General features: G+C 71.6%; 56 protein-coding genes and 1 pseudogene (1 of these 57 only partly in view). 21 read left to right on the forward strand and 36 right to left on the reverse strand.

The features are described 5' to 3' along the window. Positions 1–66 precede the first annotated feature (66 nt). The gene (locus tag G6W55_RS17760; RefSeq protein ID WP_175521818.1) at positions 67–891 is read left to right on the forward strand and encodes a maleylpyruvate isomerase family mycothiol-dependent enzyme; all 825 of its coding nucleotides are present in this window, start codon (positions 67–69) and stop codon (positions 889–891) included. A gap of 72 nt (positions 892–963) precedes the next feature. Here the strand turns inward: G6W55_RS17760 and G6W55_RS17765 are convergent, their stop codons facing one another. After that, a complete protein-coding gene (locus tag G6W55_RS17765) occupies positions 964–1,866 on the reverse strand; it encodes a D-alanyl-D-alanine carboxypeptidase family protein (protein WP_175521819.1) in 903 nt (300 codons plus the stop codon). Between the two features lie 214 nt (positions 1,867–2,080). Here G6W55_RS17765 and G6W55_RS17770 point away from each other — a divergent pair, with 214 nt between their 5' ends. Beyond that, positions 2,081–2,767: a GntR family transcriptional regulator gene (locus tag G6W55_RS17770; protein ID WP_175521820.1), complete on the forward strand. Its 687-nt coding sequence runs from the start codon at positions 2,081–2,083 to the stop codon at positions 2,765–2,767. Then, positions 2,764–4,077, forward strand: a complete 1,314-nt coding sequence (locus G6W55_RS17775) for a nitrate/nitrite transporter (RefSeq protein ID WP_175521821.1) — start codon at positions 2,764–2,766, stop codon at positions 4,075–4,077. Before G6W55_RS17770 ends, G6W55_RS17775 begins: the two co-directional genes overlap by 4 nt. A gap of 85 nt (positions 4,078–4,162) precedes the next feature. On the opposite strand, the gene G6W55_RS17780 is transcribed toward G6W55_RS17775, so the two are convergent. From G6W55_RS17780 to G6W55_RS17795, 4 genes are all read right to left on the reverse strand, one after another. Next, entirely contained in the window at positions 4,163–5,647 is a 1,485-nt protein-coding gene (locus G6W55_RS17780; protein WP_175521822.1) for a dihydrolipoamide acetyltransferase family protein, read from the reverse strand. A gap of 10 nt (positions 5,648–5,657) precedes the next feature. Next, positions 5,658–6,650 (reverse strand): alpha-ketoacid dehydrogenase subunit beta, encoded by a 993-nt coding sequence (locus G6W55_RS17785; RefSeq protein ID WP_175521823.1) that lies wholly within the window; start codon positions 6,648–6,650, stop codon positions 5,658–5,660. 1 nt (position 6,651) lies between these two features. Then, on the reverse strand, positions 6,652–7,833 hold the full coding sequence (pdhA, locus tag G6W55_RS17790) for a pyruvate dehydrogenase (acetyl-transferring) E1 component subunit alpha (RefSeq protein WP_030781556.1): 1,182 nt from the start codon (positions 7,831–7,833) through the stop codon (positions 6,652–6,654). A gap of 344 nt (positions 7,834–8,177) precedes the next feature. Beyond that, entirely contained in the window at positions 8,178–9,767 is a 1,590-nt protein-coding gene (locus tag G6W55_RS17795) for a protein kinase (RefSeq protein WP_175521824.1), read from the reverse strand. A gap of 364 nt (positions 9,768–10,131) precedes the next feature. Here G6W55_RS17795 and G6W55_RS17800 point away from each other — a divergent pair, with 364 nt between their 5' ends. Then, entirely contained in the window at positions 10,132–11,775 is a 1,644-nt protein-coding gene (locus tag G6W55_RS17800; RefSeq protein ID WP_175521825.1) for a Stk1 family PASTA domain-containing Ser/Thr kinase, read from the forward strand. A gap of 64 nt (positions 11,776–11,839) precedes the next feature. Here the strand turns inward: G6W55_RS17800 and G6W55_RS17805 are convergent, their stop codons facing one another. Continuing rightward, complete coding sequence (locus tag G6W55_RS17805) at positions 11,840–12,385, reverse strand: bacterial proteasome activator family protein (RefSeq protein WP_030781549.1); 546 nt, start codon at positions 12,383–12,385, stop codon at positions 11,840–11,842. A 436-nt stretch (positions 12,386–12,821) separates the two neighbouring features. On the opposite strand from G6W55_RS17805, the gene G6W55_RS38730 reads away from it, so the two are divergent. Next, positions 12,822–13,097: a hypothetical protein gene (locus G6W55_RS38730; protein ID WP_254876307.1), complete on the forward strand. Its 276-nt coding sequence runs from the start codon at positions 12,822–12,824 to the stop codon at positions 13,095–13,097. Positions 13,098–13,108: 11 nt separating this feature from the next. Here G6W55_RS38730 and G6W55_RS17815 read toward each other — a convergent pair whose 3' ends face one another. After that, positions 13,109–14,089 carry an NAD(P)H-quinone oxidoreductase gene (locus G6W55_RS17815; protein ID WP_175521826.1) on the reverse strand — a complete coding sequence of 327 codons (981 nt, stop codon included), beginning with the start codon at positions 14,087–14,089 and terminating at the stop codon, positions 13,109–13,111. Between the two features lie 165 nt (positions 14,090–14,254). Here G6W55_RS17815 and G6W55_RS17820 point away from each other — a divergent pair, with 165 nt between their 5' ends. Then, positions 14,255–15,280, forward strand: a complete 1,026-nt coding sequence (locus G6W55_RS17820) for an ATP-binding cassette domain-containing protein (protein WP_175521827.1) — start codon at positions 14,255–14,257, stop codon at positions 15,278–15,280. Further along, positions 15,277–16,128: an ABC transporter permease gene (locus G6W55_RS17825; protein WP_175521828.1), complete on the forward strand. Its 852-nt coding sequence runs from the start codon at positions 15,277–15,279 to the stop codon at positions 16,126–16,128. The genes G6W55_RS17820 and G6W55_RS17825 overlap by 4 nt, the downstream gene beginning before the upstream one ends. A gap of 39 nt (positions 16,129–16,167) precedes the next feature. Here G6W55_RS17825 and G6W55_RS17830 read toward each other — a convergent pair. After that, a pseudogene (locus tag G6W55_RS17830) lies at positions 16,168–16,857 on the reverse strand (potassium channel family protein); the annotation flags it as partial. 101 nt (positions 16,858–16,958) lie between these two features. Between G6W55_RS17830 and G6W55_RS17835 the strand changes: the two are divergent. Beyond that, positions 16,959–18,077, forward strand: coding sequence for a TrkA family potassium uptake protein (locus tag G6W55_RS17835; RefSeq protein ID WP_175521830.1), 1,119 nt, complete (start codon positions 16,959–16,961; stop codon positions 18,075–18,077). A gap of 54 nt (positions 18,078–18,131) precedes the next feature. Here G6W55_RS17835 and G6W55_RS17840 read toward each other — a convergent pair whose 3' ends face one another. The 5 genes from G6W55_RS17840 to pdhA (G6W55_RS17860) all read right to left on the reverse strand — a co-directional run bounded on the left by G6W55_RS17840 (position 18,132) and on the right by pdhA (G6W55_RS17860) (position 24,032). Beyond that, positions 18,132–19,526, reverse strand: coding sequence for a molybdopterin molybdotransferase MoeA (locus G6W55_RS17840; RefSeq protein ID WP_175521831.1), 1,395 nt, complete (start codon positions 19,524–19,526; stop codon positions 18,132–18,134). Further along, positions 19,523–20,473 carry an NTP transferase domain-containing protein gene (locus G6W55_RS17845; protein ID WP_309243749.1) on the reverse strand — a complete coding sequence of 317 codons (951 nt, stop codon included), beginning with the start codon at positions 20,471–20,473 and terminating at the stop codon, positions 19,523–19,525. The genes G6W55_RS17840 and G6W55_RS17845 overlap by 4 nt, the downstream gene beginning before the upstream one ends. A 66-nt stretch (positions 20,474–20,539) precedes the next feature. After that, entirely contained in the window at positions 20,540–21,889 is a 1,350-nt protein-coding gene (locus G6W55_RS17850) for a dihydrolipoamide acetyltransferase family protein (RefSeq protein WP_175521832.1), read from the reverse strand. Then, the gene (locus G6W55_RS17855; RefSeq protein ID WP_175521833.1) at positions 21,889–22,893 is read right to left on the reverse strand and encodes an alpha-ketoacid dehydrogenase subunit beta; all 1,005 of its coding nucleotides are present in this window, start codon (positions 22,891–22,893) and stop codon (positions 21,889–21,891) included. The genes G6W55_RS17850 and G6W55_RS17855 overlap by 1 nt, the downstream gene beginning before the upstream one ends. Further along, positions 22,890–24,032, reverse strand: a complete 1,143-nt coding sequence (gene pdhA, locus G6W55_RS17860) for a pyruvate dehydrogenase (acetyl-transferring) E1 component subunit alpha (protein ID WP_175521834.1) — start codon at positions 24,030–24,032, stop codon at positions 22,890–22,892. Before pdhA (G6W55_RS17860) ends, G6W55_RS17855 begins: the two co-directional genes overlap by 4 nt. 172 nt (positions 24,033–24,204) lie before the next feature. Between pdhA (G6W55_RS17860) and G6W55_RS17865 the strand changes: the two genes are divergently transcribed. Continuing rightward, positions 24,205–24,720 carry an Lrp/AsnC family transcriptional regulator gene (locus G6W55_RS17865; RefSeq protein WP_217687035.1) on the forward strand — a complete coding sequence of 172 codons (516 nt, stop codon included), beginning with the start codon at positions 24,205–24,207 and terminating at the stop codon, positions 24,718–24,720. 37 nt (positions 24,721–24,757) lie between these two features. On the opposite strand, the gene G6W55_RS17870 is transcribed toward G6W55_RS17865, so the two are convergent. Further along, the gene (locus G6W55_RS17870; RefSeq protein WP_175521835.1) at positions 24,758–25,348 is read right to left on the reverse strand and encodes a TetR/AcrR family transcriptional regulator; all 591 of its coding nucleotides are present in this window, start codon (positions 25,346–25,348) and stop codon (positions 24,758–24,760) included. Further along, positions 25,345–26,859, reverse strand: coding sequence for a 3-hydroxyacyl-CoA dehydrogenase (locus G6W55_RS17875; protein WP_175521836.1), 1,515 nt, complete (start codon positions 26,857–26,859; stop codon positions 25,345–25,347). Before G6W55_RS17875 ends, G6W55_RS17870 begins: the two co-directional genes overlap by 4 nt. Positions 26,860–27,018: 159 nt before the next feature. Here G6W55_RS17875 and paaN point away from each other — a divergent pair, with 159 nt between their 5' ends. Then, positions 27,019–28,713 carry a phenylacetic acid degradation protein PaaN gene (gene paaN / locus G6W55_RS17880; RefSeq protein ID WP_175521837.1) on the forward strand — a complete coding sequence of 565 codons (1,695 nt, stop codon included), beginning with the start codon at positions 27,019–27,021 and terminating at the stop codon, positions 28,711–28,713. An 18-nt stretch (positions 28,714–28,731) separates the two neighbouring features. On the opposite strand, the gene G6W55_RS17885 is transcribed toward paaN, so the two are convergent. The 3 genes from G6W55_RS17885 to G6W55_RS17895 are packed head-to-tail and all read right to left on the reverse strand — an operon-like array spanning position 28,732 to position 31,543. Beyond that, positions 28,732–29,499 carry an RNA methyltransferase gene (locus G6W55_RS17885; protein ID WP_175521838.1) on the reverse strand — a complete coding sequence of 256 codons (768 nt, stop codon included), beginning with the start codon at positions 29,497–29,499 and terminating at the stop codon, positions 28,732–28,734. Beyond that, positions 29,496–30,722, reverse strand: coding sequence for an HTTM domain-containing protein (locus G6W55_RS17890; RefSeq protein ID WP_175521839.1), 1,227 nt, complete (start codon positions 30,720–30,722; stop codon positions 29,496–29,498). Before G6W55_RS17890 ends, G6W55_RS17885 begins: the two co-directional genes overlap by 4 nt. Then, entirely contained in the window at positions 30,719–31,543 is an 825-nt protein-coding gene (locus G6W55_RS17895) for a DUF5819 family protein (protein WP_175521840.1), read from the reverse strand. The genes G6W55_RS17890 and G6W55_RS17895 overlap by 4 nt, the downstream gene beginning before the upstream one ends. 321 nt (positions 31,544–31,864) lie before the next feature. Between G6W55_RS17895 and G6W55_RS17900 the strand changes: the two genes are divergently transcribed. Beyond that, on the forward strand, positions 31,865–33,010 hold the full coding sequence (locus G6W55_RS17900; RefSeq protein ID WP_175521841.1) for an acyl-CoA dehydrogenase family protein: 1,146 nt from the start codon (positions 31,865–31,867) through the stop codon (positions 33,008–33,010). A gap of 60 nt (positions 33,011–33,070) precedes the next feature. Here the strand turns inward: G6W55_RS17900 and G6W55_RS17905 are convergent, their stop codons facing one another. From G6W55_RS17905 to G6W55_RS17925, 5 genes are all read right to left on the reverse strand, one after another. After that, positions 33,071–33,400 carry a rhodanese-like domain-containing protein gene (locus G6W55_RS17905; RefSeq protein WP_030781497.1) on the reverse strand — a complete coding sequence of 110 codons (330 nt, stop codon included), beginning with the start codon at positions 33,398–33,400 and terminating at the stop codon, positions 33,071–33,073. Positions 33,401–33,442: 42 nt separating this feature from the next. Continuing rightward, a complete protein-coding gene (locus G6W55_RS17910; protein WP_175521842.1) occupies positions 33,443–34,240 on the reverse strand; it encodes a hypothetical protein in 798 nt (265 codons plus the stop codon). 42 nt (positions 34,241–34,282) lie between these two features. Next, the gene (locus G6W55_RS17915) at positions 34,283–34,807 is read right to left on the reverse strand and encodes a hypothetical protein (protein ID WP_309243750.1); all 525 of its coding nucleotides are present in this window, start codon (positions 34,805–34,807) and stop codon (positions 34,283–34,285) included. Positions 34,808–34,823: 16 nt separating this feature from the next. After that, a complete protein-coding gene (locus G6W55_RS17920) occupies positions 34,824–36,242 on the reverse strand; it encodes a DUF2252 domain-containing protein (RefSeq protein ID WP_309243751.1) in 1,419 nt (472 codons plus the stop codon). 528 nt (positions 36,243–36,770) lie between these two features. Beyond that, the gene (locus tag G6W55_RS17925; RefSeq protein ID WP_175521843.1) at positions 36,771–37,760 is read right to left on the reverse strand and encodes a ScbA/BarX family gamma-butyrolactone biosynthesis protein; all 990 of its coding nucleotides are present in this window, start codon (positions 37,758–37,760) and stop codon (positions 36,771–36,773) included. 267 nt (positions 37,761–38,027) lie between these two features. Here G6W55_RS17925 and G6W55_RS17930 point away from each other — a divergent pair, with 267 nt between their 5' ends. From G6W55_RS17930 to G6W55_RS17950, 5 genes are all read left to right on the forward strand, one after another. Beyond that, on the forward strand, positions 38,028–38,690 hold the full coding sequence (locus G6W55_RS17930) for a ScbR family autoregulator-binding transcription factor (RefSeq protein WP_175521844.1): 663 nt from the start codon (positions 38,028–38,030) through the stop codon (positions 38,688–38,690). Positions 38,691–38,894: 204 nt separating this feature from the next. Next, entirely contained in the window at positions 38,895–39,590 is a 696-nt protein-coding gene (locus G6W55_RS17935) for an HAD family phosphatase (RefSeq protein ID WP_175521845.1), read from the forward strand. A 1-nt stretch (position 39,591) separates the two neighbouring features. Then, positions 39,592–40,350 (forward strand): SDR family NAD(P)-dependent oxidoreductase, encoded by a 759-nt coding sequence (locus G6W55_RS17940; protein WP_175521846.1) that lies wholly within the window; start codon positions 39,592–39,594, stop codon positions 40,348–40,350. Between the two features lie 123 nt (positions 40,351–40,473). Continuing rightward, complete coding sequence (locus G6W55_RS17945) at positions 40,474–41,070, forward strand: TetR/AcrR family transcriptional regulator (RefSeq protein ID WP_175521847.1); 597 nt, start codon at positions 40,474–40,476, stop codon at positions 41,068–41,070. Between the two features lie 85 nt (positions 41,071–41,155). After that, complete coding sequence (locus tag G6W55_RS17950; RefSeq protein ID WP_175521848.1) at positions 41,156–42,403, forward strand: transposase; 1,248 nt, start codon at positions 41,156–41,158, stop codon at positions 42,401–42,403. A gap of 34 nt (positions 42,404–42,437) precedes the next feature. Here G6W55_RS17950 and G6W55_RS17955 read toward each other — a convergent pair whose 3' ends face one another. From G6W55_RS17955 to G6W55_RS17995, 10 genes are all read right to left on the reverse strand, one after another. Then, a complete protein-coding gene (locus tag G6W55_RS17955; RefSeq protein WP_175521849.1) occupies positions 42,438–43,166 on the reverse strand; it encodes an HAD family phosphatase in 729 nt (242 codons plus the stop codon). Between the two features lie 27 nt (positions 43,167–43,193). After that, the gene (locus G6W55_RS17960; protein ID WP_175521850.1) at positions 43,194–43,442 is read right to left on the reverse strand and encodes an acyl carrier protein; all 249 of its coding nucleotides are present in this window, start codon (positions 43,440–43,442) and stop codon (positions 43,194–43,196) included. Between the two features lie 54 nt (positions 43,443–43,496). Continuing rightward, a complete protein-coding gene (locus tag G6W55_RS17965) occupies positions 43,497–44,522 on the reverse strand; it encodes a beta-ketoacyl-ACP synthase III (protein ID WP_078634160.1) in 1,026 nt (341 codons plus the stop codon). 33 nt (positions 44,523–44,555) lie between these two features. Then, a complete protein-coding gene (locus G6W55_RS17970; protein ID WP_175521851.1) occupies positions 44,556–45,572 on the reverse strand; it encodes an AvrD family protein in 1,017 nt (338 codons plus the stop codon). A gap of 75 nt (positions 45,573–45,647) precedes the next feature. Further along, entirely contained in the window at positions 45,648–46,031 is a 384-nt protein-coding gene (locus tag G6W55_RS17975; protein WP_175521852.1) for a nuclear transport factor 2 family protein, read from the reverse strand. A 63-nt stretch (positions 46,032–46,094) separates the two neighbouring features. Next, positions 46,095–46,511 carry a nuclear transport factor 2 family protein gene (locus G6W55_RS38735; RefSeq protein WP_309243752.1) on the reverse strand — a complete coding sequence of 139 codons (417 nt, stop codon included), beginning with the start codon at positions 46,509–46,511 and terminating at the stop codon, positions 46,095–46,097. Between the two features lie 61 nt (positions 46,512–46,572). Further along, the gene (locus G6W55_RS38740) at positions 46,573–48,030 is read right to left on the reverse strand and encodes an NAD(P)/FAD-dependent oxidoreductase (protein ID WP_254876309.1); all 1,458 of its coding nucleotides are present in this window, start codon (positions 48,028–48,030) and stop codon (positions 46,573–46,575) included. Between the two features lie 38 nt (positions 48,031–48,068). After that, positions 48,069–49,001 (reverse strand): DMT family transporter, encoded by a 933-nt coding sequence (locus G6W55_RS17985; RefSeq protein WP_175521854.1) that lies wholly within the window; start codon positions 48,999–49,001, stop codon positions 48,069–48,071. A 57-nt stretch (positions 49,002–49,058) separates the two neighbouring features. Then, on the reverse strand, positions 49,059–49,658 hold the full coding sequence (locus tag G6W55_RS17990; RefSeq protein WP_175521855.1) for a flavodoxin family protein: 600 nt from the start codon (positions 49,656–49,658) through the stop codon (positions 49,059–49,061). 71 nt (positions 49,659–49,729) lie between these two features. Then, the gene (locus tag G6W55_RS17995) at positions 49,730–50,452 is read right to left on the reverse strand and encodes an AAA family ATPase (protein WP_175521856.1); all 723 of its coding nucleotides are present in this window, start codon (positions 50,450–50,452) and stop codon (positions 49,730–49,732) included. A gap of 120 nt (positions 50,453–50,572) precedes the next feature. Between G6W55_RS17995 and G6W55_RS18000 the strand changes: the two genes are divergently transcribed. After that, on the forward strand, positions 50,573–51,151 hold the full coding sequence (locus G6W55_RS18000; protein WP_175521857.1) for a TetR/AcrR family transcriptional regulator: 579 nt from the start codon (positions 50,573–50,575) through the stop codon (positions 51,149–51,151). Between the two features lie 262 nt (positions 51,152–51,413). Here G6W55_RS18000 and G6W55_RS18005 read toward each other — a convergent pair whose 3' ends face one another. The 3 genes from G6W55_RS18005 to G6W55_RS18015 form a co-directional block, all read right to left on the reverse strand. Continuing rightward, positions 51,414–51,674 carry a hypothetical protein gene (locus tag G6W55_RS18005; protein ID WP_175521858.1) on the reverse strand — a complete coding sequence of 87 codons (261 nt, stop codon included), beginning with the start codon at positions 51,672–51,674 and terminating at the stop codon, positions 51,414–51,416. A gap of 7 nt (positions 51,675–51,681) precedes the next feature. Continuing rightward, positions 51,682–51,975 carry a hypothetical protein gene (locus G6W55_RS18010; RefSeq protein ID WP_254876310.1) on the reverse strand — a complete coding sequence of 98 codons (294 nt, stop codon included), beginning with the start codon at positions 51,973–51,975 and terminating at the stop codon, positions 51,682–51,684. 567 nt (positions 51,976–52,542) lie between these two features. After that, positions 52,543–52,857: a hypothetical protein gene (locus tag G6W55_RS18015; RefSeq protein WP_175521859.1), complete on the reverse strand. Its 315-nt coding sequence runs from the start codon at positions 52,855–52,857 to the stop codon at positions 52,543–52,545. A gap of 326 nt (positions 52,858–53,183) precedes the next feature. On the opposite strand from G6W55_RS18015, the gene G6W55_RS18020 reads away from it, so the two are divergent. The 4 genes in view from G6W55_RS18020 to G6W55_RS18035 are tightly spaced (at most 43 nt apart) and all read left to right on the forward strand, a layout consistent with a single transcriptional unit that may run on beyond the window. After that, a complete protein-coding gene (locus G6W55_RS18020; RefSeq protein WP_309243753.1) occupies positions 53,184–53,810 on the forward strand; it encodes a hypothetical protein in 627 nt (208 codons plus the stop codon). After that, positions 53,810–54,442 (forward strand): toxin-antitoxin system, toxin component, encoded by a 633-nt coding sequence (locus tag G6W55_RS18025; RefSeq protein WP_175521860.1) that lies wholly within the window; start codon positions 53,810–53,812, stop codon positions 54,440–54,442. Before G6W55_RS18020 ends, G6W55_RS18025 begins: the two co-directional genes overlap by 1 nt. 43 nt (positions 54,443–54,485) lie before the next feature. Next, positions 54,486–55,679: an MAB_1171c family putative transporter gene (locus G6W55_RS18030; protein WP_175521861.1), complete on the forward strand. Its 1,194-nt coding sequence runs from the start codon at positions 54,486–54,488 to the stop codon at positions 55,677–55,679. After that, a protein-coding gene (locus G6W55_RS18035; RefSeq protein ID WP_175521862.1) for an FAD-dependent monooxygenase crosses the window boundary here: on the forward strand, positions 55,672–55,773 show its start. The gene runs 1,323 nt beyond the window's last position; 102 of the gene's 1,425 nt are visible here — the first part of the coding sequence; the start codon lies at positions 55,672–55,674; its stop codon lies beyond the right edge, outside the window. The genes G6W55_RS18030 and G6W55_RS18035 overlap by 8 nt, the downstream gene beginning before the upstream one ends.

Below are 55,773 nucleotides of genomic sequence, written 5' to 3' on the forward strand. Positions count from 1 at the left end.
CAGCCACCGCCCACTGGCACCGCCGCCACAACCGCCCGTGTACCGACCGCCGAGGGGTCCCGTTCCGTGAGTCTGCATCCCACCCTCCAGCCCTACGCCGACGCCTGGACCCACTCCGTCGAAGCGATATCCGAGCTGGTCCAGCCGCTTGCGGAAGGCGAGTGGAACCGGCGGACACCCTGCCCCGGCTGGTCGGTCCGTGACGTGGTCTCCCATGTGATCGGCCTCGACAGCGAGATGTACGGCGATCCGCGCCCCATCCACTCCCTGCCGCGCGACCTCTACCACGTCCACACCGACCTCCAGCGGTACATGGAGGCGCAGGTCGACGTCCGCCGCCATCACACGGCGCCGGAGATGACGTCCGAGCTGGAGCTGTCGATCATCCGCCGCAACCGCCAGTTGCGGAACGAGACGCGGCAGCCGGACACCACGGTGCGCGGCCCGCTGGGCACGGAGCTGACGCTGGAACAGTCGATGCGCGGCCACGCGTTCAACGTGTGGGTGCACGAGCAGGATCTGCGCGCCGCCCTCGGCCGCCCCGGCAACCTCGACTCCCCCGGCGCGCACATCGCGCGGGACGTGCTGCTCGCCGAGCTGCCGGCGGTCGTCGCCGAGCGCTCGGACGCGCCACGCAGCTCCGCCGTCGTCTTCGACGTGCACGGGCCGGTGGAGTTCCTGCGCACGATCCGGGTGGACATCCAGGGCCGCGGCACCCTGGAGACGGCCCCCGCGCTGGGTCCGGCCGCCTCCTTCTCCCTGGACTGGGAGACGTTCGTCCGGCTGACCTGCGGCCGGGTGGCGCCGGAGGCGGTCGCGGACCGGGTGAAGACGGAGGGCGACCCGCGGCTGACGGCGGCGATCCTGCGGAACATCGCGGTGACCAAGTAGCGCCCACGGGACGCGGAACGGGCCCGCCGTGGTGAACACGGCGGGCCCGTTCCGGTGTCGGGTCAGCGGGTGTCAGCCCAGCTTGGCGAAGCCGTAGTTGAGCAGCTTCGTGGCGTCCGAGGCGCGCACCGACGCCGAGGTGGAGGCCAGCACGGTGCCCACGACGGTCTTGCCGTTGCGGGTGGCGGCGAAGACGAGGCAGTACTTCGCCTGCGGGCCGGAGCCGGTCTTCACGCCGATGGTGCCGCTGTAGCTGCTGAGCAGCGTGTTGGTGTTGACCCAGGCGGCCATGGTGCGGGTGGTGCCGGTCTTGGTGATCGTCTTGGCGGTGTACGACTTCGTCTTGACGATCGCGCGGAAGTTGCCGTTCTTCAGCGCGTTGCTCGCGAGCTTCGTGAGGTCCTTGGCGGTCGAGTAGTTCGAGCCGTTGCCGATGCCGTCGAACGAGTCGAACTTGGTGTTCGTCATGCCGAAGGACTTCGCCTTGGTGTTCATCTTGCCGATGAAGTTCTTCACGCGGGCGGCGCGCGTCGAACCGGTGCCGAACTTGTCGGCCAGCGCGTACGCGGCGTCACAACCGGACGGCAGCATCAGCCCGTAGAGCAACTGGCGGACCGTCACCTTGTCGCCCACGATCAGGCGTGCGGAGGACGCGGTGTTCGCCACGATGTAGTCGCTGTACGCCTTCTGGATGGTGACCTTGGCGTCCAGGTTGAGGTTCGACTGCGACAGCACGACCGCCGCGGTCATGATCTTCGTGGTGGATCCGGTGGACAGCTTGGTGTCCATGCCCTTGCCGTACAGCTTGGCGCTGTTGGCGTTGTTCATCAGGTAGCCGGTCTTCGCCGCGATGGTGGGCGTGGCCACTGCCTGCGCGGGCGCCGCGGTGAGGACTCCGCCCGCGAGCACGGCACCGGCCGTCACGGCGACGGTGGCTGCCCTGCGGATCCGGATGCCCTTGATGGCGGTTATCAACTGAAATACCCCGATTACGTCGAATGCCCCTGGAGTGCGGCCGAGTTTGAGGGGGGAAAGCACATGGGGCCGCAGGTGTGTGACACGTAAGTAGCACAGAAGGTTGTGCGTCCGCTGGGCCCGAATTCGAGAAGGCCACCCCTCTCCCCCTTCACGCGTCCCGCATGCTGGATGGTTCCCGCCCTTGCGTACGTGTTGTATCTATCCTGTCGGCATGCCGTCCTCCGCTCCGCCCGCCCCCACCCCCGCACCTACCGCCGCTCCCTCGCGGCAGCCGGCCGCCGACCGTGTGTACGCGCACGTCAAACAGGGTGTCCTGGACCGCCGTTACGAGGGCGGTGTGCTGCTCACCGAGGGCGAGCTCGCCGAGGCCGTCGGGGTCTCGCGGACCCCCGTGCGCGAGGCGCTGCTGCGGCTGGAGGCGGAGGGGTTGATCCGGCTCTACCCGAAGAAGGGCGCCCTGGTGCTGCCGGTCTCCGCGCAGGAGATCGCGGACGTCGTGGAGACCCGGCTGCTGGTCGAGGAGCACGCCGCCCGCAAGGCCGTCCCCGCCCCCGCCGGGCTCATCGGACGCCTCGAAGAGCTGCTGGCCCGGCAGAAGGAGCAGGCCGCCGCCGGTGATCTGGCGGGCGCCGCCGTCACCGACCGCTGCTTCCACGCCGAGATCGTCCGCAGCGGCGGCAACGAGATCCTCGCCCGCCTCTACGACCAGCTCCGCGACCGCCAGCTCCGGATGGGCGTCGCGGTGCTGCACTCCCACCCCGACCGGATCGCCAAGACGCTCACCGAGCACGAGGAGATCCTGGAGGCGCTGCGCTCCGGGGACGCCGACCAGGCCGTCGGGATCGTCCACCGGCACATCGGCTGGTTCTCGCATCTGGCCCGCGGGGAGGTGCGGTGAGCGCCGTCGGAAGCGGCCCGAACTCCACTCTTCCGGGTGATCCGCCCGGCGGACGTCGCGCGGTAGCCGTCTGGGGGATCGGCGTCTCGGTCTACTTCGTCGCCGTCATCTTCCGCACCTCGCTGGGCGTGGCCGGCCTCGACGCCGCCGACCGCTTCCAGGTGAACGCCTCGGCCCTGTCGACCTTCTCGATCCTCCAGCTCCTGGTCTACGCGGGCATGCAGATACCCGTCGGGCTGCTCGTCGACCGGCTCGGCACCAAGAAGGTGCTGACCATCGGCGTGGTGCTGTTCACGGCCGGACAGCTCGGCTTCGCGTTCTCCCCCTCGTACGGCATGGCGCTCGCCTCGCGGGCGCTGCTGGGGTGCGGGGACGCGATGACGTTCATCAGCGTGCTGCGGCTGGGCACCCGCTGGTTCCCGGCGCGGCGCGGCCCGCTGGTGGCGCAGCTCGCCGGGCTCGCGGGCATGGCGGGCAACCTCGTCTCCACGCTGGTCCTGGCCCGGCTGCTGCACGGCGTGGGCTGGACCGCCGCGTTCGCGGGCAGCGCGCTCGCCGGGGTCGTCGTCCTCGTCCTGCTCGTGCTGTTCCTCAAGGACCACCCCGAGGGCCATGAGCCGGAGCCCTTCCCGCACCACGGCGCCGCCTACGTCCGCCGTCAGATCGCCGCGTCCTGGCGGGAGCCGGGCACCCGGCTCGGGCTGTGGGTGCACTTCACCACCCAGTTCCCGGCGATGGTGTTCCTGCTGCTGTGGGGTCTGCCGTTCCTGGTGGAGGCCCAGGGCCTGTCGCGCGCCACGGCCGGCGAACTGCTGACCCTGGTCGTGCTGTCCAACATGGTCTTCGGACTGGTCTACGGCCAGGTCGTCGCCCGGCACCACGAGGCGCGGCTGCCGCTCGCCCTGGGCACGGTCGGCGCGACCGCGCTGGTGTGGGCCGTCACCCTGGCCCACACCGGCGGGCCCGCCCCGATGTGGCTGCTGATCACGCTGTGCGGGGTGCTCGGCGCCTGCGGCCCCGCCTCCATGCTCGGCTTCGACTTCGCCCGCCCGGCGAACCCGCCCGAGCGGCAGGGCACCGCCTCCGGCATCACCAACATGGGCGGTTTCGTCGCCTCGATGACCACCCTGTTCCTGATCGGCGTCCTGCTCGACGCGACCGGCGACGACTACACGATCGCCTTCTCCTGCGTCTTCCTGCTCCAGGCGCTCGGCGTCAGCCAGATCCTGCGGCTGCGCGGCCGGGCGGCCCGCCGGGAACGCGAACGGCTGGTGGCGAGCCGGGTGGAGACCGTGCACGTACCGGCGTAGGCCGCACGACGACGCACGGGAGCCGCGCACCCGGAAGGGGTGCGCGGCTCCCGTGCGTCGCCTGCCGGCGCTCAGGCCCAGGTGATCAGGCCCAGGTGATCAGGCGTTTGGGCTGTTCCAGCACCGCCGCCACATCGGCCAGGACCTTGGAGCCCAGTTCGCCGTCGACCAGACGGTGGTCGAAGCTGAGCGCCAGGGTGGTGACCTGACGGGGCTTCACCTTGCCTTTGTGGACCCACGGCTGGAGCTTGATCGCACCGATCGCGAGGATCGCGGACTCGCCCGGGTTGAGGATCGGCGTGCCGGTGTCGACGCCGAAGACACCGACGTTGGTGATGGTGACGGTGCCGCCCTGCATCGCGGCCGGGGACGTCTTCCCCTCCCGCGCCGTCGCCACCAGTTCGCCGAGCGACTCGGCGAGCTGCGGCAGCGTCTTGGCGTGCGCGTCCTTGATGTTCGGCACGATCAGACCGCGCGGAGTGGCCGCGGCGATGCCCAGATTGACGTAGTGCTTCTGGACGATCTCCTGCGCCGCCTCGTCCCAGGAGGCATTGATCTCCGGGTTGCGGCGGATGGCGACCAGCAGGGCCTTGGCGATCAGCAGCAGCGGGTTGACCCGCAGCCCCTGCATGTCCTTGTCCTGCTTCAGCTCCTCGACGAGCTTCAGCGTGCGCGTCACGTCGACCGTCACGAACTCCGTGACGTGCGGGGCCGTGAACGCCGAGCCGACCATCGCCGCCGCCGTCGCCTTGCGGACGCCCTTGACGGGGACACGGGTCTCCCGCACCGCGTCGTACGAGGCGGCCGGCGCCGGGACCGGGGCGGACACCGGGGACACCGCGGGCACGGCCGGCTGCGGGGCCGCGACCGGCGCGGGCGCCGGGGTCTGGGCCGGGGAAGCCGCCGCGTGGACGTCCTCACGGGTGATGATGCCGTCCGGGCCGGTCGGGCTGACCGTCGTCAGATCGACGCCCAGGTCCTTGGCGAGCTTGCGCACCGGCGGCTTGGCCAGCGGACGGCCCTGACCGGCCGGGGTGCCGGCCGGTGCATCGGCCGGGGCGGGCCCGTGGCCGTTCAGCTCCGCCTGCACGGCGGCCGCGGCAGGCTGCTGGGCCGGCTCCTGGGCCGGGATCTCCACACCCTTGCGCGGGCGGCGCTTGGTGGAGGACGCGGCCACGCCGTACCCGACGAGGACCGGCTGACGGCCGGACCCCGCGGACTTCGGCTCCTCGGCGACCGAGGCGGCCGGAGCGGTCGGCGCGGCTGCCGGGGCCGCCTCCGGAGCGGGCGCCGGGGCCCCGGCCGCACCGCCGGACACGTCCACCGCGATGATGGCCATGCCCACGTCGACCGTGGTGCCCTCGGGGAAGTGCAGCGCGCGGACCACACCGTCGTACGGGATGGGCAGCTCGACGGCGGCCTTGGCCGTCTCGACCTCGCACACCACCTGGCCGTCGGTGACCGTGTCACCGGGCTGGACGTACCACTTGAGGATCTCGGCCTCGGTGAGGCCCTCGCCCACGTCCGGCATCTTGAACTCGCGTACGGACGCTTCCGTCATCGTCGTCACGACCCTCTCCTCAGTACGCCAGGGCACGGTCGACGGCGTCGAGCACCCGGTCCAGACCCGGCAGGTACTCCTCCTCCAGGCGCGCCGGCGGGTACGGGGCGTGATAGCCGCCGACCCGGAGCACCGGGGCCTCCAGGTGGTAGAAGCAGCGCTCCGTGATCCGGGCGGCGATCTCCGCGCCCGAACCGAAGAACACCGGCGCCTCGTGGACGACGACGAGACGGCGGGTCTTCTCGACGGACGCCTGGATCGAGTCGAAGTCCAGCGGGGAGACCGAGCGCAGGTCCAGGACCTCCAGGTTCTTGCCCTCCTCGGCGGCCGCGGCGGCGGCCTCCAGGCAGAGCTTCACCATCGGGCCGTAGGCGGCGAGGGTCAGATCGGCGCCCTCGCGGACGACGCGGGCCTTGTGCAGCGGGCCGGGGATGGCCTCGGTGCTGACCTCGCCCTTGTCCCAGTAGCGCCGCTTGGGCTCGAAGAAGATCACCGGGTCGTCGCTCTGGATGGCCTGCTGCATCATCCAGTACGCGTCGGACGCGTTCGACGGGGAGACGATCTTGAGGCCCGCCACGTGCGCGAACAGGGACTCGGGGGACTCCGAGTGGTGCTCGACGGCGCCGATGCCACCGCCGTAGGGGATCCGGACGACGACCGGCATCTTGACCTTGCCCAGCGAACGCGCGTGCATCTTCGCGAGCTGGGTGACGATCTGGTCGTAGGCCGGGAAGACGAAGCCGTCGAACTGGATCTCCACCACCGGGCGGTAGCCGCGCAGGGCGAGGCCGATGGCGGTGCCGACGATGCCGGACTCGGCGAGCGGGGTGTCGATGACCCGGCTCTCGCCGAAGTCCTTCTGGAGGCCGTCCGTCACCCGGAAGACGCCGCCGAGTTTGCCGACGTCCTCGCCCATGATCAGGACCTTGGGGTCGGCCTCCAGGGCGCGCCGCAGCGATTCGTTGATCGCCTTGGCCAGTGCCATGTTCTGGGTGGTCACGCTCTCCGCCATGTCAGTTTCCCCCCTCTTCGTCCGCGAACGACGCCTGGTAGGCGGCGAACTGGGCCCGCTCCTCGTCGACGAGCGCGTGCCCGTCCGCGTACACGTTCTCGAAGATGGCGAAGTGGTCCGGGTCCGGCATGGCGCGGACCGCTTCGCGCACTCGCCTGCCCAACGCCTCGCTCTCGGCCTCGAGTTCCGCGAAGAATCCCTCGTCCGTGTGGTTTGACGCCTCCAGGTACCGGCGCAGCCGCAGGATCGGGTCCTTCGCCTCCCACGCCTCGCGCTCCTCGTCGGCCCGGTACTTCGTCGGGTCGTCGGAGGTGGTGTGGGCGCCCATGCGGTACGTGTACGCCTCGACCAGGGTCGGGCCCTCGCCGCGGCGGGCCCGCTCCAGCGCCCACCGGGTGACGGCGAGGCAGGCCAGCACGTCGTTGCCGTCGACGCGGACGCCGGGGAAGCCGAAGCCCTGGGCGCGCTGGTAGAGCGGCACGCGGGTCTGCTTCTCGGTCGGCTCGGAGATCGCCCACTGGTTGTTCTGGCAGAAGAACACCACCGGCGCGTTGTAGACCGCGGAGAAGGTGAAGGACTCCGCCACGTCGCCCTGGCTGCTCGCGCCGTCGCCGAAGTAGGCGATGACGGCGCTGTCAGCGCCGTCCTTGGCGATGCCCATGGCGTAGCCGGTGGCGTGCAGCGTCTGGGAGCCGATGACGATCGTGTAGAGGTGGAAGTTGTTCCCGTTCGGGTCCCAGCCGCCGTTGTTCACGCCGCGGAACATGCCGAGCAGATTGGTCGGGTCGACCCCGCGGCACCAGGCGACGCCGTGCTCGCGGTAGGTCGGGAAGACGTAGTCGTCGTCGCGCAGGGCCCGGCCTGAGCCGATCTGGGCGGCCTCCTGGCCGAGCAGCGAGGCCCACAGGCCCAGCTCGCCCTGGCGCTGGAGGGACGTGGCCTCGGCGTCGAAGCGGCGGGTGAGCACCATGTCGCGGTACAGGCCGCGCAGGTCATCGGGGGTGACGCCGGCGACGTACTGGTCGTACTCGGCGTTCTTGACGCGTTCGCCCTCGGGCGTCAGCAACTGTACGAGCTGAGGCTCGGTGCCCGGCGTGTTCCGCGCGGGTGTGCGCTTGCCGGCCGTGCTCTTCGTACCGGCGCTGCGTCGCGGCTTGCGCGCGGCAGTGCTCTCCACGGTCACGTGTGCTCCTCCGTCGGTCCGGCTTCCCGGGTTCGCCGGGAGCCAGTGCGGCTCACCTGCATTCCTTCCGACGCACAGGGTGGGTGCGGCACGGTCGGGAGCAGGCGTGACAGGTGTTCCGGCGAACGCCCTGCACAAGGCACGTTACCCAGTGCCTCACATTTCTGTGAAACCCCTCCTGACCTGCGTTTTTGCTTGGATTTCCAAGTAAATCGCGAAATCGGGAGCTTTTCCTGGTCACAGCCTTGCAGGGGGCCGGAACAACGGCACGTTATATCGGTGACCCAGGTCACGGGAAGGGTCAGTCTGACCATGAATGGTCGGACTGACGAGAGGAACAGCGGTCAGCCGAGACCGGCCGTGCCGAGCGCGGCGCCCTGGTCGGTGCCGGTCGACGTGCCGCCGTCCGCCTCACCGGTCCCGCCGTCCGTCCCCGGAGGGCTCGACGCCGGGTCCGGGGACTCCTGGGACGGCTCCGGATTCGTCGGCTCCTCCGTCGGCTCGTTCGTCGTCGGCTGCGACGGCGTGTACGAGGGGGAGTAGGACGGCGTGTACGACGGCGAGTAGTTCTGGCCCGGGTCCGAGCCCGTGCCGCCGTCCGAGGTGTCGTCGGAGGTGTCCTCCGTGGCCTCGTCGGACGGCGACTCGCTGGCCCCGTCGTCGCTCGCGGACTGCGAGGTCGTCGGCGACGGCGTGGTGTCGGCGTCGCCGTTGCCCGTGGTCTTGGTGTTCAGCGCGAGCGCGACGCCCGCCGCGACGGCGATCACCGCGAGCACGGCGAGGATCCACAGCTTGCCGCGGCCGCTGCCCTTGTTGCCGTGGCCCTCGAACCCGCCGTCGTCGCCGCCTCCGTAGCCCATGGGCAGGATCGGCTGCGGGATCTGCGAGGTGCTGGAGCCGTCGTGGTGCGGCATCGCCGTGGTGCTCGCGAAACCGCCCGCGGCCCCGCGGCCGTCGTGCACGGTGACAGGCCCGGTGTTCCAGGTGCCGGTGTGGCCGCCCTGGTCGTAGAGCATCTGGAGCGCGTACTGGACGAGGCCGCGCATCTCCTCGGCCGTCTGGAACCGGTCGTCGGGCTCCTTGGCGAGGGAACGCATCACCATGCCGTCGAGTTCCGGCGGGCAGGCGCCCTCCGAGGTCTGCGACGGCGGCATCGGGATGTCCTGCACATGCTGGTAGACCACCGACAGCGGGGTCTCGCCGGTGAACGGCGGGCGCAGCGCGAGGAGTTCGTAGAGGAGGCAGCCGGTGGCGTAGAGGTCGGAGCGGTGGTCGACGGCCTTGCCGAGCGCCTGCTCCGGGGAGAGGTACTGCGGGGTGCCCATGACCATGCCGGTCTGCGTCATCGTGGTGGACGCGCCGTGCAGAGCGCGCGCGATGCCGAAGTCCATCACCTTCACCGCGCCGTTGTGCGTGATGATCACGTTCGCCGGCTTGATGTCCCGGTGCACGATGTTGTGCTGGTGCGAGTAGGCGAGCGCCTCCAGCACCCCGGAGACGATGATGAGGGCCTGCTCGGGGCCCGGCGCCTCGGCGTTGAGGAGAAGGTCGCGGATGGTGCGGCCCTCGACGATCTCCATGACGATGTACGGCACGCTCTGGCCGCCCACGAAGTCCTCGCCGGAGTCGTACACGGCGACGATCGCGTGGTGGTTGAGGCCGGCCACCGACTGGGCCTCGCGCGTGAAGCGGGCCTTGGACACCGGGTCCTCGGCGAGGTCGGCACGCAGCAGCTTGACGGCGACGGTACGGCCCAGCCGTACGTCCTCGGCGGCGAACACCTCGGCCATACCGCCCCGGCCGAGTCTGCGGGTCAGCCGGTACCGGCCGTCCCCGACCAGTCCGCCGTTGCCCCAGTTCTCCGGCGCGTCCGACATACCGCCGCCAGTCGCCTCGGGGTCGGACGGGCCCTGGGCGCGCTGCTGCTGTGCCATCAGTCCTCGCCGTCGTTTCTGCCCGCGGTGCGCGCGGTGTTGTCACGGTCTCCGTCGGCCACGCTACAGCCTCGGCGCAAGGCGCCGGGCCGGGACGATCCCCTGACGAGCCCCACCGCCGACCGGGGGACGGATCGGTCATACAACCGGTACCCCGGGGCGGCGTGCAAATTCTGTGTACCGCCCGTACGCCCGCTGTAACGCTTCCGCGACGCTTCTTTCTCGTAGGGTCACGGAACGGGCACCGAGCTTGACGTGTCAGGGCCCTGCGGCAGACTTGGCCGGGAATAGCACTTTCGATCAACGGCAGTCAACGGCGGCAGCGACACTCAACGACGCCTGAGGCCAACGGGGGACGCAGAACATGAGCCAGGACGGCGCACAGGGCCGGTACGCGGGGCGGGCGCTCGCCGGCGGCCGCTATCAGCTCCGGGACCTGCTCGGCGAGGGCGGCATGGCCTCGGTCCACCTGGCGTACGACAGCGTGCTCGACCGCCAGGTCGCGATCAAGACACTGCACACCGAGCTGGGCCGTGAGCAGGCGTTCCGCGAGCGGTTCCGCCGCGAGGCCCAGGCGGTGGCCAAGCTCACCCACACCAACATCGTCTCGGTGTTCGACACCGGCGAGGACGACCTCGGCGGTCTGACGACCCCGTACATCGTCATGGAGTACGTCGAGGGCCGTCCGCTCGGCTCGGTGCTCGACGAGGACGTGCGGCAGCAGGGCGCGATGCCCGCCGACAAGGCGCTGAAGATCACCGCGGACGTGCTGGCGGCGCTGGAGATCAGCCACGAGATGGGGCTGGTCCACCGCGACATCAAGCCCGGCAACGTGATGATGACCAAGCGCGGTGTGGTCAAGGTCATGGACTTCGGCATCGCCCGCGCGATGCAGTCCGGGGTCACCTCGATGACGCAGACCGGCATGGTCGTCGGCACCCCGCAGTACCTCTCGCCCGAACAGGCCCTGGGCCGCGCGGTGGACGCCCGCTCCGACCTGTACTCGGTCGGCATCATGCTGTTCCAACTGGTCACCGGGCGGCTGCCGTTCGACGCGGACTCACCGCTGGCGATCGCGTACGCGCATGTGCAGGAGGAGCCGGTCGCGCCGTCCTCCATCAACCGCGCGCTGCCGCCCGCGGTGGACGCGCTCGTCGCCCGCGCGCTGAAGAAGAACCCGAACGAACGCTTCCCCACGGCCGAGGCCATGCGTGAGGAGTGCCTGCGGGTCGCGGCCTCCTTCCAGGCGACCCCGCCGAGCATCGTCCCGGGCGTGCCCTCGCAGAGCGGATCGGGCGTCGGCTCCGCCGTGTTCCCGCCGGTCGGCCAGAGCACCCCGCCGCCGGCGAACGGCGTCCACACGCCGTACCCGCAGCCCCCGACCCCGAACCCGTACGGCACCCCGACCCCGGCGCCCTCCTACGGCTACCCGCAGCAGGGCGGCTACCAGACGCCCACGCCGGGCTACGGCCACCAGCAGGGCCCGCACACGCCTCCCGGCTACAACCTGGGCCCGCAGCCGCCGACCTCGGTGTCCCCGGGCGGCGGCCCGCGCAAGGGCACCAAGCAGGTCGTCGTCGGATCGGTGCTGGTCGCGGTGGTGACGGTCGGCGCGCTGATCGGCAGCCTCGCCTCCGGCGGCGACGACTCCGACAACGGCGGCGGCAAGGGCGGCGACCCCAGCGCCACCGCGTCGGCGACGAAGGCGGCGGGCTACCGCGGCCCGGACACGTCCAAGACGATCGAGACGACCGAGTGCTCGGAGCCGACGGAGTCGTACAACGACCCCGACAAGATCCGGATGCCGAACTTCAAGTTCAAGCACATCGAGTCGGTCAAGGAGTGCGCCCAGGCCGCGGGTTGGAATGTGAACGTCAAGGACTTCGACGAGAACACGTACGGCGAGGGAGCGGTCATGAACCAGTTCCCGCCCGCCGGTACGGACGTCGACCCCGAGGACATGCCGAACATCGAACTGAGCGTGTCGACGGGCAACCCGGGTTACTGAGATCCGCATGAGAAAGGCCCGGCGGTCGTCCGCCGGGCCTTTCCTTTGTCCTAGGGTCCGCTTCCTAGAGGTACGGTCCGCCCGAACGGCCGCCCGTGCGCGGGTCGTCGCCGCCCTCGCCGCCGACGCCCGGCGGCAGCGCACGCCGCATCTGCTCCAACTGGGCACGCGCGGCCATCTGCTGGGCGAACAGCGTGGTCTGGATGCCGTGGAAGAGACCCTCCAGCCAGCCGACCAACTGGGCCTGCGCGATCCGCAGTTCGGCGTCGCTCGGCGTGGAGTCCTCGTTGAACGGCAGGGAGAGCCGCTCCAGCTCCTCGACCAGCTCGGGCGCCAGGCCGTCCTCCAGCTCCTTCACCGAGCTGGAGTGGATCTCCTTGAGCCGGGCCCGGCTCGCCTCGTCCAGGGGAGCGGCGCGCACCTCCTCCAGCAACTGCTTGATCATGCTGCCGATCCGCATGACCTTCGCCGGCTGCTCGACCTGCTCCGTCACCGGGATCTCACGGGAGTCCTCGTCGGCGTCGACGCCGCCGAGCGCCATGCCGTCCTGGCCGACGACCAGGATCCTCTGGGCGTTCTCCGGCGACCTATCGTTCCTCGGCATCTCCATGCCGCCATTCTCTCGCACGCGTCCACCTCATCACCGTGGTGCCCCCTGTGGAGGGTGATCCACCGTTTCCGTTCGGCGCAGTCCCGGATGCGGCGCAATTTCCTTGATGTGAGGCTTGTGGCGTCTTTTCTGGGCGACGGGACAGCGGGAGGGGGTCACGGACGTGACTCCATGGCGGCGGGGACTGTGCGTGATGGGGGTGATCGTCGCGGCGCCGTTCGCCGGGGGCGCGTCGTGCGGGGCGGTGACACTGCCCCCGTCGGCATCGGCGTCGGCGTCCCCGTCTGCTTCGCCATCTGTCTCGGCGTCCGGCAGCGCCTCGCCGTCGGGAAGTCCGGGGTCTCCTTCGGCCTCGGCCTCGGCCTCCCCGGACCGTGCCGGCAGTCTCGCAGGAGAGGGCCGGGTACGGCCGGGGCGGGAGGCCGACGAGGAACAGTTGGACGAGGAAGAGGCCGTAGAGCAAGAAGAGGCGGAGGAGGCGGAGCCGGAGCCGGACACGGAGGCCGACTCCGACCCCGATTCCGACGCCGCCGTGGCCCCCGTAGCCTCCCCGTCCACCGAGGACGGCGGCGGCATACGGCAGGCCGGCACACACGAGCAGCGGGCCGCCGAGGGACCGGTACTGCGGATCCTTCCCCTGGGCAGCGGCCTGGTCCTCATCGGCTCCGGCCTCGCCCTCGCCCTCGCGGGCCTGCGCCTGCGCAGGGGTTGATGCTCCGGCCGCTACGGCGCGACCAGCAGCACCTTGCCCACGTGGCCGCTCTCCTCCACCACCCGGTGCGCGGTCGCCGCGTCGGGGAGCGGGATCTCGCGGTCGACGACGGGACGCACCCGGCCCGCGTCGATCAGCGGCCACACGTGTTCGCGTACGGCCGCGACGATCGCCGTCTTCTCGTCCCGCGGCCGGGCCCGCAGCGAGGTCGCGCTGATCGCGGCCCGCTTGCCGAGGAGGGCGCCGATGTTCAGCTCGCCCTTGACGCCGCCCTGCATGCCGATGATCGCGAGCCGGCCGTTGACGGCCAGGGCGCGGACGTTGCGGTCGAGGTAGGACGCGCCCATGTTGTCGAGGATGACGTCCGCGCCCGCGCCGTCGGTGGCCGCCTTCAGCTCGGCGACGAAGTCCTGCTCCCGGTAGTTGATGAGGATGTCCGCGCCCAGCTCGGCGCAGCGGTCCAGCTTCTCCTTGGTGCCCGCGGTGACCGCGACCCGCGCGCCGACCGCCTTGCCGAGCTGGATCGCCATGGTGCCGATGCCGCTGGAACCGCCGTGCACCAGCAGCGTCTCGCCGGGGCGGAGGTGGGCGACCATGAAGACGTTCGACCAGACCGTGCAGGTCACCTCGGGCAACGCGGCGGCCCGGACCAGGTCCACGCCCTCGGGCACCGGCAGGAGCTGCCCCACCGGGACGGCGACCTTCTCGGCGTAGCCGCCGCCCGAGAGCAGCGCGCACACCTCGTCGCCGACGCTCCAGCCGGACACCCCGGGGCCGAGCGCGGCGATCCGGCCGGAGCACTCCAGGCCGGGGTAGGGGGAGGCGCCCGGCGGCGGGTCGTAGAGGCCCTGCCGCTGGAGGATGTCGGCGCGGTTCACGGCGCCGGCCGCCACCTCGACCAGCACCTCGCCCGCGCCGGCCACGGGATCGGGGACCTCGTCCCACACCAGCGCCTCGGGTCCACCAGGTTCGGGAATCGTGATCGCATGCATGGAAGGGACGCTATCCCCCTCCCCCGGCGGCGGCGCCGACCTCCCCGGCGGGGTTTCCGAGGAAAACGACGTGCGATCACCGATGAGTTCGGGCGACGGTAAAGGTCTCCCCATGCGTAGCCCATGAACGCGGAAGGGCCCGTGAACGCGGAAGGACACCTCACCATGAGCCAGCACACCGCCGGCCTGGCCATCGAGACGGCCGGTCTGGTCAAGACGTTCGGCGAGACCAGGGCGGTGGACGGCGTGGACCTCGCCGTGCCCGCCGGCACGGTCTACGGCGTCCTGGGCCCGAACGGCGCAGGGAAGACCACCACCGTGAAGATGCTCGCCACCCTGCTGCGGCCGGACGGCGGCCAGGCACGGGTCTTCGGCCACGACGTGGTGCACGAGGCCGACGAGGTGCGCAGTCGCGTCAGCCTCACCGGCCAGTACGCCTCCGTCGACGAGGACCTCACCGGCACCGAGAACCTGATCCTCCTCGCCCGGCTCCTCGGCCACGGCAAGAAGGCGGCCCGGGAGCGGGCCGCGCAGTTGCTGGCGGCCTTCGGGCTGACGGACGCGGCGGCGAAGCAGGTCAAGCACTACTCGGGCGGGATGCGGCGCCGTATCGACATCGCCGCGTCCATCCTGAGCACGCCCGATCTGCTCTTCCTGGACGAGCCGACCACCGGACTCGACCCGCGCAGCCGCAACCAGGTGTGGGACATCGTGCGGGCGGTGGTCGCGCAGGGCACCACCGTGCTGCTGACCACGCAGTATCTGGACGAGGCCGACCAGCTCGCCTCCCGGATCGCCGTGATCGACCAGGGCAAGGTGATCGCCGAGGGCACCAAGGGCGAGCTGAAGGCGTCCGTCGGCGCCGGATCCGTCCATCTGCGGCTGCGCAACGCCGACCAGCGCCAGGCGGCCGAGCAGGTGCTGCGGCTGGCCCTGGACGCGGACGTCCAGCCGGACCCGGACCCGGTGGCGCTGACCGCGCGGCTGGGCGCGTCCGCCCAGGACACGGCGGCGGAGCAGGCCGCGCGGGCGCTCGGCGAACTGGCCCGGGCCGGGGTGGTCGTCGACAACTTCTCGCTCGGCCAGCCCAGCCTGGACGAGGTGTTCCTCGCCCTCACCGGCCACGACACGAGCGCGAACACCGGCCAGGACACCGATTCCGACTCCACGAAGGACGGGGTGGCGGCATGAGCACCGCGACGAAGACCACGGAAGCCCAGGACCTCGCCCCCGTCAGCACCGAGTCGCTGGCCGCGCTCCTGCTGACGGCCGAGCGGCCCGCCCGCCCGAGCGCGCTGTCCACCTCGCTGACCTTCGGCTGGCGCGCCGTCCTCAAGATCAAGCATGTGCCGGAGCAGCTCTTCGACGTCACCGCGTTCCCGATCATGATGGTGCTGATGTACACGTACCTGTTCGGGGGCGCCCTGGCCGGGTCCCCCGAGGAGTACATCCAGTTCCTGCTGCCGGGCATCCTCGTGATGTCGGTCGTGATGATCACGATGTACACGGGTGTCTCGGTGAACACCGACATCGAGAAGGGCGTCTTCGACCGGTTCCGCTCGCTGCCCATCTGGCGGCCGTCGACGATGGTCGGCTATCTCCTCGGCGACATGCTGCGCTACACGATCGCGTCCGTCGTGATGCTCGTCGTCGGCATGATCCTCGGCTACCGGCCGGACGGCGGGTTCATGGGCGTGGTCGCCGGGATCGCCCTGCTGATCGGCTTCTCCTTCGCGTTCTCGTGGATCTGGACGATGTTCGGGCTGATGCTGCGCAGCGAGAAGTCGGTGATGGGCGTCAGCATGATGGTGATCTTCCCGCTGACGTTCCTGTCCAATGTGTTCGTCGACCCCCGCACCATGCCGGGCTGGCTCCAGGCGTTCGTGAACAACAGCCCGATCACGCATCTGTCGTCGGCGGTGCGGGGGCTGATGGCGGGCGACTGGCCGGGCACCGAGGTCGCCTGGTCGCTGGGGTGGGCCGGGGTGCTCATCCTGGTCTTCGGACCGCTGACGATGCGGCTCTACAACCGCAAGTAGCGCCGGCCGGCCCCACTCGCCGCCCCCCGGCCCGCCCGCTCAGGCCGGGGGCAGCGGCGGCACCCCGCGGATCGCGGGGCCCCTGGAGTTGGAGCCCTCCCCGACCCGCACGATCGTCACCAGCCGGTCGGTCGGCTCCAGCACCCCGATGGCGGGATCGTCGTAGGCGAGGATCCGGTGGCCGCGGACGACGCTCACCACCAGGTCCTCCGTCTCGCGCGGCCCGCGCCCGGCCTCGGCCTTGGTGACGGGCCGCTCGACGAGGTCGAGGCCGTTGCCCTGCTGTATCAGGTCCTCCATGACCAGGCCGGCGGCCGGGCTGAGCACGGACACGCCGAGCAGCCGGCCCGCCGCGCCCGCGCTGGTGATGACCTCGTCGGCGCCGGACTGCTTCAGCAGCGGCGCGTTCTCCTCCTCCCGCGCCGCCGCCACGATCTTGGCGTTCGGGTTGAGCTGGCGGGCCGTCAGCGCCACCAGGACGGCCGTGTCGTCGCGCTGGGTGGCGATCACGATCCGCCCCGCACGCTGCACTTCCGCCTTGCGCAGCACATCGCTGCGGGTGGCGTCGCCGACCACGCCCTCGTACCCCTCGGCCGTCGCCGCCTCGACCATCTTGGCGCTCGGGTCGATCACGACGACCTGGTCCTTGCTCAGCCCCGAGGCACAGGCGGTCCTGATCGCGGACCGGCCTTTCGTACCGAAGCCGACAACGACGGTGTGGTCACGCAAGGGGACCTCCGGGGTACTGGGCGACACTTCTGATCGGGCACACGAGACCCGCCGGACTCCATGGTGCCCATCGACAGGAACGACACCCCAGGGGGCACGCGATGAAGGACCACGAACGACACCCTGCCAGTAGGGCCAGGCTCTCCCTCTTCCGGTCCCTCTGGTACCGCTCGCGCGTCGAGGCCCGGGACGACGCCGAGGCGGGCCGCTCCATCACGATGCCCGTCACCACGACCACCCCGCCGCTCCAGCAGGTGCTGCGCCGGCTCTCCCTCGCCCTGCTGGTGCTGGCCCTCACCACGCTGATCGTCTACGCCGACCACGGCGGCTACAACGACAGCTCCGACGGCTCCGTCGACTTCCTGGACGCCGCCTACTACGCCACGGTCACCCTCTCCACCACCGGCTACGGCGACATCACCCCGGTCAGCGACACGGCCCGGCTGATCAACATCCTCGTCATCACCCCGCTGCGCGTGGTCTTCCTGATCATCCTGGTCGGCACCACCCTCGAAGTGCTCACCGAGCGCACCCGCCAGCAGGTCCGCGTGCACCGCTGGCGGACCCGCACCTACAACCACATCGTGGTCGTCGGCTACGGCACCAAGGGCCGGCACGCGATCGAGACGCTCGTGGGACAGGGCATCCCCAAAGACCAGATCGTGGTCGTGGACGCCCAGCGCAAGGTCGCCGAGCTGGCGGGCGACGCCGGTCTGGTGGCCGTGATCGGCGACGCCACCCGGTCGGACACCCTGCTGAAGGCGGAGGTCCAGCACGCCTCCCGGGTGATCGTCGCCCCGCAGCGCGACGACACGGCGGCGCTGGTCACCCTCACCGCCCGACAGCTCAACCGGCGGGCGACCGTCGTCGTCGCCGCCCGCGAGGACGAGAACGTGCCGCTGCTCAAGCAGTCCGGCGCGGACACTGTGGTCACCAGCTCCAGCTCGGCGGGCCGGCTGCTCGGCGTCTCGATGGTCAGCCCGACCGTGGCACGCACCCTGGAGAACCTGATGACCCTCGGCAGCGGCCTGGACATCGTCGAACGCCCCGTCACCAAGGCGGAGCTGGGCCAGGCCCCGCGCGCCTGCGCCGATCTGGTGGTCGCGGTGGTCCGGGGCAAGCAGCTCCTGGACTACGCCGACCCCCGGCTCAGCAAGCTCCAGCACGGCGACCGGGTGATCACGGTCAGCCGGGCGACGGCGGTCGTGGAGCCGGTGTGACGCCCGGAGTGGCGGGGGAATGCGGCAATCGCGCGTGTTTCACGTGAAACGGTTTCACGTGAAACACGCGTCCACCCCCGCCGTGGCCCACGGCAGATCGAGGATCTCCGCCTCCTGACCCGCCCGTGCGCCGCCCGGTGGGACGACCGCGAGGGCGTCAGCCGCCGCGATGCCCCGGAGCATGGCGGGGCCGTTGTAGTGCAGCGGCACCGCGTGGTCGCCCCCGAGGGCGACCGGGACGAGCCGGGTGTCGTGCGGGTGGCCGTGCGCCGCGTCCCGCAGGGGCAGCGTGTAGGGCTCCGGAGCCGGCCGGTCGGCCAGGGTGCGCAGCAGCGGCTCCGCGAGCGTCAGCAGCCCGGAGACGGCCGCGAGGGGGTTGCCGGGCAGCCCGACCAGGTGCCGGCCGTCCCCGATGCGGGCCAGCAGCATCGGGTGGCCGGGGCGCACCCGGACGCCGTCGACGAGCAGCTCGGCGCCGATCCGGCGCAGCGTGGGGTGGACATGGTCGACGGGGCCGGACGCGGTGCCGCCGGTGGTGACGATCAGTTCGGCGGTGGACGCGGTGACGGCCCGGTGCAGGGCCTGCGCGTCGTCGCCGAGCCGGCGCACGGCGACGACCTCGGCTCCCAGCGCCCGCAGCCACGGCGGCAGCATCGGCCCGAGCGCGTCCCGGATGAGCCCGTCGTGCGGACGCCCCTCGGTGAGCAGTTCGTCGCCGAGGACCAGCACCTCGACCCGGGGACGCGGTACGGCGGCCAGGGTGTCGTAGCCCGCGGCCGCGGCGAGGCCGAGCACCGCCGGGGTCACCACGGCCCCGGCGAGCAGCAGCCGGTCCCCGCTGCGGCACTCCTGGCCGCGCGAGCGGATGTCCTGGCCGTGGCTCATGTCCCGGGTGGGGTGCAGCCGGCCCTGGTCGTCGGTGCGGCCGTGCTCGCTGCGCAGGACGGCGGTGGTGTCCGCCGGGATCCGGGCCCCGGTGGCGATCCCGACGGCCTCGCCGTCGGCGAGCGGCGCGGGGGCCGCGCTCCCGGCCAGCACCCCTTCGTCCCTGACCCGCCAGGGGCCGGGCCCGGCGACGGCCCAGCCGTCCATCGCGGAGGTGTCGAAGGGGGGCAGGTCGGTGAGGGCGGTCAGCGGGGCGGCCAGGACGAGTCCGAGGGCGTCGGCGAGGGTCACGGAGACATGGGTCCGGGGGGCGCGGGCCGCACGGGCCGCGATCGTCCGGGCATCGGGCCAGGGGGTGGCCCGGTGGCGGTCCTCGCGCGGGGCGGGGTCCGGGGTGCGGGAGGGGCGGGCGGCCGGCTCCTCGGGGTGCGCGGGCTCCGGGGCGTCGCGGTCCTTCACCAGGGCCAGCACCTCCTCGACGTCGAGATCGTCGGCCTCCCGGGTGTCCCGGGTACCCCGCTCGTCGTCGGCGGCGCGGTCCTGCCGGAGCCCGCGGGCGCTCATCCGGCGTCCGGTCCCGGGGCACCGGCGCCGGAGTCCTTCTCGGACGCCCCGGCCTTCTCGGACTCCCCGGCCTTCGCGGCCTTCTCCTGCTCGGCCTCCTCCGCCCAGCGCAGGGCCAGTGCGGCGGCCTTGCGGGCGGCCTCGGCGACCGCCTCGGGGCCGCCCCCGGCCCGGGCGGCGGCGTAGCCGACCAGGAAGGTGGTCAGCGGGGCGGCGGGCCGGGCCACGCCGTGGGCGGCGTCGCGGGCCAGGTCCAGCAGGACCTTGATGTCGACGTCGAGGTCGAGGCCCAGCTCGTCCTTGGCTGCGGAGATCCATTCATCCAACACGTGGCCATGCTCCCTGATCCGTGTCCTGGCGGTGGCGATGTCGTCCCAGGTGTCGCAGTCGAAGGACGCGACGGGGTCGGGGACGCGCGTGAGATCGAGCCCGGCGGTCAGCCGGCGCAACGGCAGACCCGTGAGGTTTCCGGCCGCGGCGGAGAGCGCCGCCAGTTCCCGGCGCAGGGCGGCCGTGCGGTACGCGGCGACGAGCGGCTGGTCGCGGCCGTCGGCGTCGGTGAGCAGCGCGCCCTCGGTCCCGCCGGAGCGCAGCGCCTCCAGCAGCCGACGTACGGTCGGCGCCGCGAGGAAGGGCAGGTCGGCGGAGAGGACGAGGACGTCGTCGGCGCCGGTGCGGCGCAGCCCCGCGTCGAGAGCGGCGACGGGGCCCGCGCCCGGCGGGTCCTCGCGGGCCCAGCGCACGGGGCGGGAGGTGGGCCGGGGGTCGGCGACCACCACGGTGGTGCGCGCGTCGGCGCAGGCGGCGAGCACCCGGTCGAGCAGGGCCCGCCCGCCGACCCGCACACCGGGCTTGTCGGCGCCGCCGAGCCGCCGCGCCCCGCCGCCGGCGAGCACGACGGCGTCGTACGGGGCGTACGGGGCGGCGGAGTGCTCGTACGAGGTCACCCCCCGAGTATGCGGGCCCCCTCGATCACAGGGAACGCGGGGACCCGTGTCACCCGGGGCGGGCGGTCACAGGGTGCGCAGCAGCACCGCCGGCTGTTCGACGCAGTCCGCCACGTACCGCAGGAAGCCTCCGGCCGTACCGCCGTCGCAGACCCGGTGGTCGAAGGTGAGCGAGAGCTGGACGACCTGACGGACGGCCAGTTCGCCTTCGTGCACCCATGGCTTGGGGATGATCCGGCCGACTCCGAGCATGGCCGCCTCGGGGTGGTTGATGATCGGCGTGGAGCCGTCGACGCCGAACACGCCGTAGTTGTTCAGCGTGAACGTCCCGCCGGTCAGCTCGGCGGGCGTGAGGCGTCCGGCCCGGCCCGCCTCGGTGAGCCGGGCGAACTCGGAGGTGAGTCCCTCGGCGTCCCGGGCGTGCGCGTCACGGACGACGGGGACGACGAGCCCCCGGTCGGTCTGCGCCGCGAAGCCGAGGTGCACATGGTCGAACTGGACGATCTCCCTGGCCGCCACGTCGACCGCGGAGTTCAGCTCGGGGAACCGGGCCAGGGCGGCGGTGCAGATCCGGGCCAGCAGCGCGAGCAGCGAGATCTTCGGTCCGCCGGTCGCGTTCATGGCGGCGCGGGCGCGCATCAGCTCGGTGGCGTCGGCGTCCACCCAGCAGGTGGCGTCCGGGATCTCCCGGCGGCTGCGGGAGAGCTTGTCCGCGACGGCGCCCCGCACGCCCTTGAGCGGCACGCGGCGGCCCTCGGTGAGGGCGGAGGAGACGGCGGCCGGGGCGGCGGGCGCGGGCGCCGGTGCGGGGCGCTCCTCGGTGACGGCCGCGCGCAGGGCGTTCTCGACGTCCGCGCGCAGGATCAGGCCCTGGGGGCCGGTGCCCTGAAGCTCCTTCAGATCCAGTCCGTTCTCACGGGCGAGCCGGCGCACCAGGGGCGAGATCACGGGCACGGGACCGTCGGAAGCGGCGGGAACAGCGGGAACAGCGGGAGCGGCAGGCGCGGCGGGTGCCGTGGGAGCGACCAGTGCCTTCGGGGCCGCCGGCGCCGATGCCGGTACCGCCGCCGGACGGACCCGGCGCCTGCGCGCGGGTGCCTCCGAGGTGCCGTACCCGACGAGCACGTTGCCCGAGCCCTCGGACGCGCCGGTCTCGCCGCCGTCGGACTCCGAGCCGACCGCGACCGTGATCAGCGGGGCGCCGACGGGCAGTTCGGTGCCCTCCTCGCCGAAGCGGGCGGTGACGACACCGCCGTAGGGGCAGGGCACCTCGACCATCGCCTTGGCCGTCTCGACCTCGACGACCGGCTGGTCGACGGCGACGACGTCGCCGACCTGGACCAGCCAGCGCACGATCTCCGCCTCGGTGAGCCCCTCGCCGAGGTCGGGCAGCTTGAACTCCAGGACCTGTGCCATCAGTTGCCCGCCTCCCACTGGAGCCGTGCCACGGCGTCCAGGATGCGGTCGACGCCGGGCAGGTGGTGGCGCTCCAGCATCGGCGGCGGGTAGGGGATGTCGAACCCGGCGACACGCAGCACCGGCGCCTCCAGATGGTGGAAGCAGCGCTCCGTGACGCGGGCCGCGATCTCCCCGCCCGGGCCGCCGAAGGAGCCCGATTCATGGACGACGACCGCGCGGCCGGTCCGCCGGACCGAGGCGGCGACCGTCTCGTCGTCGAACGGCACCAGGGAGCGCAGGTCGACGACCTCCAGGTCCCAGCCCTCGGCACGGGCCGCCTCGGCGGCTTCGAGGCAGACGGGGACCGAGGGGCCGTACGTGATCAGGGTGGCGCTGCGGCCCGGGCGGCGCACCACGGCGCGGCCGATCGGGTCGACGGTCCCCGGGTCCTCGGGGTTCCAGGTGTCCTTGGACCAGTACAGGCGCTTGGGTTCGAGGAAGACCACCGGGTCGTCGGAGGCGATCGCCTCGCGCAGCAGGCCGTAGGCGTCGGCGACCGTGGCGGGGGTGACGACGTGCAGGCCCGGGGTGGCGATGTAGTACGCCTCGGAGGAGTCGCTGTGGTGCTCGACGCCGCCGATGCCGCCGCCGTAGGGGACGCGCACGGTGATCGGGAGGGGCATCCGGCCGCGGGTGCGGTTGCGCATCCGGGCGACATGGCTGATGAGCTGCTCGAACGCCGGGTAGGCGAACGCGTCGAACTGCATCTCCACGACCGGGCGCAGACCGTACATGGCCATGCCCACGGCGGTGCCGAGGATGCCCGCCTCGGCGAGCGGGGTGTCGGTACAGCGGTCCTCGCCGAACTCCTTGGCGAGTCCGTCGGTGACCCGGAAGACGCCGCCGAGGGTGCCCACGTCCTCGCCCAGGACGTGCACGGACGGGTCGGCGGCCATCGCGTCGCGCAGGGCGCGGGTGAGGGCCTGTGCCATGGTCGCGGGCTTGAGGGCGACGGTCGTCATCGGTGGCCGCCTTCCGGTTCGGCTTCGGCGTCGAGCTCGGCGCGCAGCAGGGCACGCTGTTCGCGCAGGTGGGGGGTTTCCTCGGCGAAGACGTGGGCGAACAGGTCCGCCGGGTCGAGCGCGGGGTCCTGGTTCATCCGGGCGCGCAGATCGGCCGCCATCGTCTCGGCGGCGTCCCGCGCGGCCTCCCGGGCCGCGTCGTCGAGCAGCCCGCGCGCGGTCAGTTCGCGCTCCAGCAGCACGATCGGGTCGTGCTCGCGCCAGGTCTCGACCTCGGAGTCCCCGCGGTAGCGGGTCGCGTCGTCGGCGTTGGTGTGGGCGTCGATGCGGTAGGTGACGGCCTCGACCAGGGTGGGTCCGCCGCCCTCCCGCGCGCGCCGGACGGCCTCGGAGAGCACCTCGTGGACGGCGGCCGCGTCGTTGCCGTCGACCAGGCGGCCCGGCATGCCGTACCCGACGGCCTTGTGGGCCAGGGAGGGCGCCGCGGTCTGCTTGGCGAGCGGGACGGAGATCGCGAAGCCGTTGTTCTGGACGAAGAAGACCACCGGGGCCTGCCACACGGCGGCGAAGTTCAGCGCCTCGTGGAAGTCGCCCTCGCTGGTGCCGCCGTCGCCGACCATGGCCAGCGCGACCACGTCGTCACCCTTGAGGCGGGCGGCGTGGGCGAGGCCCACGGCGTGCGGGAGCTGGGTGGCCAGCGGGGTGCACAGGGGGGCCACCCGGTGCTCGTACGGGTCGTAGCCGGTGTGCCAGTCGCCGCGCAGCAGGGTGAGGGCCTCGACGGGGTCCACGCCGCGTGCCACGACGGCGAGCGTGTCGCGGTAGCTGGGGAAGAGCCAGTCGCGCTCCTCCAGGACCAGCGCGGCGGCGACCTCGCAGGCCTCCTGGCCGGTGCTGGAGGGGTAGACGGCGAGCCGGCCCTGCTTGGTGAGGGCGGTGGCCTGCGCGTTGTAACGGCGGCCCAGCACCACCTGGGCGTACAGCCGCCGCAGCAGCTCGGGGTCGGTCTCCGCGGCCGCCTCGGTGCCGAGGACGCGACGGGGCTCGGCGTCGGGCAGCAGCGGCGCGGGGTCCGTGCGGGGCTGCCAGGCGGGCGGCGGGGTGGGCCGGTAAGCGCCCCGCTGCTCCATGACCGTCATGACGGCACCTCCTCGGGCGATGGCTACGAGACGTGTCGCCTGTGACCCGCCTCACCTACCGATTGTTCGGTCGTCGGCACATTTTGGCTACAGGCGCCCTCAGGCTGTGGACAAACGGTTCTCCACAGCCTGAGATGGACGCAGTACGTCCATGGCGGAGAGGCGGGGGGACATGGCACCTGAACAAATGGCCGAGGACCCCGTGGCCCCGGAGCCCGAGAGCGCGGCCGTGACGCCGCCGCCGAGGCCGCTGGACGCCATCGATCAGGACATCCTCCAGATGCTCCAGACGGACGGCCGGGCCTCCGTGCGGTCGGTCGCCGAGCGGGTGCACGTCTCACGCGCCAACGCCTACGCGCGCATCAACCGGCTCATCGAGGACGGGGTGATCCGCGGCTTCGGCGCCCGGGTCGACCACGAGCGGGCCGGTCAGGGCACGAGCGCGTACATCACGCTGAAGATCGTGCAGAACTCCTGGCGCACGGTCCGCGAGCAGTTGCGGCTGCTGCCCGGCGCCTCGCACATCGCCCTGGTGGGCGGGGACTTCGACGTGCTGCTGCTGGTGCACACACCGGACAACCGCGCGCTGCGCGAGGTGGTGCTCACCCGGCTCCAGGCCATCCCGGAGGTGCTCAGCACCCGCACCCTGCTGGTGTTCGAGGAGGAGGACCTGGAACCGCAGGCGTGAGACCCCCTGAGGCACCCTGAGGCACCCGGCCGGGTTTCTAGTGCTGGGTGCGCAGGCCGGCGAAGACCAGCCGGGTCACCGCGTCGGCCACGTCCTTCTCGACCATTCCGCGGCCGCCGGGCCGGTACCACTCCACGATCGAGTTGATCATCCCGAAGACCAGCCGGGTGGCGAGCCGCACCTCCACGTCGCCCCGCACGTCCCCCTCGTCCGCGGCCGCCCGCAGCAGGTCGGCCACCCGGTGGTCGAAGTCGCGGCGCCGCTCCAGCGCCCACCGCTCGGTGTCGGTGTTGCCGCGCACGCGCAGCAGCAGCGTCACATAGGGCAGCTCGCCGATGAGGACCTCGACCATGCGGCGCACCACGTACTCCAGCCGCTCCACGGCCCGTCCCGTGCGCGCGGGCTCCTCGTCGAGGATCCCGAAGAGACCGTCCAGGGCACGGCTGACCGCCCGGCGCAGCAGCTCCTCCTTGCCGGAGACATGGTGGTAGATCGACGACTTGGAGATGCCGGCCGCCCGGGAGAGGTGCTCCATGGACGTGCCGTCGTAGCCGCGCTCGTTGAACACCTGGACGGCGACGGAGAGCAGCGTCTCCGGGGTGTAGGTGTCGCGCTTGGCGGTGGTCACGAGGCGCCCTCCCGCTTCTCGGTGGCGTAGGAGTGCCGGTACAGCGCCAGGGAGGGCGCGTAGCGGCCGGACGGGTCGCGCTCGTGCAGATCGTCGAGGAGCGAGCAGGCCCAGGTGCGGCCCAGCCGGCGGCTCCATTCGAAGGGGCCCAGGGGGTAGTTCACACCGAGCCGCATCGCGGTGTCGATGTCCTCCTCGGTGGCGACGCCCTTGGCGACGGCGTCGTGCGCGAGGTCGACGATCCGGGCGACCGTGCGGGCGACGATCATGCCGGGGACGTCGCCGATGACGCTGACGTCCTTGCCGAGCGCCTGGAACAGGCCGATCGCCTCGGAGAGGGTCTGCGCGGAGGTGTCCTGGGAGGCGGACAGGGCGATGCGGGTGGCCTTGCGGTAGTCGAAGGCGAGGTCGAAGTAGACGACGTCGCGGAACTCGACGGACGTCTGGCCGTCGGCGAGCGTCAACTGTCCGCCGCCGGGGAGCACCAGCCGGGTGCCGTGGTCCTCCTCGTCCTCGCGGACCTGGACGCCCGCCTCGCGGATCAGCGCGAGCAGTTCGGACGCGGGGCCGAGGTCGCCCTCGGCGACCACGTAGGCGGGCGCCGGGCGGGGCTCGGCGGTGTGCGGCTCGGCGGGCTCGGCGCCCTCGCGGTAGTCGTACCAGCCCTGGCCGCTCTTGCGGCCGAGGCGGCCGGACTCGACCAGGCGGCGCTGGGCCAGCGAGGGCGTGAACCGCACGTCGTGGAAGAAGGACCGCCACACCGAGTGGGTGACGGACTCGTTGACGTCCTGCCCGATCAGGTCGGTCAGCTCGAAGGCGCCCATCCGGAAGCCGCCGCACTCGCGCAGCACCGCGTCGATGGTGGCGGGGTCGGCGCCCTGCGCCTCGTAGACGGCGAACGCCTCGGCGTAGAAGGGGCGCGCGATGCGGTTGACGATGAAACCGGGGGTGTCGGCGCAGGCGACGGGGGTCTTGCCCCAGGCGCGGGCGGTCTCGTACGCGCGCGTGGCCGAGGAGACGTCGGTGGCGTACCCGGAGACGACCTCGACCAGCGGCAGCAGCGGGGCGGGGTTGAAGAAGTGCAGGCCGACCAGGCGGCCCGGGTTGCGCAGGGCGCCGCCGACGGCCGTGACGGACAGGGAGGAGGTGTTGGTGGCGAGCAGACAGTCCTCGCCGACGATGTCCTCCAGGGCGCGGAACAGCTCCTGCTTGGCGCCCAGCTCCTCCAGGACGGCCTCGACGACCAGGGCGCAGTCCGCGAGGTCGGTGAGGTGCTCGGCGGGCACCAGCCGGGCGCGGGCCGCGTCCCCGTCGGCGGCGGTGAGACGGTTCTTCTCGACGAGCCGGTCGATCCGGGCGCCGATCGCGCCGGCGGCCTCCCGGGCCCGGCCGGGGGCGGTGTCGTACAGCCGTACGAGGTGGCCCGCGAGCAGCGCGACCTGGGCGATGCCCTGGCCCATGGTGCCGGTGCCGACGACGGCCACGGGGCCGGCGAGGTCGAGTGCTGTCATGTGCGCGATCCTCCCGCACGGGGTTTTCCACAGATGCGGCAGGCCCCCTTGTCCCGACCGATCGTTCGGTTACTCTAGCTCTGACTGGTGGTTCCTGCCCAGGTTTCCGCCTGGTCATGGGCTCGAAGAAGAGTTCTCACGACGAGGAGTTGGTCCCGCATGGCCGCCGCCGAACCGACCACGCACGATCTGATCGCCCAGCACCGGCCCACGCTCGACCAGGCCCTGGAGGCGATCCGCACGCGCGCGTACTGGTCCCCCCACCCCGAGCACCCGAAGGCGTACGGGGAGAACGGCAGCCTGGACGCGGCGGCCGGCAAGGCCGCCTTCGACGCCGTGCTGAACACCCGCGTCGACCTCGGCCAGCCCGGCACCGACGACTGGGTCGGCGGCGAGGTCTCCCCGTACGGCGTGGCGCTCGGCGTGACCTATCCGCACGCGGACGTGGACGTGCTGCTGCCCGCGATGACGGCCGGACAGCGGGCCTGGCGGGACGCGGGCGCGGAGGTCCGCGCGGTGGTCTGTCTGGAGATCCTCAAGCGGATCAGCGACCGGACGCACGAGTTCGCGCACGCGGTCATGCACACCTCCGGCCAGGCGTTCATGATGGCGCTCCAGGCGGGCGGCCCGCACGCGCAGGACCGCGGCCTGGAGGCGGTGGCGTACGCGTATGCCGAGCAGGTCCGCACGCCCGGCACCGCGGAGTGGACCAAGCCGCAGGGCAAGCGCGACCCGCTGGTCCTCACCAAGACCTTCACGGCCGTCCCGCGCGGGATCGCCCTGCTCATCGGCTGCAACACCTTCCCCACGTGGAACGGCTACCCGGGCCTGTTCGCCTCCCTCGCCACAGGCAACGCGGTCCTGGTCAAGCCCCACCCGCGCGCGGTGCTGCCGCTCGCGCTGACCGTGCGGGTCGCGCGCGAGGTGCTGGCCGAGGCCGGCTTCGACCCGAACCTGGTCGCGCTGGCCGCCGAGCGCCCCGGCGAGGGCATCGCGAAGACCCTCGCCACCCGCCCCGAGATCAAGATCGTCGACTACACCGGCTCGACGTCCTTCGGCGACTGGCTGGAGGCCAACGCCCGCCAGGCGCAGGTCTACACCGAGAAGGCCGGCGTCAACACGGTCCTGGTCGAGTCCACCGCGAACTACAAGGGCATGCTCGCCAACCTGGCGTTCTCGCTGTCCCTCTACAGCGGCCAGATGTGCACCACCCCGCAGAACCTGCTGATCCCGCGCGACGGCATCCGCACCGACCAGGGCCCGAAGACCTACGACGAGGTGGTCGCCGACCTCGCCCGCGCGGTGGACGGCCTGCTCGGCGACGACGCCCGGGCGAACGCGCTGCTCGGCGCGATCGTCAACCCGGACGTCAAGGCCCGTATCGAGGCCGCCGCGAGCCTCGGCGAGGTCGCGCTCGCCTCCCGCGAGGTGACCAACCCGGAGTTCCCGGACGCGGTCGTGCGCACCCCGGTGATCGTCAAGCTGGACGGCGCCAAGCCGGACGACGAGGCCGCCTACATGAGCGAGTGCTTCGGCCCGGTCTCCTTCGCCGTCGCCGTCGACTCCCCGGCCGACGCCCTCGCCCTGCTGCGGCGCACGATCCGCGAGAAGGGCGCGATGACGGTCGGCGCGTACACCACCGACCCGGAGGTCGAGCGGGAGATCGAGGAGGTCTGCCTGGAGGAGGCCGCCCAGCTCTCCCTGAACCTCACCGGCGGTGTGTACGTCAACCAGACGGCCGCCTTCTCCGACTTCCACGGCTCCGGCGGCAACCCGGCGGCCAACGCAGCCCTCACGGACGGCGCCTTCGTGGCCAACCGCTTCCGCGTGGTGGAGGTCCGCCGGGACGCGTGACGCCCGCCTGCGGGCCGCCTACGCGGGTGCGCCTCCGGAAGCACTCCAGTGGTACAGCGTCATCGCCACGCTCGTGGCGAGGTTGTAGCTGGAGACCTGGGGGCGCATCGGGAGGGACAGGAGGTGGTCCGCGCGGGCGCGCAGGGCCGGGGAGAGGCCGCTGCGTTCCGAGCCGAAGGCGAGCACCGCGTCGTCCGGGAGTTTCACGCCCCGCAGGTCGTCCCCCTCGGGGTCGAGGGCGAAGACCGGGCCCGGGGGCAGTTCGTCGACGGTCAGCCGTTCCACGGCGGTCGCGAAGTGCAGGCCCGCCCCGCCGCGTACGACGTTCGGATGCCAGGGGTCGACCGTGCCGGTGGTGACCACCCCGGTCGCCCCGAACCCGGCGGCCAGCCGGATCACCGCGCCCGCGTTGCCGAGGTTGCGCGGGTCGTCCAGGACCACCACCGGCGCGGTGCGCGGAAGGCGGGCCAGGAGCGCGAGCTGCGCCGCCCGGGCGGGGCGTACCGCGAGCGCGGCGACCGCGGTGGGGTGCGGACGGGCCACCAGGGACCTGTACTCCGCCTCCGGGACCTCCGTGAGCAGCGCCTCCAGCCGGGGCCGTACATCGGGGGCCAGCTCGTCGGCGAGGGCGAGCGCCGCCCGCCGGTCGGCGGTGACCGCCACCGGGATCTCGGCACCGAAGCGCACCGCGTGCTTGAGCGTGTGGAAACCGTCGAGCAGGACGCACCCGTCCGCCAGCCCACGCCAGCGCGCCAGGGTGCCGGGAGCGTCGAGGGCGTCCGTCATGCCTCGAAGCCTACGTGCGTCGGCTGGGCGCTCTGCGGCGCGCGCTGTTCCGGCACGGTCGCGGCGGCGGCACCCCGGCCGCCGTTCCGCGCGAACACCAGCACCCGCGCGCGTACCGTCCACCGGCCCAGCCGCCGCAGGAACGGCGTCGGCAGGAACACCGCGTCCGCCGCGATCATCGCCAGCGAGAAGAACGGCAGCCCCAGGATCACGGCGATCGCCGCGTGCTCCAGCATCATCAGGGCCAGCAGGACGTTCTTCACCCGCCGGTTGAACAGCGTGAACGGGAAGGCGACCTGCACGAGCACGGTCCCGTACGTCACCAGCATCACCATCGTGCCGCTGCTCGTCAGCAGATCGCCGAGGAACGGCCACGGGGAGAAGTAGTCGAGCTGGAGCGGGTAGTACGCCGCCGTGCCGTCCTGCCAGCGCGAGCCCTGGATCTTGTACCAGCCGGCCGTCGCGTAGATCAGGCACGCCTCCGCCATGATCACGACGAGGGCGCCGTTGTGCAGGATGTTGCCGATCACGTCGAGCAGGATCCGCGGCTGCTCCGAGCGCGCCCGGCGCACGACCGCCCACCACAGGCCGAGCGAGGCCCACACCGCCCACAGCAGCACCGGCACGGTCGGGTCGCCGTCGAGCCCGCCCGTCCCGGTCAGCACGACCAGCGCCGCCCCCAGGACGGCCCACAGCACGGGACCCACCCGGTCGGTGACCCGCTCGCCCCGCGCGCGTGCCTCGGCCGCGCGGCGCTCCCGGCGCGCGTCCAGCGACCAGACCCGGCCGCAGCGCGTGAACACGAGGTAGACGGCCATCAGGTGCAGGACGTTGTCGCCGCCGTCGCCCATGAAGACACTGCGGTTCTGGAGCGACAGCACACCGACCATGAACAGCACCGACATGGTCCGGGTCCGCCAGCCCACCAGCAGCGCCGCGCTCGCCAGCAGCGCCAGCGCGTACACGGCCTCGAACCAGAGGCGGCCGTCCGACCACAGCAGCAGCGTGAACGCCCCGTTGGAGTCCACGAGCTGCCGGGCCAGGTCGAAGCCCCACGGACCGTCGGGCCCGTACAGCTCGGCGCGGTGGACGAACTCGCGCAGCAGGAACAGCAGCCAGGTCGCGCTGAACCCGATACGGATCATGGCGCTCTGGTAGGGGCCGAGCGCCGACTCGGTGACGCGGGCGATGGCCGCCGACACCGTCAGGGTGAACCGGTTCACTTCGCGTCCCCCTCGGCCTCGCCGGGCAGCACGGACCACCAGGGCAGCACGCGGAACACCGGCTGCGACGACACCTTCTCCGTGGTCCACTCCGGCGGCCGCACATTGAGCGTCCGGGAGCGGATCTGGACGCGCTCGACGACCCCGTCCGCGCCGTTCGCGCCGCCGCGCTCCAGCCGCAGCACCACGATCCGGCGCAGATACGTCTCGGAGAGCGACCCGCGCTCACCGACCGCGCGGTTGTCGGAGTCATGGCTCGCGGTGAAGAAGTCCCAGGCGCGGCGCAGCTCGTTCTGCTGGGTGTGGCTCGGCACCAGATTTCCGTCGATGGCCCGGCCGTCCTGCGCGGACAGGTCGTACCAGCCGGTGGTGCGCGAACCGCCGTCCGCGGTGCGTATCTGGGCGCGGACCTGGACGGCGATGTTCTGCTGGAGGGGATTGGGCGCGAACAGCTTCCAGTTCTGCTCGAACTCCGGGTAGATCCAGTCGTCGATCGCCTCGCCGTGCGTCTTGGTGACCGTGTTCGAGGGCGCGACGTGCAGGAACACCATGCCCAGATGGACACAGACGGCGACCGCGACGACCGCGAGCGCCAGCGCCGCGCCGATCTGGTAGCGGGGCGAGAGCGCGGCGACCCCGGTACGCGGCTCGGGGGCGGGCGCGTCGGAGGAGACGGGAGAGGCGGGGGAGTCCGGGGAGTCCGGGGAGGCGTCCGGGACCGCCTCGGGGGCGGGCGGCGCCTGCGGCTCCCGTGCCGCCGCCCCTTCCGCCTCCGCCTCCGCCTCCCGAGAGACGTCCGAGCCTGAGTCGTACGCGTCCATTCCGCCCCGTTCCCCGATTCCGGTCGTCTTGCCGCACCGCGCAATCGCGAACGGTACCCACCCTCACCCGTTCGGCGCAGCCCTCCCCCGGGCCACCGGCCGTCCCGGGGCCGTGAGCTTGTCCACAGCGGTGGACACCCTACGACGCCGGCGGCGACGCCCTCCGGGCCGTTCAGGTCCGTTCCGGGCCGCGGAGGTCCGTTCCGGGCCGCGGAGGGCCGTTCCGGGCCGCGGAGGGCCGTTCCGGGCCGTTCCCTTCTCCTAGAACCTGTTCTATCTTGACGAACCGTCAGATCAGCGTCCCCGTCGGAAGGACAGGCCGTGGACTTCACCTTCAGCGAGGAGCAGCAGGCGGCGGCCGAGGCGGCGCGCGGGGTGCTCGCCCAGGTCGCGCCCGACGGCGTCCCCAGCCCCGCGCTCACCCAGGGCCGCCCCGTCGCCGACGACCTCGACCGGACGCTGTGGGCCCGGCTCGCCGACGCGGACCTGCTGAGCCTGCTGCTGGCCGAGGAGTACGGCGGCGCCGGTCTGGACGCCGTCGCGCTCTGCCTGGTGCTGCGCGAGGCCGGCCGGGTGCTCGCGCGGGTGCCGCTCCTCGAACACAGCGCCGCCGCGGCCGCCGTCCAGGCCGACGGCGGGCCGGAACTGCGGTCCGCGCTGCTCGCGCGCGCCGGGCGGGGCGAGACCGTGCTGACCGTCGCCGCCCACGGCCGCACCGGGCACGACGCCGCCGAACTCGCGGTGACCGCCCGGCCGGACGGCGACCGGGACGGCGGCTGGCTGCTGGACGGGGTGCAGACGGCGGTGCCCTGGGCCTTCGAGGCGGACTTCCTCCTCGTACCGGCACGCACCGGCGACGACCGTAGCGTCCTCGCCGTGCTGGCCCGCGGACAGGAGGGGACCGCGCTCGCGCCGCAGGTCTCCACCACCGGCGAGCGGCTGGGCGAACTGCGGCTGGAGTCGGTCCGGGTCGCCGCCCGGGACATGATCACCGCCGACGGCGCCTGGGACCGGCTGCGGGCGCTGCTCACCACCGGCACCTGCGCGCTGGCGCTGGGGCTGGGCGAACGGGTGCTGGACATGACCAGCGCGTACGCCGGGAAGCGGGAGCAGTTCGGGCATCCGATCGCCACGTTCCAGGCCGTGGCCGTACAGGCCGCCGACCGCTATGTCGATCTGCGGGCCATGGAGGTCACCCTGTGGCAGGCCGCCTGGCGGATCGCCTCCGGGGCGCCGGGCGCGCTGCCCGTCGCCGGGGACGTCGCCGTCGCCAAGATCTGGGCCTCCGACGGCGTACGGCGGGTCGTGCAGACCGCTCAGCATCTGCACGGCGGGTTCGGCGCCGACGTCGACTATCCGCTGCACCGCTACCACGCCTGGGCCAAGCACCTGGAACTGTCGCTCGGACCGGCCGCCGCGCACGAGGAGGCACTCGGCGACCTGCTGGCCGCCCACCCCCTCGGCTGAACGACGGTCCGCGGCCGGACCGCTACGGAACCGCCGCACTGCTACGGAGCGACAGGACCTTCAGAGAACCGAGCCGGGCTGTCCGTCGTCCCGGACGACCGGGCGGCCCGCTGCCTGCCAGACCTGCATCCCGCCGTCGACGTTCACCGCGTCGATGCCCTGCTGGACCAGATACATCGTGACCTGCGCCGAACGGCCACCGGAACGGCAGATCACATGGACCCGCCCGTCCTGCGGCGCGGCCTCCGTCAGCTCGCCGTAGCGGGCGACGAACTCGCTGATGGGGATGTGCAGCGCCCCCTCGGCGTGGCCCGTCCGCCACTCGTCGTCCTCACGGACGTCCAGCAGGAAGTCGTCGTCCTTGAGGTCACCGACCCCGACCGTGGGCACACCAGCTCCGAAACTCATGTCCCCGACGCTACCCGACCCGGCTCAGCCGACGAGCTGAGCCAGCTCGCCCTCCTTCTCGGCGACCTCGGCGAGCAGCTTGTCGGCGATCTCGGCCAACAGGGCGTCGGGGTCGTCCGGGGCCATCCGCAGCATGGAGCCAATGGCGCTCTCCTCCAGATCGCGGGCGATCAGCGTGAGCATCTCCTTGCGCCCGGAGAGCCATTCGAGCCGGGCGTACAGCTCCTCGCTGGGCGTCGGACGCCGCTCGGCGGGGGCCGGTCCGGCCGCCCACTCCTCGGCCAGCTCCCGGAGCTGTGCCGTGTCACCGCGGCCGTAGGCGGCGTTGACCCGGGTGATGAACTCCTCGCGCCGGGCCCGCTCGTCCTCCTCCTGCGCCAGGTCCGGGTGGGCCTTGCGGGCCAGCTCGCGGTAGAGCTTGCGGGCCTCCTCGGTGGGCCGCACCCGCTCCGGGGGCCGCACCGTCTGGTCCGTGAGCATCGCCGCGGCCTCCGGGAACAGGCCCTCGCCGTCCATCCAGCCGTGGAACAGCTCCTCGACGCCGGGCATCGGCAGCACCCGGGCCCGTGCCTCCTCCGCCTTGCGCAGATCCTCGGGATCGCCGGTACGGGCGGCCCGGGCCTCGGCTATCTGCGCGTCCAGCTCGTCGAGCCGGGCGTACATCGGGCCGAGTTTCTGGTGGTGGAGCCGCGAGAAGTTCTCGACCTCGACGCGGAAGGTCTCCACCGCTATCTCGAACTCGATCAACGCCTGCTCGGCGGCCCGCACGGCCTGCTCCAGCCGCTCCTCGGGCCGCGGCTGCTCAGCTTCGGGGGTCGTCACCCGACCAGCGTAGGCCACACACCCGCCCACCGGCCCCGCCGATCATGAGCGCGCGCAGTCCGCTGGCGTCCACTCCGCCTCCAGGTCCCGGCAGACCACGACGAGGGTGCCCGGACGGCAGGCGATCTCGTGGGTGCAGCCGTGGGGGTGCGGAAGGATCTCGTCGAGGACGACGTCACCGAGGTCGTCCAGGGCGCAGGCGCCGAGGACGTCGGCCTGGAAGCGGACGACGCCCCGGTAGCGGACGACCAGGTCCTCGTCGTGCTTCCAGCAGTTGTGGCCGAAGCGGATCTCGACGGTCTCGTCCCCGGTACGACGGACCTCGCCCGGTCTGAGGTCCTTCACGCACCGCCTGCCGCCGAAGGCGTAGTGCCCGGGGTCCGTGGCGAAGGCCCGGGCGCCCGGGGGCAGCCGCTCCGCCAGCCCGGGCAGCACCGCCAGATAGGGCCCGGGGTCCAGGACCCCGGCCGCGCCCCCTGCCTCCGTCGCCGTCCCCGACGACGACACCGCAGCCGAGGACACCGCCGACGACGACACCGCCGCCGCGCCGAGTTCGACGTACCTCACCAGCCGCTCACCCCCTTCACACCCCCGTCTCCGCCGCGATCCGCCCCGCCTTGATCCCCTTCTCCAGGTCCGCGTGGTCGGACTCGGTGAGATCGGCGTAGGCGACGGCGAACGTGGCGATCGCCTCGTCGAGTTCGTCGCTCTTGCCGCAGTAGCCGGCGATCAGCCGCGGGTCCGCGCTGTGGGAGTGGGCCCGCGCCAGGAGCGCACCGGTCATCCGCCCGTAGTCGTCGATCTGGTCGGCGGCGAGCGCGGCCGGGTCGACACTGCCCTTGCGGTTACGGAACTGCCGCACCTGATAAGGGAGTCCGGCGACGGTCGTCCAGCCCAGCAGGACGTCACTGACGACCTGCATCCGCTTCTGGCCCAGCACCACCCGGCGCCCCTCGTGCCCGGCCTCCGGGGTCTCGAACCCGGCCGTCGCCAGATGCGGGACCAGGGCCGACGCGCGGGCCTCCTTCACCTGGAGCACCAGCGGCTCACCGCGGTGGTCCAGCAGCAGCACGACGTACGAGCGCGTGCCCACGCTGCCCGTGCCGACGATACGGAAGGCGACGTCGTGCACCGCGTGCCGGGCCAGCAGGGGGTGACGGTCCTCGGAGAGCGTGGTCAGGTACTCCTCCAGGGACGCGGCCACCGCCGCCGCCTCCGCGTCGGGCACCCGGCGCAGCACCGGCAGCGCGTCCACGAAACGGCGGCCGCCGCCCTCGGCCGGCTCGGTCGACTTCGCGGCGAACCGCCCGCTCGTGTTGGCCCGCGCCTTCTCCGAGACCCGCTGCAAGGTGCCCACCAGGTCATGGGCGTCGGCGTGGGAGACCAGCTCCTCGTCGGCGATCGCGTTCCACGCGTCCAGGGCCGGGAGCCTGGCCAGCAGCCGCATCGTGTGCCGGTAGGAGGCGGCCGCGCCGAGGGCCGCCGCACGGCAGGTGTCCTCGTCGGCGCCGGCCACCCGGCCGGCGAGGACGAGCGAGGCGGCGAGCCGCTTGAGGTCCCACTCCCAGGGCCCCTCGACGGTCTCGTCGAAGTCGTTCAGGTCGATGACCAGACCGCCCCGCGCGTCCCCGTACAGACCGAAGTTGGCCGCGTGCGCGTCACCGCAGATCTGCGCGCGGATCCGGGTCATCGGGGTGCGGGCCAGGTCATGGCCCATCAGTCCGGCCGCGCCGCGCAGGAAGGCGAAGGGGGTCGCCGCCATCCGGCCGACCCGTATCGGCGTCAGCTCGGGGAGCCGGCCGCGGCTGGACTCCTCGACCGCGGCCACCGCGTCCGGGCGGGCGGCGTCCAGGTCGAGCGCGGCGTGCGCGGCCCTCGGCACACCGGTGCGCAGGGCCTTGCCCTCCGCCTTGGGCGACCCCGCCGAGGGCCACTCCGCGAACCCCCTGACCTTGGGCAACCTGCCCGCCCCGCCCGTCACTTCTCCGCCGGCCCCGGTCACAGCGACCGCCTCCCCCGCACAAGTACGTCGATCAATTCGTGCCGACCGTACCGCCCGGGGCCCGAAAGGCGTCAGCCCCTGTGGACAACTCCCACCCTGTGGACAACCCCATCACCCGACCCGCCCCACAAGCCACGAGCCCCCACGGGATGCACCCCACCTGCCGAACCCGGCCCCCGCCAAGCGCACCCACCTGCCGAACCCGGCCCCCACCAAGCGCACCCGCCCGCCAGACGCCCCCGCCTGCCGGACCCGGCACACCCGCCAGGCACACCCACTTGCCGGACCCGCCCCCCGCCAGACACACCCGCCAGGCACAGCCACTTGCCGGACTCGCCCCCCGCCCGGCTCAGCCCCCACCCAGCTCAGAGACCCCCAGGCGCAACCCACAACCGCCCGCAAGCATCAGCCCCACCCGGCTCAGCCCCCCGGCCACAACGCCCGCCAGCCTCAACCCTCCTGGCTGAGCCCTCCCCCTCCCCCCTCCCCCCAGACACAGCCGCCCCCAAGCCCAACCGCCCACCAGCCTCAAGCCCCCGCCATCTCCATCTCCATCTCCATCCCCATCTCCCTCAGCGTGATGACCCCGGAGAACACGCACAGATCGTTCTGCACCAGCGACACCACCGCCCGAGTCGTCCCCGAGTCGGGGGAGTCGAGCAGACCGGCGTGGATCCAGCACTCCGCGTCGAGTTCGCAGTAGCGGGTGAAGAGGGTGTCCATGCCGACCGCCACGACCGGCCGCGGATGGGCCACCGCCTGCGCCGCCTGGCGGGCCGCCTCCAGCAGCAGCATGCCCGGCGCGTGGTCCACCGGATGGTCGAAGAGCACCGGGTGCCGCAGATCGACCCGCAGCCGGCTGCGCCCCGGCACGTCCGACGCCGCGAGGACGACATCGGCCGGGTGCTCGCGCCCCACGCGCGCGTGATCCACCGGCGGGGCCGGGGGCAGCGCGCGGGCGGTGGCCCCGGCGAGGTCGGCGTAGGGGCCGCGGATCCGCTCGTAGAGGGCCGGGGGGTGGTTGGCGAAGCGGGTGCGGACGGTGCCCACGCGCGTGCCGTCCCGCACGATCTCGACCTGGAGGTTCATCGACGCCAGCCGGCCGGCCCGGCGTACGACGTCCCGGCAGGCCACACGCAGCTCGATCTCGGTGTCGTCCTCGCCGACCGCCAGTGCGGCGGGCGTGAGGGCATAGTTCAGACTGCTCCACGACTGACGGTGGCCGAAGGGCGCGCCAAAGCCGGCGTGGCTGAGCAGCGGCACCGCCTGGCGGACCGTCTCGGCGAGCAGAAGAGGGTCGTGCAGGCCATGACGGGAGGTGTAGAAGCCGTGGCTCCGCGGCCAGTCGGCCCTGATCCGGTAGGTGTCGTCCCCCGTGGCCCACGCCTCCCTGAGGAGGACCTCCGACGCCTCCACCTTGTGCACGTACGCGGCCGTGACCGGAATCCCGGCCGTGGCGTCGGGCGTGAGTCGAACAGCGGCCTCGTCGGCCATATCTGCGGCCATATCTGCGGCCATGGCAATAGCGGACACGCGGACCTTCCCCCCTAGGTGACCCACCCCGGCCACGGTCAGGAGGCCGGGGATCCACCAAACATAAAGAGCGCTCGGTTCCGCATGACCATGGCCCGGCAAAGAGATAGCCAATACACTGCCAAGGCGGCGGCCGTCGACGTTCCTCCGGACCCGCGCACGACCTCACATTCCTCAAGGACATCAGGGAAGCCTCTGGACAGAACACCCATACAGGGAGAATATAACGATCGTTCTGTTTTTGGAGGGGCAATGAGACAGCTCAAGCAGCAACGGGCCGTGGAGACCCGCGAGGCGATCCTGCACGCGGCGGCGGCCGTCTTCGACGAACTGGGCTACGCCGGGGCCAGCATCAACCGCATCCTGGAGCGCTCCGGCACCACCGCCGGCGCCCTCTACTTCCACTTCGGGTCCAAGGAGACCCTGGCCCGCGCGGTCATGCAGGCCCAGTCCGAGACCATCGTCCCGCTGCTGACCTCCGAAGGGCTCCAGCGGCTGGTCGACATCACCATGATCTGGTCGCACCAGCTCCAGACCAGCACCCTGCTGCGGGCCGGCGTCCGGCTGACCACGGAACAGAGCGCGTTCGGCATGGAGGACGCGGCCCGCCCGTACGAGGAGTGGGCGACGATCATGCAGGAGTGCCTGGTCACCGCCGAGGCGCGGGGCGAGCTCCAGGCCGGGGTCGACCCGGCGGAACTGGCCGAACTCGTCGTCGAGACCTGTACCGGCATGCAGCTCTTCGCCGCCGCCGCGACCGGCCGCGCGGATCTGCCGCAGCGCGCGGTGCGCATGTGGAAACTGCTGCTCCCGGGCGTCGCCGTCCCCGCCATAGCCATCCGCGTCAAGATCGATCCGGAGCGCGGGCGGGCCGCCGTCTATGGCACCCTTCCGGAAGCAAGTCCGACCGCTTGACCGGCCCCGCGCACCGGACGCGCCCCTCGGCTCCCCGGTGACCCGCGGCACGGGCGGATCCGGCGACCGCCGAGGGCGGCGTCGCCGAGGACCACCGCCGACGCCTGCCCAGGGCAACGACGCACGGGCACACGCCGACCGCACCGACAGGTGCGCACGGCCGTTCGCGAGGCCCGTACGTCAGGCACGCTCTCGGGAGGGAACATGGGGGAATTCACCAAGCTGCGGCTCGCCGCGCTCAACATCGACGGGGTGCTGCTGAACGACACGTTCAGCCCGGTCATCCACCACTTCGTGGTCAGCAGGGGCGGGGAGTACACCGCCGAGACGGAACGTTCCATCTTCTCGCAGCCGCAGCACATCGCGGGCCTGCGCATGGCGGAGGCGATCGGCGGCGGCCTCACCGGCGAACAGGCCCTGGCCGCCTACTTCGAGGACCGCGACCGCCATCTCGCCGACCACCCCGTGACGGTGACCGACGGCGCGGTCGAACTGCTGCGCCTCCTTCGTCACTTGGGCCTGCGCACGGTCTGCTACGGCGGTCTGGCGAAGGACCACTTCGACCGCTTCCTCGGCGAGCACGCCGGCCTCTTCGACGGCCCCGGTTACGTCTGCACCAACGACATCCGGCCCGGCATCCACGAGATCACCGCGGACGTCTTCGGCCTGGAGCACGACGAGGCGGTCTTCGTCGACGACGTGGCCCGCGTCGCCGAGTCCGCGCGCGCCCTGGGCACCCCGTTCATCGGCCTGCCCAGCTCCTTCCCCCACGGCTTCCAGCGCCGACTGATGCGGGAGGCAGGGGTGCGCCACCTCGTGGACCGCCTCGACCTGATCGACGAGGACCTGCTGCGGCGGATCGACGCCGAGGCCGCCGCCGGCACCACCTGGGAGGTCTGACGTGCTGAACGGCAGAGTCGCGATGATCACCGGCGCCTCCAGCGGCATCGGGGCCGCCGCCGCCCGGCAGTTCGCCGCCGAGGGCGCGGCCGTCGTCCTCATGGCCCGGCGCGCGGAACCCCTCGAAGCACTCGCCCGGGAGATCCGCGCCGGGGGCGGCCGCGCCCTCGCCGTGCCCGGGGACGTGGCCGAGGGCAAGGACGTGGCCCAGGCGGTCGGCCGGGCCGTCGAGACCTTCGGCCACCTCGACGCCGCCTTCAACAACGCCGGTTACGCCACCGCGGGCGTCCCGCTGCACGAGATCGACGACGAGACGTACGACCGCACCCTCGACGTCAACGTGCGCGGGGTGTGGAACTGCCTGCGCCACCAGATACCCGCCATGCTCGCCTCCGGCCGCGGCGGCGCCGTCGTCAACACCTCCAGCGTGGCGGGCACCGCGGCCACCGGCGCCTCGGCCGCCTACGTGGCCGCCAAGCACGCGGTCATCGGCCTGACCAAGGCGGCCGCCGCGGACTACGGCGACCAGGGCATCCGCGTCAACGCGCTGGTCGTGGGCGCCACCCGGACCGAGATGATGGTGCAGGTCCTCCAGCAGGCACCGGAGCTGGAGGAGACCTTCGCCGCGGCCGCGATCCAGCGGCGCATGGCCGATCCGGTGGAGGTGGCCCGGGCCGCCGCCTGGCTGTGCAGCGACCGCTCCTCGTTCGTCACGGGAGCGGCCGTACCGGTGGACGGCGGGGCGACCGCCACGCACTGACCCGGGGAGCCGCCCCCTGAAGGTCAGAAAAATAAAGAACGATCGCTTTGAAATATGGCCCTGCGCTCGTATACCTTCCTGACGGACCCACCTTCCTGGCGGACCCACGGAAGGAGTGCGACGGTGCAGGTCAGGGCGGCGCGCACCCGCGAAGCCATCATCCGCGGGGCCGCCGAGTGCATCGACGCCCAGGGCTACCGGGGGGCCAGCCTCGCCGCCATCTGCCGGTCGAGCGCGGTCTCCGTCGGGGCCCTGGTCTTCCACTTCCGCGACAAGAGCGGCCTGGCCGAGGCCGTCGTGGAGGCCGGCTCGGCGACCGCGAGAGCCGTCGCCGAGGCGGCCGCCCGGGAGGACGACTCCCCGCTGCACGCCGTGGGAACCCTGCTGTGCGCGCTCACCGTGCTGCTTCGCGAGGACGTCGTGGTCCGGGCCGGCGCCCTGCTGGCCCGGGAACGGCCGGACATCGCCGCACGCTGGCACGAGGCGTGGACACCACGGCTCACCGCGCTCGTCGCCCAGGCCGACATCCGCGGCGAACTCGCTCCCGGGGCGGAACCCGGCCTGGTCACGGCACTGGCGGACCATCTGCTGACGGCAGCCGAGTCCCGCCGCCCGGGGCGGCGCCCCGACCTCGACCCCGACCCCGACTCCGACCCCGGGCAGGAGATCACCCGCCTGTGGGCCCTGGTCCAGCACGGCATCGCGCGCCGCAGCACCTGAGCAGGGTGCCAAAACAAAACGAGTGCTCTATATTTTTCAAGGATGGCCGGTCCCGATCCGGACCGGCATCCAAGGGGGAACAGACATGAGCACCGTGATCCACCCGGCCCGCGACCCGCGACTCGACGCACGCCACGGCACACTCCATGGCACACGGCACGGCATACGACCCGACCCACGCACGCGGCAGCGCCGTGACGAGGTGCGCAGAAGCAGGGAAGAGCTGCTGGAGACGCTCTTCTCCTCGCTCAGCAGAAGGGACCAGCGGGTGCGCGGCGAGCACTATCTGCGCGGTCTGCTGCTGGCCGACGGCCGCAAGTCCGTCCGCAACATCGCCCTCTCGCTCGGCCTGCCGGACGAGGAACAGCGGCTGCACCACTTCATCAGCGGTTCGACCTGGGACTGGGCGCCCATGCGCGCCGCGCACGCCGGGTTCCTGGAGCGGGTGCGCCCGCCGCGGGCATGGGTGCTGCACGCCGTGACGATCCCCAAGGCGGGCGAACACACCGTCGGGGTGGACCGTTTCGCCGACACCCGTGCGGGCCGGACCGTCAGCGGGCAGCGGGCGTTCGCCGCCTGGTACGCCTCCGCCGGCTTCAGCGCCCCCGTCAACTGGCGGCTGTTCATGCCCCGCCACTGGATGGAGGACGCCGAACTGCGCACCCGGGCCGAGATCCCGCCCGCCCTGTCCTACGAGCCCGTCGAACAGTGCGGCCCCGCCGCCGTCCTGGAGGCGGCCCGCGACTGGCAACTCCCGCCCCGGCCGGTGCTGATGGACCTGCGCGGCGGCACCGACTGGCAGTCGGCGCATCGTTTCCTCACCGCCGGGCTGCCCGTCCTGGCCCGCACCTCGGCGACCGACCGGTTCGTGCCGGACGACGCCCCGGCGCCTGGCTCGACTCCCGCCTCAGCACCGGCCGCGAGCATCCTCGACTCCGTACGGTCGGCCCGGCGCGAAGTCGAGTGGGCGGACCCGGGCAACCGCGGCCTGACCCACACCTCCTGGGTGACCGCCGTACGGGTCCGGCTGCCCTACGACCGACAGGGCGCCCGTCGACCGGATGTCCACCGTCCGCTGCTGCTCCTCGGCGAATGGCACCCCGGCCAGCGCACCCCGGCGCAGATCTGGGTCACCGACCTGGTCGACGCGGCGCCGGACGAGCTGGTGCGGCTGACGAAACTCACCCGCAGGGTGGCCCTGGACCAGAACCTCGGGGCCGGCCGGACGGGCACCCGGGACTTCGTCGGACGCTCCTTCTGCGGCTGGCACCGCCATATGACACTCGCCTCGGCGGCCCACACCATGCGCCTGCTGGGCAGCGCGGCGGCCTGACCGACCGAGGCGACGAGCAAGGCACCCCGGGCGCCTAGAGGGTGGACGACACGCCCGCGCCCAGCTCCAGTTCCGGCGCCTCAGGAGCGCCGGGCAGGACGGTCCAGCCGCGCAGCCGCGCCCGCTCGTCGAGCCGTGGGTCACCGGACACCACGACCGGTGTGCCCACGGCTTCGAGGATCGGCAGGTCGGAGAGATGGTCGCCGTAGGAGAAGCAGTCGGCGAGGTCGGCGCCGTGGACCGAGGCGGCCAGGCGCGCCGCCTCGGCCTTGACCGGGCCGATCATCGGTTCGCGCGACAGGCGCCCGGTGTACCGCCCGTCGGTGATCTCGGGCAGCGTGGCCCAGACGTCGGTCACCCCGAGGTGCTCGGCGAGCGGCCAGAGCACCGCGGGGAAGGACCCCGAGACGAGGACGACGGTCTCCCCGCGCGCGACGTGCCCGCGCAGGGCGTCCACCGCGCTCGGGTTGAGCAGACCGCCCCGCACCAGCTCCGCCTCGAACCAGGCCCGGCCGAGCCGGGTCACGGTCGCCGCGTCGGCGTCACGGAAGTTGGTGAAGTAGGCCCGGTTCGTGGCCTCGCGGGGCACCCCCACGGCGGTCATCGCCTTCAGCTCCTGGCGCCGCTGCTCGTACACCCGGGGGCCGTGGCCCTGGGCGGCGAGGTAGTAGCGCAGGAAACGGAAGAGCGTGGTGGCCGTGGTGAGGGTGCCGTCGACGTCGAAGAAGGCGAGGCGTCGGGGACCGGGGGCGGGGCGGCTCATGGTCTCTCCTGGGGAGGAAGGTGCGGGTCAGCCCTGGATGCCCTTGGACCTGAGCAGCTCCGCGGTGCCGGCGACGGTGGCGGCCTCCTGGAGTTCGTGGTCCTCGACGTCGACGTCGAAACGGCGCGAGAGGGCCACGGCGAACTCGACGAGGACCAGGGAGTCGAACTCCATGCTCTCGAAGTCGGTGTCGACGTCGATGTCCTCCGGGACCTCGTAGTCGGTGCGCAGGATGTCGAGCAGGACGTCGGCCAGGGGCAGCGTGGACGTGGTCATGAGGGATCGTCGCCTTTCTGGGCGTGGGGAGGAGGAGAAAAGGGGTACGGCTGGTCAGGCGGGAACGATGTCCGGCCAGGTCAGCGCGACGGACCCCCAGGTGAGGCCGCCGCCGAACGCGGTCAGCAGGACCCGGGCGCCGGGCCGCAGGGAGCCGTCCGCGGCCGCGTCGGCGAGGGCCAGCGGAATGGAGGCCGCGGAGGTGTTGCCGACCTTGTCGAGGTTGATGACCGCGCGTTCCTCGGGGATGCCGAGGCCGCGGGCCACCGAGTTGAGGATGCGGACGTTGGCCTGATGGCCCACCAGCCAGTCGACCTGGTCGGCGCTCCAGCCCAGCCGGTCGAGGACGGTCCGCGAGGACTCCGTCATCCGGTTGACGGCCTGGGTGAAGACCTTCTTGCCCTGCATCGTGAAGTACTGCTCGTCGTCCGCCGGGACCGGTGTGGTGGCGCGCTGGCGCGAACCGCCGGCCGGGATCGTGATCAGGTTCCGGCCGGTGCCGTCGGACCCGAGGTCCATGTCGAGCAGCAGCCCGTTCCCGTCGCCCTCGTCGGCGGGCACCGCGGAGAGCACGACCGCCCCGGCGCCGTCGCCGAAGATCACGTTGGTGGTGCGGTCGGCGGGGTTGAGGATGGTGGAGTAGGTCTCGGCCCCGATGACCAGGGCTCGCTTCGCCAGGCCCGTGTGGATGTGGGCCGAGGCGGCCGCGAGCGCGTAGAGGAACCCGGAGCACACCGCGGCGATGTCGTAGGCCGGCACATGGCCGAGACCGAGCCGGGAGGCCACGTCGGGGGCGGTCGCGGGGCAGGGGTTGTCGGGGGTGGTGGTGGCCAGGACGACCAGGTCGACCGCGCCGGTCCCGGGCTCCAGACCGGCGGACTTGAGGGCGCGGTGCCCGGCCTCGACGGCGAGGTCACCGGTGGCGACCCCGGGCCCGGCCCAGTGCCGGTTCTTGATGCCGGTACGGCTGGTGATCCACTCGTCGGTGGTGTCGAGACGGGCGCAGAGGGTCTCGTTGGAGATGCGCTGCGGCGGCAGATAGCTGCCCAGGCCGACCAGCGCGACGGCTGTGTTGTCCACGGTGATCGCTTCCTGAAGGGTCGGCGGCTGGGCTCAGGGCAGCAGATGGGCGACGTCGCAGCTCATCCGCAGGTCCCCGAGGGACGCGGTGATCCGCGCGGTGCGCCAGGTGCCCTCGGCGGTGGGCAGAGCGTTGCTCCGCCCCAGCAGGACCCGGAAACGGCCGTCGGAGCCGGACGCGCCGTCCGGCACGGGGGTGACCTCGATCGAAGTCCGCCGCATCCACAGCGTGTTGGAGCCGGCCCGCGTCAGATCGTCCAGCTCGTAGAGCAGCACCTGCCCGAGCTGGAGCGCGCAGACGAACAGGTCGACCGCCGTGGGCGCCTGTCCCTTCGGCACGTCCTGGCCGTCCACGAGGGTGAGCCGGGCGTCGGCCGTCCCGGCGGAGGCGTCCGCGACGACGTCCTCCAGGAACTGGGCGCGCTCGTGGTGGGAGACCCCGAACGGGGCGTGGTTCCAGAGCCCGTCCAGCTCGGCCGAGTCACCGTAGCGACCCTCCGCCCGGTGCTCGACACCCGTGGGGTGCTCGGCCTCGACCTGCACGCTCATCGCGCCGATCGTGCAGTCCATGGTGGTCGTGGACAGGCCGCGGGACTCGGCGGATACGACAGCCGAACGGAACCGGGCGGACACCGGGAACCGTTCCAGACCCTCCTCGTCGGGAGCGTTGCCCGCCTTGATGCGCACCCCGCGGACCCGGAAGCGCGCGTCGGCACCGAGCCGCCGCGCGTGCGCGACGTACAGCCCGGTGAGCCGGGCGGCCAGGATCATCCCGTCGAGCGTCGACAGATGCGGCCGCTGAAGGGTCTCGCCCTTGCGCGACCAGGTGTCGGGCAGATGGATCCCGGCGGTGGCGTGCACCTGCCCCTTCGTACCGGACCCGCCAGGCGCACCGGGCGCACCGGGCGCATCCTCCGGTACGACGGTGATGTCGGCCAGCGAGTAGCCCACCCGCTTGAAGCCCTCCCCGAAGAACCGCCCCTGGCGGTCCCCGAGGACGTCGTCGACGCTGTCGAGTCGAAGTCCCTGTATGAGGCCGTCGGCCTGCATGAAATCCTCCCCCTTCGGATTCGATGACCGCCGTCCGCGCCGGCCCGGACAAGCCGGCGCGGACGGCGGGACTGCTCAGTGACCGGCGAGCTGCGCCTGCGCGGAGAAGACGCCGTGGTGGAAGTACAGGCGCGCCTCGGCGATCAGACCCTCGTCATCGAGGCGGAACACCGAGATGCCGGACCAGTTGACGGGGTTGCCGTCGGTGGTGACGACGGCGCCGCGCCAGGACACCGCGGTCTCGCCGCCGGTGGTGTACGCCTCGATCGGGGTGATGCCGATGAACGGGTCGAACAGCGGGATCACCTTGCGCAGCTTGGCGAGGATCGCCTCACGGCCGCGGATCGGCTCGCTGCCGACCGGGTCGTGGAAGAGCGCGTCCTCGGCGAACCCGGCACCCCACAGCTCGGCGTCGGCGGCCAGCGAACCGGCGTAGAACTGGTGAACTGCCTTGGGCATGGCGGGAAACGACATGTGCTTCTCTCTTTCGGTAAATGCGCTGATAAAACGGGGTCGCCGAGATCAGGCGGTGAACGCCTCGTGGATCGCGTAGCTGTCCTCGTACATGTGGTAGCGGGCGATACGGCCGTCCACGACCGTGAAGTGCAGCGCGTACCTGTTGCGGAACTTCTTCCTGGTGGCGGTCACTTCGAAGACGCAGTCGGCGATGACGACGGCGTCCTCGCCCTGACCGATCCGCGTGGTGATCTCGAACGACTCGGGCCCGCTGAGGAGTTGCGGGAAGAGCCCGAAGAACTCGGCGATCTCGGCCTTGGTGGAACGGGAGCCGGCCCAGGGCACGTTCGGGGCGCCGGAGACCCGGAAGTCGACGGTGTCGGCGAACTGCCCGAGGAGCGCCTCGGAGTCCCCGGCACCGAACGCGGCGAAGAACGCGTCCACGGTCTCATCGGTGGTGCGGGCAGCGGCGGTTGTGGTCACGCGGATCCCAACTCTCTTGGTCTGTAAGGGATGTTCTGTGCAGAGATGGCCAAAGTCGTTCTCACAGGCGGCCCGAGGCAGGCTTCCCCAGCACCCGCGCCACCCGCCGGTCCGGCCGGACGAGGAGACCGCGAGCGCCCTCGGGCACGGTGACCCGGTCACCGGCGGGCGCCGCGACCCGGCGCACCTCACGCACCGGAGGCAGCGCGGCACCGCTCTCGATCGCCACGAGATCCTCGGGAGGCGCCCCGTCGAACCACAGCAGCGTCGACGCGTCCGCCCGGTCGTGGGGGTCGAGGAAGGGAAGGAGCCGCCCGTCGGCGCGGATCCGGGCAGGCACCCGCGCCCCGACCCCCAACTCATAGCGACCGCCGGCGCGCCAGTTCTCCTCGCCGGGATAGAGCTGGCTCCAGCACAGCGCCAGTTCGTCCAGCTCCCGCTGAACGGCCGGCCGGGAATGCTCGTCGACCGAGCGGATCCGCTCGATCAGCGGCGCCAGGAATGTCGTACGGCCGACCTTGGCGGAGAATTCACGACGTTCCGGATCATATCCCAGAAGAAGATCCGGATCGTCGTTCTTCAGGGCCGCGAGAATTCGCCAGGAAAGCGCGACGGCATCACCGATACCGAGATTGAGACCCTGCCCGCCGGCCGGGGTGTTGAGATGCGCGGCATCCCCGGCCAGCGCGACCCGGCCGGTCACCAGACGGTCGGCGACCCTCAGGTCCACCGAGTAGTGGCTGGTGCGCACGGCCTCCGCGAGCCGCAGCCGGCTGCCGAAACCGAGCGTCTCGACAGCCTCGGCGATCGTGCTCCACGGCACCTCGGCACCACGTTCCAGAGCCAGCCCGGCCACCGCGGGACCGGCGACGAGCACCTGGTCACCGGGGATCGGCATCATCGTGACCATGCCCTGCTCGCCGACGTGCACGCCGACCTCGTCGCGGCCCACCAGCTCCTCGGGCACGCCCTCGACGAGCAGATAGCTCGTGGTCAGACTGCGGCCGGTCATGGCCACGCCCAGGGACTCCCGTACGGCGCTGCGCGGCCCGTCGGCGCCGACCAGATACGCACAGCGGACGTCCTCACGGCCGTCGAAACGGACGGTCGCCCCGGAATCCGTCACCTCGTGGGAAAGATATCCGACACCCCGCTCGATATGGGCACCGTATTCCAGCGCGTATTTCTCCAGGAGTCCTTCGAGGACGGGCTGCGGAAGATTCCGGTAGCCGTCGAGATGAGAGTCCATCCCGGTCATCTCGGCGGTGAATTCCGCCCCGCCGCTGACGCGGAAGGCGAATCGTTCCAGCGGAATGCTGCGGGCCACCACGTCGTCCAGCAGCCCGAGGGCGTCGAGCAGTTCCAGGGTCGGCGCGTGCAGCACGACCGCCTTGGGACGGTCCCCGCGGTGCGGCCGGCGTTCGGCGACCAGGACCCGCGCCCCGGCCCGGGCGAGCAGCCCGGCCGTCACCAGCCCGGTGGGGCCACCGCCGACCACGACGACGTCGTAGTTCTCCATGCCTTCTCCCGTATCTCCGTAAGCGGCCGGGCCGCGGGCTAGGACGCCGACCCGACGGTCTTGGGGTCGTCGCTGGCGGCAGCCGTGACCTCGACAGGCTCCGGCTTGGTGAAGAAACGGCCCAGCAGATTCGGGTTGGCGACCAGGACGATCGCCGCGCAGACCAGCACACCGCCGAGCAACTGCGGCAGGGTGAGCCGCTCCCCGACCGCCACCCAGCCGAGGATGGCCGCGGTGACCGGGTTCATCAGGGGCAGCGGCGCGGACTGCGAGACCGGCAGCCGCTGGACGCCGGAGAGGAAGAGGGCGAAGCCGAGCGCGCCGACCACGAACGCGGCCCAGGCGAGACCGAACAGCTCCTTGCCGCTGAAGCTCGGCGGCGCGCCCTCGAAGAGGAAGGCCAGGGGCAGCAGGAAGACGGCCGCGCCGAGCAGGGTCCAGCCCGCGGTGGTGAGGCTGTGCACGCCCTCCGGACGCCCCCACTTACGGGCCAGGACGCTGCCGATGCCCATGCTGGAGGCGCTGCCGACACCGGCCAGGACGCCGATCGCGTCCAGGGACGCCGAGCTGCGCAGCACGAGCAGCGCGACCCCGATCACCCCGACCACACAGGCGATGTAGTGGTGCGGCCGGATCTTCTCCTTGAGGACCACCGACGCGACGGCGATGGCCACCAGGCTCGACGTCGAGTTGAGGGTGGCCGCCACACCGCCGGGCAGCCGCTGCGCGGAGATCAGCAGGAACACGGTGAACAGGCCCATGTTGAGCATGCCGAGCACCAGCGACTTCCACCACCAGGAGCCGCGGGGCAGGGCGGGGCGGATCGCCAGCAGCAGCAGACCGGCGGGCAGCACCCGCAGGAAGCCGTCCCAGTAGGGCGTCGGCGGCAGGTAGTGGGCGGCGACGTAGAAGAGGGTGCCGCCGATGGCCGGTCCGAGCGCGGTGCGGACGAGTAGTGCTGAGTTCTTCATCTGGGGGGCTCCAGGGGAGGGGCGTGGCCGCCCTCGTGGCGGAGGGGAGGGTGGGGGTCAGGCGGTGAGGCCGAGGGCGGCGCGGCCGGCCAGGACGACGGCGGTGTGCCGGGCGACGCGCTCACCGAGGTGCTCGGCGGTCGCGATGTCCGCCTTGGAGACGCCGTCCGCGGGGAGGTCGGCGGGGGTGGAGGCGGCGGCGCCGTTGAAGTAGCCCAGCCGGTTGAGGTCGTTCTCCGACTCGGCGCTGGTGTGCCAGCCCGGGTGCAGGCCCAGGTTCACCCAGTTCATCTGGTGCTGGGCGGCGAGCGTCGCGAAGTAGGCCAGCGTCGAGTGCTTGTCGCCCGCCTTGCAGGCCGCGTTGGTGAAGCCCGCGCCGAGCTTGTCGCGCCAGGCGGCCGACGCCCACCGCTTGCTCGTGGACTCCGCGAAGACATGGAACTTGCCGGCGGCCGACCCCATGTAGGTCGGCGAACCGAACACGATGGCGTCGGCCTCGTCCAGCAGCCGCCACTGCTCGTCCGTGATCGAGTCGACGGACACAAGGGCCACTTCGGCACCGGCCTCGACGGCGCCGCGCTCCACGGCACGGGCGAGCACGTCGGTGTGACCGAACCCGGAGTAGTAGGCGATGACGACGGACGGCTTCTTGGACATGGGAACCTCCAGGGACACGAAGGAAACGACAGACGAAATGAGTTCGCCGGAAGGGAAGTTGAGGCGAAGGCTCAGGCAGCGGCCGCGGCGGCGGCGGTGACGCGCTCGGTCTCCAGCCGGAAGTCCTGCGCCGCGTAGTCCTCGCGGGCCAGCGCGATCGCCTCGTCCATGCTCATCACGGGTGTGAGGCCGAAGAGTTCGCAGATCCGCGTCAGCCGCTCCGGCATCGTGCCCCGCACGATGTGGTACGGGATCTCCAGCTCGTCGAGCGTCTCGAGGAGCTTCTTGTCGATCGTGGCCCGGAAGCCCTCGTTCATCGGCCGGTGCCCGTCGGCGGCGATCGGCAGCTCGTGCTCCAGGTGCACGTAGGCGTCGTAGGTGCTCTTCACATGGGCCTTCAGGGCGATGGCGTACTGGTCGACCACCTTGGCGAAGAACTCCATCTCCTCCTCCCGTACGGCGACGAGCCCGCCCGCGTTCTCCGCGGTGGCGTTGGGGTTCATGCCGTGCATGACCCGCCCGGCGCCGTACAGCCACTCCTGGAGCGAGGAGCCGTCGGAGATGAAGTGGTCGCCGAGCAGGGCCTCTTGGACCGCGCGGCCGGTGTGGCGGCGCAGCATGAGCTGGAGGAACTCGGCCGGCGTGACCTGCGAGAGGGCCTTGCCGGGCACGGCCTCGGGGAGGATCTCGCGGATCGTGCGGGCCAGGGTGCGCGGGACGCCGGTGTAGCGGGACAACGTCATGACCGTGGAGGTCTTGCCGGCCGAGTACGTACCTGAGATAGCGATCTTCACGCCCTGATGGCCTTTCGGTGAGGACAGGTCGGCGCCATCCAACCTGTTGGTTGGTGAAACCCTTGCATATGCATCGAACGAGCGTCAACCAACCGGTTGACTGGCAATAAGGTGGGTCCCATGGCAGGAAGCACCGAGGAGACCAAGCGCCGACTGCTGGACGCCGCGCGAGTGGAGTTCAGCGGCTACGGCATCGCCGGAGCCCGGGTGAACCGCATCGCGGAGCGCGCCGGCGTCAACAAGGAACGCATCTACGGCCACTTCCAGAGCAAGGAAGGGCTGTTCAGGGCGGTCATCGCCGAGGCGATGGCCGAACTGGTCCGGGAGGTACGCCCGGGCGAGGGGTCAGTCGGCGACTACGTGGGCCGCGTCTTCGACTATCACCGCAGCGATCCCACCCTGCTGCGGCTGCTCATGTTCGAAGGACTCCAGGAGGGATACGTCGGCACCCACGACGCCTCCGAGCGGACGTCCTGGTACGCGGACGCCGCCAAGTCCCTGGCCTCGGCGACCGACCGCCCCGAGGACGAGGCCGGACGCCTGCTGCTGACACTGATCGGACTGGGCGCCTGGCCCATGGCCATGCCCCACCTCAGCCGGCTCTGCCAGGAGGCCACCGGCGAGACCGAGGACCTGACCTCGCTCAGGGACTTCATCGTCACCTTCGCGGAACGCGGCGCGAGTACCCCACCCGCCTGACTCCCCCAAGTCCCCTTTCGTCACCCTCCGACACGCAACACACTCGACGGTAATCAGCCCCCCACACCCCACGCAACCATTCCCCGCCCTACCTGACGGACTCCCACCACGATCCCCACCCCACCCCCAGAACAGGCCCTTCACAGCAAGCCAACACCCCCGACCACCCCCTCCCCACCACCACATCCCAGCCACAACCCGAGCCTGGGCGCCCCCACACCCAGGCCCACACTCACTCGCCAACAACTACTCAAAGTGACGGTCAGAGCACAGCGCGATTCCCGGCCGCTCGCCACTCTCCCTCTTCGCTCTTCTTCCCCATCCAGTACTGACAGATCCATCGGGCGAGCACCCCCACCACAACGGCGACGATGATCGCCCCCCAGTCAATGACATGCGGAAGCCCCGGAAAGAAGGCGAAGAAGGCGAGCGCCAGCACAAACCCCGCCACGAACGCGGCATTTTCCACTGACCTCCGTCGTCCCACGCCGGTTTGTTCGCGCCCTTGCTGCTGATCGGCCATAACTAACTCACTTCGTGATGTGGTGGCACTGACTCACCCGACGCACCCCATTGACGTAGAAATGCGCGCACGCCTTTCCATAACGAGGCAACGTCTGCGGAGAGTTGTTCCTCATCGGATCAATCTTGCACTCAGGGTGCTCGGTGTTGGCGTACGTGAAGTCGATCCGCCAGTTACAGAATCCGCTGCTCAGAGCACCGACGCAGGCGCAGTCGGCGCCAGCGTTCTCGTAGGTGATCTCCTTGCCGCTGCCTCGGATGATGTGGGTGAACAGGCAGCCGGTCGGCACCTTCATCGTCATGCCGCCCAGGTGTACTGGAAGGTCTGAGCAGGCGTAGACCCGACGGCACCAGCATGCGCCACGGAGGAATTCGCCAACACGAGAGCGCGCCCAGCAGCAAGAGCCGCGAAAAAACTGAACCGGTGCAGCGCGACCATCAGCAACCACCTTCCGGCGGAGCATCTCTTCCGCCCGAAAGAACTCCGCCACCGCAATCACGTTTCTGGTCGAGGAGATGTTTCACCGACGTGAGTGATCAAGGGGTAGTTGCGCTGACCAGGTGATTCGTTTCTTCCACCCACCCGTGTCGAGTCGCAATCAGCTACCTCCGGCAGATCCCACTGCACGCGAAGTCAGACGAATCAGTGCAGTCACATCTGCCGATAACAACCCGCATCCCCACTCCAGCCCGCTGGTTCTGGGCACGGGTCAACTGACCGTGGGGCGCCACAGCTCGTTGGCGTGGCGCCCTTCCCCAAGGCCAAGCTCATGGAGACGACGACATCACCTGCGTTCACCATGCCCCAGCCCGCGTGGCAGCCCCCGGGCAGGAAAGACCCCTGCCGCACAGGGAAGTTGATCAAAGATCTACGCGGACATACGGCCAAGCCTCGCGTCGCGCTCATACAGGCGCTCGCGAGCGCGGCCCGTGATCCTGCGCATGCCGCTGCGTGTCTCGTTGATCCGCCGCGAAAGCTCTGACATCACCTGCACGGTTTCACCGAACTGCGTGAACAGTCCGGAGGTGGACGGAGACCACACTCCATCCACCTCGTACTGATCCACGACCGTTCTGCACGTGGCGAGAAGTTCCGCCATCAGGCGATGGAATTCCGCCACATCCCCCTTGGTGAAATCACTGTCGGTCAGCTTGCGGACATTGCGCGGAGTCGGCACATACATGCCACGCACCCCATCTAATAGTTGACCCATAAACGGACGCCCACCTTCGCGGCCCAGCCGGGAAACCCGCCGCCGCACGGCCACTCACGGCTCCGATGCAGGATCGTTCTACGGCCACACAGGCGATGTCAACGATCGTTTTCAGTCGGTAGTCGATCGTTGAAAGCCCCTGCTCATCGCGGCCGGCAAATCGACCCCACCCCCACAATCACGGACGCCATCGATCGTCAATTCGTCCATAAACGATCGTTGAACAGCCGTCGGGAACGTCGATAGGGTGCCATGCGCACACCGATCCGAGCGCCCGCGCACATCGGAGGACCCTGGTGAACCCCGCCCTGCCTCTGTCGGCAACGGTCGAGCGTCTTCAGACGCTGATCCAAGAACGAGGCATCGACCCCGCGGAGTTGCTCGACCCCGCGAGACTGGCCGACAGAACCGCCCTGTCCGAAGACACCGTTCGCGCCTTGCTGCAAGGCGGTGAGCCGCCGTCAGACACGGTCAACGACCGGGTACGCACCCGCATCAAGACGCTCGCCGACGCCCACCTCGACAGGACCGGCGAGCGCATGTCGGACCTCGCCGGCAGCATTTCGCAGCAGTTGGGCGTCTCCGCGTTCTGGGCCCGGAAGGTGTGCTCCGGCGAAAAGGTCCCCAGTGTGGAACTCCTGCACGGCCTGGTGGACTTCTTCGGGGTCGCGGGAGGCGAGGCGTTCTTCACGGCCCCGGCCCCCGAGGCTCTGAACCAGGCCCTGTTGCCCCTTCTCGCCGCAGCCCAGCCGACACCGGACGGACCGCGAGGAGCGGGTGATCCCCTGGTCGAAGTGCTGTGGGGGTACGACGACGTGCGCGGCATCGCCCTGCGACAGGCACGCGATCTTCCGCCAGAGCGATGGAACGTGCTCAGCGCGACGCTGAAGGCCCTGTTGGATCTCGACGACGAAGGACACTGATGAACACGCGACCGAAAGCGATGCGGAAACTCAGTGCCCAACTCGTGGGAAAGATCCGGCCGTCGGCTGAGCAAGAGGAAGAGGATGTCGTCCTCTCGATAGGAAAGGCACTCAGCCAGGTACGCGGCCGCCCGGTCCGGCTGCGCACCGCGGCGTTCCCTCCCGCGACAGCCAGCGGGTTATGGGTGGACCGCGCCGGCCACGACCTGATCGTCTACGAGGAGAACACCGATCCCGAGCACCAGCTTGTGATCATCGGCCACGAGGCATGGCACATGTTCCAGGGCCACGGCAGCACCGGCGCCGGCCACGCCCCAGCCGCGTCCCGCGCGGAAAGGGTGGACAGGGCAGACAGGAACGAGAACGCCCATGCTCTGGCGGAACTCGTGGCCCTCGTCTCCGAGGCGGCAGACACCGACCTCTCTCCCGACGCGCACACGGATGCCGCGCTCCACATCGCCGCCCGCGCCGACGCCCGCGAGATCGACGAGGAGGTCGAGGCGGAACGCTTCGGCTTCCGGTTCGCCACGGACGTGCAGACCGTTCTGGCGGAGACGCGCGCTGCGGTCGATCCACGGAACCTCGCCGGCCGCATCCACGCGTCCATGGCGCATCGCTTCCGCCGAGTCTGAACCGGCTCTCACCGCAAGCACTCTCGAGGGAGGAAGCAGCAAGGTGACGCTTGGCCCCAGCAATCTCGGCTTCTACATCTGCGGGTTCATCCTGTTCCTGGTCTGCGCCCTGAAGATCCCCGCGCTGATCCGCAGACGGGGCGACACGCTGTTACGCGCGGCCTGTCTGTTGCTCTTCGCCGGGGGATGCCAGATGATCCTCGCCGCGCCGGACTCCATCACCACGCTCAACAGGCTCACCGGAATACCCAACGTCGCCGCCCCGACGGTCTACGTGGTGACGACCGCCTTCGCAGGGGCCAGCCTTCTGCTGATCATCAACTGGCGGCCGGGGTCCCCGGAACAGACACGACGGTTCTCCCGTTGGTGTGTGTCGGCCTACAGCGCGGTCGTCGTGGTCATCGTCGTTCTGTTCTGGGCCGGGGATGCTCCCGTGGAACAGGTCACCCTCTTCGACGTCTACTACGCCGAAACGCCCTACATCCGCGAGTTGATCCTGACCTATCTGGTGGCCCAGGGCGTGGCCATGATGGCCGCCAGCATCCTCTGCCGACGGTGGTCCCGGCAGGTCCACGGGTCGCTCCGAGCAGGCCTGCGCATTCTCGCGTCCGCCTACCTGACCATCGTGTGTTACGACGTCCTCAGACTCGTGGCGGTGACCGCCCGGTGGACGGGCCACAACCTGGACTTCCTCGTCGACAAGGTCTCCGTCCTGCTCGCCGCTCCCGTCGCCGTCCTCGGCGCCGTCGGGTTCGCCCTTCCCCTGGTCGGCCCGCGCGTGGCACAAACAGCCCGAGTCGTGCAGCAGTTGAGGCAGCTCACGCCCTTGTGGCGGGCCCTTCGGCACGTGCCCACCCCCGGCGCGATCCGCGCGTCGCAGCCCTGGTGGCGGACGCCGCCGGCCGTGCTCCTCACCGGCCGCAAGACGGCCCTGTACGACGCCATCCTCGCGCTGACCCCCTACTGCGACCCCACCGTCCGTGAGGCCGCCTACCTGGCGGCACTGCGAGGCGGTGACGACGAGCCCCTCGCGGCGGTCACCGCCGACGCGGCCATGATCCTCGTCGCACGCGACCGGCAGCGCACCGATCCCGGACAGCAGCCGCACGACGTGACACGCACACCGGCACGGCGCGTGCAAGACCTGGTCCCCCTGTCCCTGGCGCTCACCTCGCCCACCCTTCCGGACCTTCTGAATCAACTCGGCGCCCTCGAGAAAGCAGCCCATCATGAGTGAGGCCTCGCGCCCCAGCACAGCCCACGCCGTCGTCGTCGGAGGCAGCATGGCCGGCATGCTCGCCGCGGCGGCCGTCAAGGACCACGTCGACAGC

Source organism: Streptomyces sp. CAI-85 (assembly GCF_013363615.1).
Lineage (GTDB): Bacteria > Actinomycetota > Actinomycetes > Streptomycetales > Streptomycetaceae > Streptomyces > Streptomyces antibioticus_B.

Bases quoted from the DNA above. Each gene is read 5' to 3' on its own strand.
- G6W55_RS17770 (WP_175521820.1), top strand. From the start codon at position 2,081: ATGCCGTCCTCCGCTCCGCCCGCCCCCACCCCCGCACCTACCGCCGCT.
- G6W55_RS17785 (WP_175521823.1), bottom strand. From the start codon at position 6,650: ATGGCGGAGAGCGTGACCACCCAGAACATGGCACTGGCCAAGGCGATC.
- G6W55_RS17795 (WP_175521824.1), bottom strand. From the start codon at position 9,767: ATGGCACAGCAGCAGCGCGCCCAGGGCCCGTCCGACCCCGAGGCGACT.
- G6W55_RS17800 (WP_175521825.1), top strand. From the start codon at position 10,132: ATGAGCCAGGACGGCGCACAGGGCCGGTACGCGGGGCGGGCGCTCGCC.
- G6W55_RS17805 (WP_030781549.1), bottom strand. From the start codon at position 12,385: ATGGAGATGCCGAGGAACGATAGGTCGCCGGAGAACGCCCAGAGGATC.
- G6W55_RS17815 (WP_175521826.1), bottom strand. From the start codon at position 14,089: ATGCATGCGATCACGATTCCCGAACCTGGTGGACCCGAGGCGCTGGTG.
- G6W55_RS17820 (WP_175521827.1), top strand. From the start codon at position 14,255: ATGAGCCAGCACACCGCCGGCCTGGCCATCGAGACGGCCGGTCTGGTC.
- G6W55_RS17825 (WP_175521828.1), top strand. From the start codon at position 15,277: ATGAGCACCGCGACGAAGACCACGGAAGCCCAGGACCTCGCCCCCGTC.
- G6W55_RS17835 (WP_175521830.1), top strand. From the start codon at position 16,959: ATGAAGGACCACGAACGACACCCTGCCAGTAGGGCCAGGCTCTCCCTC.
- G6W55_RS17840 (WP_175521831.1), bottom strand. From the start codon at position 19,526: ATGAGCGCCCGCGGGCTCCGGCAGGACCGCGCCGCCGACGACGAGCGG.
- G6W55_RS17850 (WP_175521832.1), bottom strand. From the start codon at position 21,889: ATGGCACAGGTCCTGGAGTTCAAGCTGCCCGACCTCGGCGAGGGGCTC.
- G6W55_RS17855 (WP_175521833.1), bottom strand. From the start codon at position 22,893: ATGACGACCGTCGCCCTCAAGCCCGCGACCATGGCACAGGCCCTCACC.
- pdhA (WP_175521834.1), bottom strand. From the start codon at position 24,032: ATGACGGTCATGGAGCAGCGGGGCGCTTACCGGCCCACCCCGCCGCCC.
- G6W55_RS17865 (WP_217687035.1), top strand. From the start codon at position 24,205: ATGGCACCTGAACAAATGGCCGAGGACCCCGTGGCCCCGGAGCCCGAG.
- G6W55_RS17875 (WP_175521836.1), bottom strand. From the start codon at position 26,859: ATGACAGCACTCGACCTCGCCGGCCCCGTGGCCGTCGTCGGCACCGGC.
- paaN (WP_175521837.1), top strand. From the start codon at position 27,019: ATGGCCGCCGCCGAACCGACCACGCACGATCTGATCGCCCAGCACCGG.
- G6W55_RS17885 (WP_175521838.1), bottom strand. From the start codon at position 29,499: ATGACGGACGCCCTCGACGCTCCCGGCACCCTGGCGCGCTGGCGTGGG.
- G6W55_RS17895 (WP_175521840.1), bottom strand. From the start codon at position 31,543: ATGGACGCGTACGACTCAGGCTCGGACGTCTCTCGGGAGGCGGAGGCG.
- G6W55_RS17925 (WP_175521843.1), bottom strand. From the start codon at position 37,760: ATGGCCGCAGATATGGCCGCAGATATGGCCGACGAGGCCGCTGTTCGA.
- G6W55_RS17930 (WP_175521844.1), top strand. From the start codon at position 38,028: ATGAGACAGCTCAAGCAGCAACGGGCCGTGGAGACCCGCGAGGCGATC.
- G6W55_RS17935 (WP_175521845.1), top strand. From the start codon at position 38,895: ATGGGGGAATTCACCAAGCTGCGGCTCGCCGCGCTCAACATCGACGGG.
- G6W55_RS17950 (WP_175521848.1), top strand. From the start codon at position 41,156: ATGAGCACCGTGATCCACCCGGCCCGCGACCCGCGACTCGACGCACGC.
- G6W55_RS17955 (WP_175521849.1), bottom strand. From the start codon at position 43,166: ATGAGCCGCCCCGCCCCCGGTCCCCGACGCCTCGCCTTCTTCGACGTC.
- G6W55_RS17960 (WP_175521850.1), bottom strand. From the start codon at position 43,442: ATGACCACGTCCACGCTGCCCCTGGCCGACGTCCTGCTCGACATCCTG.
- G6W55_RS17970 (WP_175521851.1), bottom strand. From the start codon at position 45,572: ATGCAGGCCGACGGCCTCATACAGGGACTTCGACTCGACAGCGTCGAC.
- G6W55_RS17975 (WP_175521852.1), bottom strand. From the start codon at position 46,031: ATGCCCAAGGCAGTTCACCAGTTCTACGCCGGTTCGCTGGCCGCCGAC.
- G6W55_RS38740 (WP_254876309.1), bottom strand. From the start codon at position 48,030: ATGGAGAACTACGACGTCGTCGTGGTCGGCGGTGGCCCCACCGGGCTG.
- G6W55_RS17985 (WP_175521854.1), bottom strand. From the start codon at position 49,001: ATGAAGAACTCAGCACTACTCGTCCGCACCGCGCTCGGACCGGCCATC.
- G6W55_RS17990 (WP_175521855.1), bottom strand. From the start codon at position 49,658: ATGTCCAAGAAGCCGTCCGTCGTCATCGCCTACTACTCCGGGTTCGGT.
- G6W55_RS18000 (WP_175521857.1), top strand. From the start codon at position 50,573: ATGGCAGGAAGCACCGAGGAGACCAAGCGCCGACTGCTGGACGCCGCG.
- G6W55_RS18005 (WP_175521858.1), bottom strand. From the start codon at position 51,674: ATGGCCGATCAGCAGCAAGGGCGCGAACAAACCGGCGTGGGACGACGG.
- G6W55_RS18010 (WP_254876310.1), bottom strand. From the start codon at position 51,975: ATGACGATGAAGGTGCCGACCGGCTGCCTGTTCACCCACATCATCCGA.
- G6W55_RS18015 (WP_175521859.1), bottom strand. From the start codon at position 52,857: ATGTATGTGCCGACTCCGCGCAATGTCCGCAAGCTGACCGACAGTGAT.
- G6W55_RS18025 (WP_175521860.1), top strand. From the start codon at position 53,810: ATGAACACGCGACCGAAAGCGATGCGGAAACTCAGTGCCCAACTCGTG.